The organism is Janthinobacterium sp. Mn2066 (genome assembly GCF_049319705.1).
Lineage (GTDB): Bacteria > Pseudomonadota > Gammaproteobacteria > Burkholderiales > Burkholderiaceae_D > Janthinobacterium.
Map to the genome: position 1 here is coordinate 1 of NZ_JBMOUF010000008.1, position 57,671 is coordinate 57,671.

39 protein-coding genes and 2 tRNA genes (1 of these 41 running past the window's edge) are annotated in these 57,671 nt (G+C 60.6%); 15 read left to right on the plus strand and 26 right to left on the minus strand.

Features of this window, described 5'->3' with window-relative positions; all coding sequences use genetic code 11:
* Positions 1–281: 281 nt before the first annotated feature.
* From ACL9RI_RS16270 to ACL9RI_RS16305, 8 genes are all read right to left on the minus strand, one after another.
* Positions 282–2,615, minus strand: coding sequence for a chitinase C-terminal domain-containing protein (locus tag ACL9RI_RS16270; protein WP_422727563.1), 2,334 nt, complete (start codon positions 2,613–2,615; stop codon positions 282–284).
* 92 nt (positions 2,616–2,707) lie between these two features.
* A complete protein-coding gene (locus tag ACL9RI_RS16275) occupies positions 2,708–3,943 on the minus strand; it encodes a chitinase (RefSeq protein WP_422727564.1) in 1,236 nt (411 codons plus the stop codon).
* Positions 3,944–4,283: 340 nt separating this feature from the next.
* Positions 4,284–5,729, minus strand: a complete 1,446-nt coding sequence (locus ACL9RI_RS16280) for a glycoside hydrolase family 19 protein (protein ID WP_422727565.1) — start codon at positions 5,727–5,729, stop codon at positions 4,284–4,286.
* Between the two features lie 302 nt (positions 5,730–6,031).
* Complete coding sequence (locus tag ACL9RI_RS16285) at positions 6,032–6,868, minus strand: sulfotransferase family protein (RefSeq protein ID WP_422727566.1); 837 nt, start codon at positions 6,866–6,868, stop codon at positions 6,032–6,034.
* A gap of 142 nt (positions 6,869–7,010) precedes the next feature.
* Complete coding sequence (locus ACL9RI_RS16290) at positions 7,011–16,886, minus strand: beta strand repeat-containing protein (RefSeq protein ID WP_422727567.1); 9,876 nt, start codon at positions 16,884–16,886, stop codon at positions 7,011–7,013.
* Positions 16,887–16,918: 32 nt separating this feature from the next.
* Positions 16,919–18,571, minus strand: a complete 1,653-nt coding sequence (locus tag ACL9RI_RS16295) for a ShlB/FhaC/HecB family hemolysin secretion/activation protein (protein WP_422727568.1) — start codon at positions 18,569–18,571, stop codon at positions 16,919–16,921.
* 527 nt (positions 18,572–19,098) lie between these two features.
* A complete protein-coding gene (locus ACL9RI_RS16300) occupies positions 19,099–19,815 on the minus strand; it encodes a choice-of-anchor E domain-containing protein (protein WP_422727569.1) in 717 nt (238 codons plus the stop codon).
* Between the two features lie 328 nt (positions 19,816–20,143).
* Entirely contained in the window at positions 20,144–21,016 is an 873-nt protein-coding gene (locus ACL9RI_RS16305; protein ID WP_422727570.1) for an NAD(P)-dependent oxidoreductase, read from the minus strand.
* A gap of 225 nt (positions 21,017–21,241) precedes the next feature.
* On the opposite strand from ACL9RI_RS16305, the gene ACL9RI_RS16310 reads away from it, so the two are divergent.
* Positions 21,242–21,916: a PEP-CTERM sorting domain-containing protein gene (locus tag ACL9RI_RS16310; RefSeq protein ID WP_422727571.1), complete on the plus strand. Its 675-nt coding sequence runs from the start codon at positions 21,242–21,244 to the stop codon at positions 21,914–21,916.
* 3 nt (positions 21,917–21,919) lie between these two features.
* Here ACL9RI_RS16310 and hisC read toward each other — a convergent pair whose 3' ends face one another.
* The gene (gene hisC, locus ACL9RI_RS16315; protein WP_422727572.1) at positions 21,920–22,975 is read right to left on the minus strand and encodes a histidinol-phosphate transaminase; all 1,056 of its coding nucleotides are present in this window, start codon (positions 22,973–22,975) and stop codon (positions 21,920–21,922) included.
* Positions 22,976–23,119: 144 nt separating this feature from the next.
* Here hisC and ACL9RI_RS16320 point away from each other — a divergent pair, with 144 nt between their 5' ends.
* Positions 23,120–23,836, plus strand: a complete 717-nt coding sequence (locus ACL9RI_RS16320; protein WP_422727573.1) for a hypothetical protein — start codon at positions 23,120–23,122, stop codon at positions 23,834–23,836.
* 155 nt (positions 23,837–23,991) lie between these two features.
* Here the strand turns inward: ACL9RI_RS16320 and ACL9RI_RS16325 are convergent.
* The 4 genes from ACL9RI_RS16325 to ACL9RI_RS16340 form a co-directional block, all read right to left on the minus strand.
* Positions 23,992–24,081, minus strand: a tRNA-Ser gene (locus ACL9RI_RS16325).
* 260 nt (positions 24,082–24,341) lie between these two features.
* Positions 24,342–24,431 (minus strand) — tRNA-Ser (locus ACL9RI_RS16330).
* 87 nt (positions 24,432–24,518) lie between these two features.
* Positions 24,519–25,811: a serine--tRNA ligase gene (gene serS / locus ACL9RI_RS16335; RefSeq protein ID WP_422727574.1), complete on the minus strand. Its 1,293-nt coding sequence runs from the start codon at positions 25,809–25,811 to the stop codon at positions 24,519–24,521.
* Positions 25,812–25,949: 138 nt separating this feature from the next.
* On the minus strand, positions 25,950–26,153 hold the full coding sequence (locus ACL9RI_RS16340) for a hypothetical protein (protein WP_422727575.1): 204 nt from the start codon (positions 26,151–26,153) through the stop codon (positions 25,950–25,952).
* Between the two features lie 244 nt (positions 26,154–26,397).
* Here ACL9RI_RS16340 and ACL9RI_RS16345 point away from each other — a divergent pair, with 244 nt between their 5' ends.
* Positions 26,398–27,135: an NAD-dependent epimerase/dehydratase family protein gene (locus ACL9RI_RS16345; RefSeq protein ID WP_422727576.1), complete on the plus strand. Its 738-nt coding sequence runs from the start codon at positions 26,398–26,400 to the stop codon at positions 27,133–27,135.
* A gap of 2 nt (positions 27,136–27,137) precedes the next feature.
* Here the strand turns inward: ACL9RI_RS16345 and ACL9RI_RS16350 are convergent, their stop codons facing one another.
* The 3 genes from ACL9RI_RS16350 to ACL9RI_RS16360 form a co-directional block, all read right to left on the minus strand.
* Positions 27,138–28,445 carry a replication-associated recombination protein A gene (locus tag ACL9RI_RS16350; protein ID WP_422727577.1) on the minus strand — a complete coding sequence of 436 codons (1,308 nt, stop codon included), beginning with the start codon at positions 28,443–28,445 and terminating at the stop codon, positions 27,138–27,140.
* 70 nt (positions 28,446–28,515) lie between these two features.
* A complete protein-coding gene (lolA, locus tag ACL9RI_RS16355) occupies positions 28,516–29,151 on the minus strand; it encodes an outer membrane lipoprotein chaperone LolA (protein WP_422727578.1) in 636 nt (211 codons plus the stop codon).
* Between the two features lie 34 nt (positions 29,152–29,185).
* Positions 29,186–31,543 carry a DNA translocase FtsK gene (locus tag ACL9RI_RS16360; RefSeq protein ID WP_422727579.1) on the minus strand — a complete coding sequence of 786 codons (2,358 nt, stop codon included), beginning with the start codon at positions 31,541–31,543 and terminating at the stop codon, positions 29,186–29,188.
* Between the two features lie 239 nt (positions 31,544–31,782).
* Here ACL9RI_RS16360 and trxB point away from each other — a divergent pair, with 239 nt between their 5' ends.
* From trxB to ACL9RI_RS16375, 3 genes are all read left to right on the plus strand, one after another.
* Entirely contained in the window at positions 31,783–32,736 is a 954-nt protein-coding gene (gene trxB, locus ACL9RI_RS16365) for a thioredoxin-disulfide reductase (protein WP_422727580.1), read from the plus strand.
* Between the two features lie 7 nt (positions 32,737–32,743).
* Positions 32,744–33,418 carry a Smr/MutS family protein gene (locus ACL9RI_RS16370; RefSeq protein ID WP_422727581.1) on the plus strand — a complete coding sequence of 225 codons (675 nt, stop codon included), beginning with the start codon at positions 32,744–32,746 and terminating at the stop codon, positions 33,416–33,418.
* A 107-nt stretch (positions 33,419–33,525) separates the two neighbouring features.
* Positions 33,526–34,152 carry a trimeric intracellular cation channel family protein gene (locus tag ACL9RI_RS16375; RefSeq protein ID WP_183676936.1) on the plus strand — a complete coding sequence of 209 codons (627 nt, stop codon included), beginning with the start codon at positions 33,526–33,528 and terminating at the stop codon, positions 34,150–34,152.
* A gap of 15 nt (positions 34,153–34,167) precedes the next feature.
* On the opposite strand, the gene ACL9RI_RS16380 is transcribed toward ACL9RI_RS16375, so the two are convergent.
* Both ACL9RI_RS16380 and ACL9RI_RS16385 read right to left on the minus strand, forming a co-directional pair.
* Positions 34,168–34,506 carry a P-II family nitrogen regulator gene (locus tag ACL9RI_RS16380; RefSeq protein WP_422727582.1) on the minus strand — a complete coding sequence of 113 codons (339 nt, stop codon included), beginning with the start codon at positions 34,504–34,506 and terminating at the stop codon, positions 34,168–34,170.
* 45 nt (positions 34,507–34,551) lie between these two features.
* Positions 34,552–36,168 (minus strand): NAD+ synthase, encoded by a 1,617-nt coding sequence (locus ACL9RI_RS16385; protein WP_422727583.1) that lies wholly within the window; start codon positions 36,166–36,168, stop codon positions 34,552–34,554.
* A gap of 105 nt (positions 36,169–36,273) precedes the next feature.
* Here ACL9RI_RS16385 and ACL9RI_RS16390 point away from each other — a divergent pair, with 105 nt between their 5' ends.
* Positions 36,274–37,416: a GNAT family N-acetyltransferase gene (locus ACL9RI_RS16390; RefSeq protein ID WP_422727584.1), complete on the plus strand. Its 1,143-nt coding sequence runs from the start codon at positions 36,274–36,276 to the stop codon at positions 37,414–37,416.
* A gap of 162 nt (positions 37,417–37,578) precedes the next feature.
* Entirely contained in the window at positions 37,579–38,430 is an 852-nt protein-coding gene (locus ACL9RI_RS16395) for an undecaprenyl-diphosphate phosphatase (RefSeq protein ID WP_422727585.1), read from the plus strand.
* 76 nt (positions 38,431–38,506) lie between these two features.
* Here the strand turns inward: ACL9RI_RS16395 and ppa are convergent, their stop codons facing one another.
* The 5 genes from ppa to hemC form a co-directional block, all read right to left on the minus strand.
* Positions 38,507–39,055 (minus strand): inorganic diphosphatase, encoded by a 549-nt coding sequence (ppa, locus tag ACL9RI_RS16400; protein WP_183676931.1) that lies wholly within the window; start codon positions 39,053–39,055, stop codon positions 38,507–38,509.
* Between the two features lie 138 nt (positions 39,056–39,193).
* Positions 39,194–40,390 carry a heme biosynthesis protein HemY gene (locus ACL9RI_RS16405; RefSeq protein WP_422727586.1) on the minus strand — a complete coding sequence of 399 codons (1,197 nt, stop codon included), beginning with the start codon at positions 40,388–40,390 and terminating at the stop codon, positions 39,194–39,196.
* 3 nt (positions 40,391–40,393) lie between these two features.
* The gene (locus ACL9RI_RS16410) at positions 40,394–41,557 is read right to left on the minus strand and encodes a uroporphyrinogen-III C-methyltransferase (protein WP_422727587.1); all 1,164 of its coding nucleotides are present in this window, start codon (positions 41,555–41,557) and stop codon (positions 40,394–40,396) included.
* Entirely contained in the window at positions 41,554–42,345 is a 792-nt protein-coding gene (locus ACL9RI_RS16415) for a uroporphyrinogen-III synthase (RefSeq protein ID WP_422727888.1), read from the minus strand. Before ACL9RI_RS16415 ends, ACL9RI_RS16410 begins: the two co-directional genes overlap by 4 nt.
* A 4-nt stretch (positions 42,346–42,349) precedes the next feature.
* Positions 42,350–43,345 carry a hydroxymethylbilane synthase gene (gene hemC / locus ACL9RI_RS16420; protein ID WP_422727588.1) on the minus strand — a complete coding sequence of 332 codons (996 nt, stop codon included), beginning with the start codon at positions 43,343–43,345 and terminating at the stop codon, positions 42,350–42,352.
* 216 nt (positions 43,346–43,561) lie between these two features.
* Between hemC and ppc the strand changes: the two genes are divergently transcribed.
* The 3 genes from ppc to ACL9RI_RS16435 all read left to right on the plus strand — a co-directional run bounded on the left by ppc (position 43,562) and on the right by ACL9RI_RS16435 (position 49,580).
* Positions 43,562–46,408 carry a phosphoenolpyruvate carboxylase gene (gene ppc, locus ACL9RI_RS16425; protein WP_422727589.1) on the plus strand — a complete coding sequence of 949 codons (2,847 nt, stop codon included), beginning with the start codon at positions 43,562–43,564 and terminating at the stop codon, positions 46,406–46,408.
* Between the two features lie 174 nt (positions 46,409–46,582).
* A complete protein-coding gene (locus tag ACL9RI_RS16430) occupies positions 46,583–48,334 on the plus strand; it encodes a PAS domain-containing sensor histidine kinase (protein WP_422727590.1) in 1,752 nt (583 codons plus the stop codon).
* A 109-nt stretch (positions 48,335–48,443) separates the two neighbouring features.
* Complete coding sequence (locus ACL9RI_RS16435; RefSeq protein WP_422727591.1) at positions 48,444–49,580, plus strand: HAF repeat-containing protein; 1,137 nt, start codon at positions 48,444–48,446, stop codon at positions 49,578–49,580.
* 62 nt (positions 49,581–49,642) lie between these two features.
* On the opposite strand, the gene rpoD is transcribed toward ACL9RI_RS16435, so the two are convergent.
* Positions 49,643–52,183 carry an RNA polymerase sigma factor RpoD gene (gene rpoD, locus ACL9RI_RS16440; protein ID WP_422727592.1) on the minus strand — a complete coding sequence of 847 codons (2,541 nt, stop codon included), beginning with the start codon at positions 52,181–52,183 and terminating at the stop codon, positions 49,643–49,645.
* Between the two features lie 628 nt (positions 52,184–52,811).
* Between rpoD and ACL9RI_RS16445 the strand changes: the two genes are divergently transcribed.
* Positions 52,812–53,345, plus strand: coding sequence for a ProQ/FINO family protein (locus ACL9RI_RS16445; protein ID WP_422727593.1), 534 nt, complete (start codon positions 52,812–52,814; stop codon positions 53,343–53,345).
* 9 nt (positions 53,346–53,354) lie between these two features.
* Entirely contained in the window at positions 53,355–53,993 is a 639-nt protein-coding gene (locus ACL9RI_RS16450) for a 3'-5' exonuclease (protein ID WP_422727594.1), read from the plus strand.
* Here the strand turns inward: ACL9RI_RS16450 and ACL9RI_RS16455 are convergent.
* Positions 53,990–55,417, minus strand: a complete 1,428-nt coding sequence (locus ACL9RI_RS16455) for a PLP-dependent aminotransferase family protein (protein ID WP_422727595.1) — start codon at positions 55,415–55,417, stop codon at positions 53,990–53,992. The two genes, ACL9RI_RS16450 and ACL9RI_RS16455, sit on opposite strands and share 4 nt — an antisense overlap.
* Before the next feature lie 134 nt (positions 55,418–55,551).
* Between ACL9RI_RS16455 and ACL9RI_RS16460 the strand changes: the two genes are divergently transcribed.
* On the plus strand, positions 55,552–56,277 hold the full coding sequence (locus ACL9RI_RS16460) for a c-type cytochrome (RefSeq protein ID WP_422727596.1): 726 nt from the start codon (positions 55,552–55,554) through the stop codon (positions 56,275–56,277).
* A complete protein-coding gene (locus ACL9RI_RS16465; protein WP_422727597.1) occupies positions 56,274–57,548 on the plus strand; it encodes a c-type cytochrome in 1,275 nt (424 codons plus the stop codon). Before ACL9RI_RS16460 ends, ACL9RI_RS16465 begins: the two co-directional genes overlap by 4 nt.
* Before the next feature lie 68 nt (positions 57,549–57,616).
* Here ACL9RI_RS16465 and ACL9RI_RS16470 read toward each other — a convergent pair whose 3' ends face one another.
* Positions 57,617–57,671, minus strand: the 3' portion of a protein-coding gene (locus ACL9RI_RS16470; protein WP_422727598.1) for an SAM-dependent methyltransferase. Its footprint extends 581 nt past the window's final position; only the last 55 of its 636 coding nucleotides appear in the window; its start codon lies off the right edge, out of view — the gene reads right to left on this strand; it ends in the stop codon at positions 57,617–57,619.

Here is a 57,671-nt window from a genome sequence, read left to right on the forward strand (position 1 = left end):
GCGGCGACCGCCTCGGTCAACGCCGCCAACAATTCGGGCCCGGTGTATAACAACAATACCAGCGGCACGTCGTACGGTTTCCAGGTTGAGACCTGGTTTTAAACACCGGACAAAACCTACTGCGCGTCGCGCTTTGCGGCCTGCGATGCTCGCCGTACTAAAGTACGGCTGCGCTTCTTAGCCACAAATCACTGCCGCTCGCTACGGTTTTCTCCAGTGTTTAAGTTAGCGAATAAAAAAGGCGGAACCTCGGTTCCGCCTTTGCTATTTACACCAAGCCGTTACGGCAAGCCGACCGGCAACTCCGGGTACTCCTGCTTCAGCGCATATTTCGTACCGCCGACGGTCACCGTGTAGTTGGCCGGTCCGGTGATCGGCAGGCGGTAGTTCAGGGTCAGCGCCACGGAGCCGCCTGGCGCCAGCGATTGCCAGGCGGGGATCGTGAAGCGGGCGCGGTTGTAGTTTTTCGTGAAACCGCCGATATTGTTCGGCCCCGTGTAACCGGCATTGATCACCGTCAAGCCGAAGCCGGACTGGTCGCTCAAGTCGGATGGCGCCGAAACAGGATAATCGAACTCCACCACGCTGCCGCCAGGCAAGGTCGTCGCCGTATTGTTTTTCACCGTCATCACCGGGTTGATGGGGAAGTTGCTATCGCCCAATTTCCAGCCACCCAGGGTGATGCTGATATTGGCGGCCGTGCCCGGCATGGCGATCTCGGCGCGCTTGTTGCCGTACGGGCTGGCCGTGCGGAACGCCTGGTACAGCACGTCGGTCAGGGTGGTGCCCATGAAGTACTCGCCCTTGCCGCCATTGCGCGTGGCGTCCCAGGCATAGTCGCCAGCCAGTTCCCAGATCATCACGCCGCCGATATTGTTATTGACGATGTACTGGGCCTTGGCGCCGATCGATTGCGTGGTTTCCGTCGACAGGAACACGCGCTTGCTGGCATTCCACAGCCACGGCGCCACCATGGTGCTGCTGTAATACGGCACATAGCTGCCGACGATGGTCTTGTCGGTGATCTTGTAGGCGTCCAGATAGCTAGGGACGATGCCGTTCTGCAAGTTCAGCGCATGCCAGATCGGGTTGCCGCCGCCCGGCGTCGGGTTGCCTTGCGTATCAAGGTCATGCCAGACGTTATCGATGCCGGTGGCGCCCATGCCGCAGGTTTGCACGCCCGCGCACGTGACCGTGGAATTGGTCAGGGCCGTGGTGCCCCACAGCCCGTTGGTGCCACCCGTCACATCTTTCCAGCCGCGCGTGTAGAACGGCACGCCGATATTGATGCGCCCCGCCTGCAGCGCGCCGCGGTAGTAGCGGTAAGCCCAGTCCGTGTTCAGGTAACCGATGTTCTGGTACTGGTAGGCATTGCCAGCTTTCAGCTCTGCATCGTTGCCATCGTCAAACAGCGGCGCGTTCGGGCCTACGTACTGGTTCCAGGCGCCGTGCAAGTCATAGCTCATCAGGCTGGCGTAATCGAGGTACTGCAGTCCCGACATGTTTTCCTCGCCGCGCAAGACCCAGGCCGAAGCGGAGCCGGCAATCGTCAGCAGATAGTATTTATTGTCCTGCACCGCCGCTTCGTCGAGCTTCTGGCGCAGCACTTTCAGCAGCACGTTGTAGCTGGTCATCAAGCCAGCCAGGCGCGGCTTGGAGGCCGGGAAATCTTTCGGATTGCCCGCTTCGTTATTGGTGGTCGGATGTTCGTAATCGACATCGACCCCATCGAAGAAGGTGTACTGGCGCACGAACGCCACCATGGAGTCGGCCAGGGTATTGATGCCCGCCGTATTCACGCTGCCATCGGCATTGGTGGTGGCCGAATAAAAGCCACCGCTGCCGGCCCAGCCACCCACGGAAATCATCAGTTTCACGCCCGGATATTTCTTTTTATACTGGGCCAGCAGGTTGAAGTGTCCCTTGTAGGGCAAGGCCGGGTCCATCGCCGCGGCCGGCACCGTCGGCCAGGTCAGGCCCGTATCGGGATTAGTTGCCCCGCTGCCGATGGCGATCTTCGAGGTAGCCGGGTCGACCGAGGCAAACGCATAGTTCAGGTGGGTAATCTTGTCCCAGGGCAGGTTATTCACCAGATACGTGGGACTGCCATCGACACCCGTGCGCCAGCTGGCGAAATAGCCGACGATACGCCGGTTCAAGCCATTGCCGAGGATTTCGCGCCCATTGGCATCATAGACCTTGCAGTACGGCACATTCGGCACGGCCGAGATCAAGCCGTCGGGACGGCATGGCGTTGGTGTCGGGGTGGGCGTTGGCGTTGGCGTTGGCGTTGGTGTCGGCGTTGGTGTCGGCGTTGGTGTCGGGGTGGGCGTTGGTGTCGGGGTGGGCGTCGGCGTGGTATCGGCCAGGGCCCATGGGCCCCAGGTATCGGCGGCGCTAGGCACATTGCCCTGGGTCCACCACTTGGCCTTGTAGCTCACGCCCTGGTAGATCACGCACTGGCCGCCCGTGTAGGCGGTGGCCGCATTCCATACCTCGCATGACTCGGTGACGGCCAGCAAGGTGTTCGGGCTGGCCGTGGTACCGCCCTGGCTCCCGCCGCAAGCGACGAGTACGCCGCTGAGCAAGGCCATCAATAAAGCATTCGATTTCATGTTGTCTCCATAAAATGAAACGTCAAAAAAACCGTTGCCGGCCCCTCAAGAGGCTCTATGCAACGGCATGGCTCGGCTTTGGACTGTTACTGTTACTTCAGCTTTACATTCCAGTTCGCTTCCACGCATTTCACGTAGTTGCCACCAATCAAAGCGCTGTACGGCGTCTGATAACTCACCAGCTGGCACTGGTTCTCGCCGCCCGCATTCCAGTTCTTTTCCCAGTAAATGTTGTAGGACGCGGAACTGGCCGCCGTGAAGCGCTGCATATTGGCGCACGACAGTTGTTCACCGTTGATATTCAAGCCCAGGTCGGCGGCAAATTGCTTGTAGTAATCGATGCGGTTTTGCGCAGCCAGTTTTTCCGTCCCTGCACCGCATTCCGCATTGATGATCATGATGGTGGTGGCAAAGTTATTGCCTGCACCTGCCGCCGTGTCGGCTGCATTCGGCACCCAGGTGCCGTCAATCACGTGCAGCATCGACGGTTTTGGTGGTTGTGGATAGACAAAGAAGAAGGTGGCCGAGGCCAGGTTCAGCCAGGTGGACGCTACCAGGTCCGGGTTTTTCAGCAGCACGGACTGGTCGCCATTGTTCATCATTTGCGAGAAAGGACCATAGTTATAGTTGTAGGACAACTGTTTGGCGCCGCGCCCAAAGTATTTCTTGAAACTGCCATCCGCATTCGTGCCGCACGTCCACACCTTGTTGAACACAGGATCGGCACACTCGGCGTTATAGCCACAGCCAGGTCCCGTCTCGGTGCAGCCGAGCTCGCGCAGATACTTCAAGCCCTGGCGCCATTGCGGTACCGGCAGGCTGGCGTTATGGTCGCCCGTTTCTTGTCCAAAATGGGCGAACATGGTGGCCAGGCTGTGACGGCAGATGGTGTCTGCATTACGGCCATCCGTGTAGTCATCGCACAGGCCCGGAAACTTGGCCACGGCCTGCAGGAAGCGCTGATAGGTATAGCTGGCGTCGCGCACGGCAAAATAGAAATCCCATTTGGCGGCAGGCAGCAGGCGCTCGACCCGCCTGACGTTGGCGGGATTACTGGCCAGGCCAGGCTGCACGGCATCGACGGCGGCGTTCGGCAAGGTGCGTAACGACGCCTTGACCTTGCGGAAGAAATCGTTATTGGTCAGCGCTGCCTCGGTGGCCTCGGCCTGGGCCTTGGTAGGAACGGCTGCGGCAGCTTGCGTCGTTGTTTCTGCCAGCAGGGTCGATGCGCTATCTGCTGGGGTGTTGCCGCCGCAAGCCAGCAATACGCTCCCCAGCAAGCCAGCCATCAACGGGGTAGCCAAGCGGCTAATATGCCAAATCTTCACAATCTCTCCTGAAATAATACCTAGTATCAAAGCAACTTTTAATGTTGTACGTAAATGAATGCACATTGAAACAATGGCTTTCTAGATAAGAATGCGATACATAAAATTGGTAGTCAAGTGGTTTTATTAATTATTAGTCATGGCATGCGGGGCCGGACACGCGATGACGTGTCCCGGCAGGTCGCCACGAATGAGCGCCGGGTAAAAAAAGCGCCATGCTTCACGGGGACATGGCGGCTGCCGCAGCGCTGGAAAGGCAAGTGGTATTAGCACTATTGCCAGCGATTAATTTCCATATGGAAAATTTTCAGGCAGAACATATTTCAGCTGCCAGCGATGCTTATTGCAGCTTCACGTTCCAGTTCGCTTCCACGCATTTCACGTAGTTGCCGCCGATCAAGGCGCTATATGGCGTCTGGTAGCTGACCAGCTGGCACTGGTTTTCGCCGCCCGCGTTCCAGTTCTTTTCCCAATAGATGTTGTAGGAGGCGGAACTGGCTGCAGTGAAGCGCTGCATGTTGGCGCACGACAGCTGTTCGCCGCTGATATTCCAGCCCAGGTCGGCAGCAAACTGCTTGTAGTAATCGATGCGGTTTTGTGCGGCCAGCTTTTCCGTGCCCTGCCCGCACTCGGCGTTGATGATCATGATGGTGGTGGCGAAATTGTTGCCCGCGCCAGCCGCCACATCGGCCGCATTCGGCACCCAGGTGCCGTCCAGCACATGCAGCATCGATGGTTTCGGTGGCTGTGGATAGACGAAGAAGAAAGTCGCCGAGGCCAGGTTCAGCCAGGTCGACGCCACCAGGTCCGGATTTTTCAGCAACACGGACTGGTCGCCATTGTTCATCGCTTGCGAGAATGGCCCGTAATTGTAGTTATAAGACAATTGCTTGGCGCCCCGGCCAAAGTATTTCTTGAAGCTGCCATCGGCATTCGTGCCGCAAGTCCACACCTTGTTGAACACGGGGTCGGCACATTCGGCGTTGTAGCCACAGCCTGGGCCCGTCTCGTCGCAGCCCAGCTCGCGCAGGTATTTCAAGCCCTGGCGCCATTGCGGGACCGGCAGGCTGGCATTGTGGTCGCCCGTTTCTTGCCCGAAGTGGGCAAACATGGTGGCCAGGCTGTGGCGGCAGATGGCGTCCGCATTGCGGCCATCCGTATAGTCGTCGCAGATGGCGGGGAACTTGGCCACTGCCTGCAGGAAGCGCTGATAAGTGTAGCTGGCGTCGCGCACGGCAAAATAGAAATCCCATTTGGACGCTGGCAACAGGCGTTCGACCCGCTTGACGTTGAGCGGATTGCTGGCCAGTCCCGGCTGCACGGCGTCGACAGCCGCGTTCGGCAAGGTACGGATGGACGCCTTCACCTTGCGGAAGAAATCGTTGTTGGTCAGCGCCGCCTCGGTGGCCTCGGCCTGGGCCTTGGTGGGCACGCCCGGCGTGGGGGTCGGGGTCGGGGTCGGGGTCGGAGTCGGCGTGGGTGTCGGCGTCGGGGTGGGCGTCGGCGTGCTAGTGTCCAGGCTCCACGGCCCCCACTGGTCGTTGCTGGGCGCCGTACCTTGTACCCACCATTTGGCGCGGTAGACCTTGCCGTCATAAGCGACGCACTGGCCCGCCGTATAGACGGCGCTGGCGCTCCAGACGGGACAGACTTCGTTGGTGACCGTCTCGGCCAGCAAGCTCGAGGGGGCTTCGGTAGTGGAATTGCCGCCGCAAGCGAGCAGCGCACTGCCCAGCAGGCCGGCCATGAAAGGCGTTGCCAGCCAATTGATTTGCCGTGTCTTCACATTCTCTCCTGAACGTTATACGAAACTATCGAAGTAGCTTTTTGTGTTGTATGTAAAGAAAGCGCAGCAAAGCGTTGGCTTTCTGTTCAGAGAATGGGGCGCACAAAATTGGTAGTCAAGTGGTTTTATAAAAATGTGGTTTTATAAGACCAGTTGCAACAGGTAATCACGTCACGGCCAGTGCGGCGACGAGTGAAAAAGGCAAAAAGAATCATCGTCTACGGCGGCAGAATGCAATACCGCGCGGGCTGGCAATGGCAAGTGGTATTAGCACTGCCGCTGCCAATTTATGCCGGCAAGACTCAGCTACGCGATGGCGCGGGAGTTTGCGGATAATACATCTCGTAAAACCAGCTGTAGGCGCTTTCGATCTGCGCCTGGATGCGCGGTGGAATCGCATGCTGTTTGGGCGCAGTGATCGCCGCATATTGCCGGTGTGTATATTTCATGCGGTAATGGCTGTCGCTTTCCTGGATGCCGACGGCAAGCTTGTCGGGGTCTATCTGCCAGGGCGACAAACCCAGCCATGCATACAGGTGCGACATGCATTCCACCGGCCGCGCCATCAAGTCTTCGAAGCGCACGAAGTACAGTTTCTTTTGCACCTCGGTCGGCAGATCGAGCAAGGCATGCAGCGAGCTCAAGGGGGCACCGATGGTGCGGTCCTTGGCAAACAGCATATCGGCCCGTCCCATGCGGTCGAAGTCGGCCAGATGATCGACGAAATCGAGCAGGATGGTACGCTGGTGCTGGGCTTCGATCGAACCATAGACCTGCCCCAGTTCGCGCACGCATACGACCAGCTTGGCCTCTGGCGCCAGTTGCAGCAGCATTTCCACGCAATGCAGCCAGGCACGATTCTTGTCGACCACGCCCTGCTTGCCACAGTCCTTGTACCAGCCGCGCAGGAAGCCCTGCATGGCTGTTTTCAGGTGCCCATAACTGGCGTCAAAGGAAGTATCGAGTTGGGATAAAAAGAAGCTGTCGTCGCTGATCGTGCGCCGCAAGGACAGCAGCGCATTACACAGCGGGGAACTGTTACCTTCGCAATGCAGGTCGGGATGCTGCGCCAGCAGCTGGCACAGCAAGGTCGAGCCGGCCCTGGGGAGACCGGCCACACCGATAAAATTGGATGTCATTGTATGCGCCTGAAAGTGAATGATACCTGTGTCTCGATTATAAGAGCAACGCCACTGTGCACCATCAATAAAAATGCCGCCTCAAATCATGAGGCGGCATTTTCGGCAAACCGCGCCGTGCTACCAGATTCGCCCTTCCTTGTTACTGGCTTTCCTGGCGCGTACTACCGGATACCTCGACCGGCAGGCGCAGGCCGCTATCGACCACGCTCAGGCGCAAACCGGGCAGGACATTGCCGATGACATTGCCCGCCAGTTGCACCACAGGCGGGTTGACGCTGTCGTGTATCTCTACTTTGGCGCCTGGCGCGGCCGGCCCCGTATCGCCGCTGACGATCATGTCGGCTTGCACCATATTGCCTTGCGACGGGGCCACGGCGACGGTCGCGATCACGCTCGTGATGGCGCTTTGCAGTGCTTCCGTCGGATTGACCTTCAGCACGCCATCGACATAGTTCAAGGCATAGTTATTCGACGCCTGCCCCGAGGCCGACACCAGGTAAGTACCGGCCACGGAACCCGTGGTCGCCGGCGTAGTGAACACCAGGTTGCCGTTCACCTCATTGGCCAGTGTGTCACCCGCCACCAGGCCGCTGTAGCTGGCGCTGAACGGAGGGTTGACACGACCCTGGTCTTTTTCAGCGTTATCGACTTTCACCGTCAGCGCCGCCTGCGAAATGCTGGCGGTCGTCGTGGCCTGGTTGCTTGCCAACACATAATTGCCCGCGTCGCTGCCGCCGAGGCCCAGGCCGCTGATGGTCACGGTCTTGCCGTTTGCCGCATTCTTGTCGCTGAAGGCGCCACGAACAGACCCGCCAGCCAGGCTCAAGGCATCGCCAGCCACCATGCCATTGAAGCTGGCGCCCGCCAGGTTCAGGCTGGCCGCCGTGCTGCCGTCATACACCTTGTTGGCTGCCACGATGCCGGAAATATCGCTGATCGTCGCCGGCGTAATGCTGGCCGTCAAGCCAGTCGGATTGCTCACCGAGTAATTGCTGGCCGAACCCGAGCCATCGAGCAAGGTCGTGCCGCTGACCGTCACGGTTTTCGCATTGCCCGCGTTCTTGTCGCTGAAGCTGGCCGTCTGGCCGCCGATGGACAGGGTTTCGCTGCCCACCAGGCCAATCAAGCTTCCGCCTATCAGTTGCGCCACGGTATTGCCGTCGTAGACCTTGTTGCCTGCCACCTGGCCCACCACCGTCAAGGCTTTTGGCGTGATGCTGGCCGTCAAGCCAGTCGGATTGCTCACCGAGTAATTGCTGGCGGAACCCGAGCCATCGAGCAAGGTCGTGCCGCTGACCGTTACGGTTTTCGCATTGCCCGCATTCTTGTCGCTGAAGGCCGCCACCTGGCCGCCGATGGCCAGCGTCTCATCGCCGACCAGGCCGCTCAGACTACCGCCAATCAATTGCGCTACGGCATTGCCATCGTAGACTTTATTGCCTGCCACCTGGCCCACCACCGTCAATACTTTTGGCGTGATGCTGGCCGTCAAGCCAGTCGGATTGCTCACCGTGTAGTTGCTGGCCGAACCCGAGCCATCGAGCAAGGTCGTGCCGCTGACCGACACGGTTTTCGCATTGCCTGCATTCTTGTCGCTGAAGCTGGCCACCTGGCCGCCGATGGACAAGGTTTCGCTGCCCACCAGGCCGCTCAGGCTGCCGCCAATCAATTGCGCCACGGTATTGCCATCGTAGACTTTATTGCCTGCCACCTGGCCGATCACCGTCAGGGCTTTTGGCGTGATGCTGGCCGTCAAGCCAGTCGGATTGCTCACCGAGTAATTGCTGGCCGAACCCGAGCCATCGAGCAAGGTCGTGCCGCTGACCGTCACGGTTTTCGCATTGCCCGCATTCTTGTCGCTGAAGCTGGCCACCTGGCCGCCGATGGACAGGGTTTCGCTGCCCACCAGGCCAATCAAGCTTCCGCCCATCAGTTGCGCCACGGCATTGCCATCATAGACCTTGTTGCCTGCCACCTGGCCCACCACCGTCAAGGCTTTCGGCGTGATGCTGGCCGTCAAGCCAGTCGGATTGCTCACCGAGTAATTGCTGGCCGAACCCGAGCCATCGAGCAAGGTCGTGCCGCTGACCGTTACGGTTTTCGCGTTGCCCGCATTCTTGTCGCTGAAGCTGGCCGTCTGGCCGCCGATGGCCAGCGTCTCATCGCCGACCAGGCCGCTCAGGCTGCCACCGATCAGCTGCGCCACGGCATTGCCATCGTAGACCTTGTTGCCTGCCACCTGGCCCACCACCGTCAAGACTTTTGGCGTGATGCTGGCCGTCAAGCCAGTCGGATTGCTCACCGTGTAGTTGCTGGCCGAACCCGAGCCATCGAGCAAGGTCGTGCCGCTGACCGTCACGGTTTTCGCATTGCCCGCGTTCTTGTCGCTGAAGGCCGCCACCTGGCCGCCGATGGACAGGGTTTCGCTGCCGACCAGGCCGCTCAGACTGCCGCCAATCAATTGCGCCACGGTATTGCCGTCATAAACCTTGTTGCCTGCCACCTGGCCGATCACCGTCAGGGCTTTTGGCGTGATGCTGGCAGTCGTTCCGGCGGAGGTATTGGCCAGGTTGTAATTGCCCGCGTCGGCGCCGCCCAGTGTGATGCCGCTAATGTTGACGGCTTTTCCATTGGCGGCGTTCTTGTCACTGAAGCTGCCGCTGGCGCTCGCTACCGTCAGGTTATCGTTGCCGATGATACCGGCAAACGAGGCGCTGCCCGTGTTCAGGCTGGCGGTCGCACTACCGTCATATACCTTGTTGCCGGCAAGGATACCCCCCACACTGTTGATGGTAGCCTTGCTGATATCGGCCGTGCCGCTGGACGCGTTGTTGCTCAGGATATAGTTGCCCGCATCGGTGCCGGTCAAGGTGATGCCGCTGACCGTCACCGCCTTGCCGCTACCCGCGTTCTTGTCGCTGAATGCGCCGCTGCCAGTGACTGTCAGGCTGTCACCCTTCACCATGCCATCGAAGGTGGCTGCACCGGTCAATGTGGCCGTGGTCAAGCCATCGTAAGTCTTGTTGTTCACGCCCACGCTCGTCACACTGTTGATGGTCGCCTTGCCGATATCGGCCGTGCCGCTGGACGCGTTGTTGGCCAGGATATAGTTGCCCGCATCGGTGCCGGTCAAGGTGATGCCGCTGGCCGCCACGGCCTTGTTGGTACCCGCATTCTTGTCGCTGAATGCACCGCTGCCTGCGACTGTCAGGCTGTCGCCCTTCATCATGCCATCGAAAGTTCCTGCACCGGTCAGCGTGGCCGTGGTCAAGCCATCGTAGGTCTTGTTGTTCACGCCCACGCTCGTCACACTGTTGATGGTCGCCTTGCCGATATCGGCCATGCCGCTGGACGCGTTGTTGGCCAGGATATAGTTGCCGGCATCGGTGCCGGTCAAGGTGATGCCGCTGGCCGCCACCGTCTTGCCGGTACCCGCATTCTTGTCGCTGAATGCACCGCTGCCAGCGACTGTCAGGCTGTCGCCCTTCATCATGCCATCGAAGGTCGCCGCGCCGGTCAGCGCGGCCGTGGTCAAGCCATCGTAGGTCTTGTTATTCACGCCGACACTCGTCACGCTATTGATGGTCGCCTTGCTGATGTTGGCAGTCAGATTACCGGGACTGGTGAAGCTGTAATTGCTGGCCAGGCCAGTGCCATCCTGCAAGACGGTGCCATTGATCGTGACGACCTTGCCCGTACCCACGTTCTTGTCGCTGAAGGTACCGATACCGCCACTGAAGTTCAGGGTTTCACCGCTGACCACGCCAATCAGATTACCACCCGACAACACCGCCGCTGTCGTGCCATCGTAGACTTTATTGCCTGCCGTGACGCCCGACAAGGTAACGGCCTTCGGCGTGATACTGGCTGTCGCCGTCGCCGTGTTGTTGATGAAATTATAGTTGCCCAGGTCGCTGCCACTCAGGGTAATCCCCGCGATATTGACGGTCTTGTTGCTGCCCACGTTTTTATCCGTGAACGCGCCGCTGGCACTGAACAATTGCACGTCATCGCCGGCAATCTTGCCATTGATCACAGCTGAGGCGGGGCTGAGACTGACGTTCAGGTTGCCGTTATATACCTTGTCCAGGGCAGTCAAACCGGTGACATTGCTGATCGACGCTTTCGTGATAGTGCCCGTCACGCCAGAAGGCGCGGCCACCGTATAGTTGCTGGCCAGGCCGGTGCCATTGCTCAAGGTCACACCGTTGACTGAAATGGGCTTGTTCGTCCCCACGTTCTTGTCGTTGTAGCTGCCCTGGGCAGTCAAGCCCAGGGTTTCCGAGCCGACCAGGCCATTGAGCGTGCCGCCGGCGAGAGTCACATCGCGCGTGCCATCGTAGACCTTATTGCCGTTCACGCCAGTCAGGGTCAAGGTCTTGGCGCTGATGTTGGCCGTGCTGCTGGACATATCACTGGCCAGGTTATAGTTGCCCGAGTCCGTTCCGCCCAATGCGATACCGCTGATATTGACGGTCTTGCCATTGCCGGCGTTCTTGTCGCTGAAGCTGCCGCTGGCATTCGACACCGTCAAGTTGTCGCCGCCCACCATGCCGGCAAACGACGCCCCTGCCACGTTCAGGCTGGCGCCAAGCGTGCCGTCATACACCTTGTTGCCTGCAATAAGGCCGCTCACCCCTGAAATCGTGGCTTTGCTGATATCAGCGATGCTGCTGGCGGTAGTCGTGGTCAGGCTGTAGTTGCCAGCGTCCGTACCACCGAGCGCAATACCGCTGATACTGACCGTCTTGCCGCTGCCCGCGTTCTTGTCGCTGAAGCTGCCGCTTGCATTTGACACCGTCAGATTGTCGCCAAGTACCATACCGCTAAACGACGCCCCTGTCGTGTTCAGGTTGGCGGTAACGCTGCCGTCATACACCTTGTTGCCAGCTGCAATACCGCTGACGCTGGCAATGCTTGCCTTGCTGATGTTGGCGGTGGTGTTTGCAGTGTTGCTGGCCAGGTTGTAGTTGCCAGCGTCCGTGCCGCCCAACACGATACCGCTGACATTGACGGTTTTGCCATTGCCGGCATTCTTGTCGCTGAAGCTGGCGCTGGCATTCGACAGCGTCAGGTTGTCGCCGCCCACCATGCCGGCAAACGACGCTCCTGCCGTGTTCAGGCTGGCGGCCGTGCTGCCGTCATACACCTTGTTGCCGGCCACCAGACCGCTCACGCCGGTAATGCTTGCCTTGCTGATATCGGCGGTGCTGCTGGCGGTGGTATTGGTCAGGTTATAGTTACCCGCATCCGCTCCACCGAGCGCGAGACCGCTGATATTGACCGTCTTGCCATTGCCGGCGTTCTTGTCGCTGAAGCTGCCGCTGGCGCTCGATACCGTCAGGTTGTCGCCACCCACCATGCCGGCAAATGACGCGCCCGCCGCGTTCAGGCTGGCGGCAACAGTGCCGTCATAGACCTTGTTGCCAGCCAGAATACCGCTCACGCTGCTGACAGTCGCCTTGCTGATGTTGGCAGTGACATTTGTAGGATTGCTGATCGTATAATTACTAGCGAGACCAGTACCGTTCTGCAAGGTGGTGCCACTGACGGTCACCGACTTGCCATTGCCGACATTTTTGTCGCTGAAGACACCCGTGCTGCCGCTGAAACCCAGCGTTTCACCATTGACCAGATTGCTCAAGGAACCACCGAACAAGAAGGCATCCGTCGTGGCGTCATAGATTTTATTAGCAGCCGTCATGCCAGAAATCGTCAATACCCTGGGCGTAATCGCGCCGACAATGCCGGTCGGTGCAGTCAGCGTATAGTTACTGGCCAGGCCAGTGCCATTGCTCAAGGTGTTCGGATTGACTGCCACGGCCTTGCCTGTACCGGCGTTCGCATCCGCGTACGTGCCGGCCAGGTTAGCCAGACTCAGTGTTTCACCGCTGACCAGGCCATTCAAGCTGCCGCCCGTGAAAGTGGCGCCGGTGTTGCCGTCATACTGTTTGCTGACGACGGACAAGCCACTCACGGTCAAGGCTTTGGGCGTGATATTGCCGGTCAGTGAACCGGATGCCGTGATCACATAATTGCCGCCCGCGCTGCCGGTACCCAGGGCAGTCACCACGATACCGTTACCCACATTCTTGTTGGCAAACACACCTGTATTGAACTGCACGTTGCCGATATCCTGGGCCAGCACGCCGGTCAAGCTGCCGCCGCTCAAGCTGGCGTTGGTCGTGCCATCATAAGCGCGATTGATCACCGTCGCACCGTTCAGTGTCACCCCAAGTTGTGCGATCGTCAGGGTGGCGGCATTATTGGTGATAAGGTAGCCATGCTGGCCCGAATACAGGCCGCCCGCCGTGATGGCATACGTGCCGGCGTTGATGGCGCTACCCGCCGCGCCAAAGTTCATCGTCCCTTGCAGGCGGCCATCGGTCAGGTTGGAATACGTGTAGGTAGGCGCCGTCCAGGTACTGGTGCCATCGTAGGTCTTGCTGGCCGTCCCATTGAAATTGACATACAACGGCGTCATGAATGAGCGCAGCAAGGGCGTGCTATTGCCGTCATACACGATCCAGGTGCCGCCCAGGTCCCAGCCGGCCGCGCTGAAGAGCGACAGGGTTTTCAGCTGCGCCGTGCTCAAGCCTGTGCCGGTTGCGCTGCTTGCCTTGCCGCTGGCGATGCTATCCCAGAAATTACCGCTGGACGCACCGCTATTGGTGCCCGCCAGCCCACCGGCATTGCTTGTACCGCTGACGACGCCGTTGGCATAGTTGTTGGTCAGCGTGCCAGCGTTGGCGCCCACCAGCCCACCACTACTGTCCGTGCCGCTCACGGCGCCGGAGGCATAATTATTGCTGACAGTGCCGGAACTGTAGCCCACCAGGCCACCCACCTGGGAAGCGCCCGTCACGCTGACCGTGCTGAAACTACCGTTGACGGTGCCGGCGTTACTGCCCACCAGAGCGCCCGTATAATTTTTGCCGGTAATACTGCCCCCCTCCAACCCCACATTAGCGATGTATGCGTTGCTGGCGGTGGCGCCAAACAGGCCGGCGTAATCGATGCCGGAACGGTTGACCACCAGGCCATAAATGGTATGCCCCGCACCATCGAACCTGCCGGCGAACGGTGTGGCGCCACTCGTCCCGACGGGAATGAAACTGCCGCCATTCCATACGTCGAGGGTGCTGCTGGCAGTGGTCGCCGCAGCGATATCGTTGGCCAGCACATATTGGGCAGTCAAGCTCATGCCCATCAATTGCAGCTGGTGCGCCGAGGTAATCGTATTCGACCATTCCGAAGCCAGCATCGGCAAGGTGGCGCCCGTGCCCGTAGTGCTGTTGAAGCTGCCATCGGTATTGACCATCACCCAGTTGTTGCCTGTCGCGCCGGCACTGGTGGTGAAATTAAAACCGGTGAAATTGGAGGCGCTTTTCATCTGCGTGCTGCTCAAACCGGTGATGGTGGCAGTGCCGGTGTTGGTGCCTATCGCCAGCCCGGTATTGAGCGTGCTGTTGTAGATGCCATTGACGATGCCATTCGGCGCCTCGTTCTGGCCAGCCACGCCGCCCACGCTGCTGACGCCAGTGACCTTGCCACTGGAATAAACATAACTCAATTTATTACGCACGCCGCCACTGCCGGAGGTATTGTCATTCCTGCCGACCACGCCACCCACATTGCTGACACCGGTGACATTACCGGTCGCGTAGCTGTAGCTCACTGCCCCACCCGTTTCATTCAGGCCAACCAAGCCACCCACATTATCACCCGCGAAACCGCTACCTGCCGTGGCAATGACCGTTGAGGTGGAATAACTATTGCTGATCGCTGCGCCATCATTCTCGCCGACAAGGCCACCCACCTTGCTGCCGCCTGTCACCGCACCGGTGGCGTAGCTATACTCGACGATGCCTTTGGCGCCGCTGGCACTATCGTAGCGGTTATAGCCTATCAAGCCTCCGACTTGTTGCCCGCCAGTCACTGAGCCAGTGGCAAAGCTGCGGGAAACCGTGCCAAAACTCGAGGCAACCAGTCCGCCTGCAGTGGTAGCAGCGCTCACCGTACCAGCGGCCGAACTATTGCTAATACTGCCGTCCACATCGTTATAGCCCACCAGTCCACCGGAGCCAAAGAAACTTGTAGACACCACGCTGGCGCTCGAGCGGCTATTGCTGATGCTGCCATGGTTCCAGCCCACCAGCCCCCCCGTAGCGACGACATTGGAACCGCTGATATTCCCACTCGAATAACTATTGTTGATCTGGCCGAAATTCGTACCGGCCAGTGCACCTGCGCCCAGATAAGCGCCGGAGGCACCAGTGATGTTAGCGCCGACCAGGCCCAGGTTGCTCACCGAACCCGCGCCGCCGATCAAGCCAAACAAGCCGACATCGCCCTCGGGCCGATTGATTTTCAGATTATTAACGACATGACCCAAACCATCAAACTTGCCGCTGAACTGCCCGCCAGCCGATCCGATGGGCATAAATCCGGCGCCGCTCTCCCAGCCTGCGGTGGCAGTGGCATCGATATTGCTCCCCAAGACATAATTGCCACCCAAGCCACCACTTATACCCTGCAAATCGTTGCCCGTCACGCTGCCTTGCGCACCCAGGCTATTAATCACCTTGTACGTAATCACCGTACCGCTACTACCCTGCTTGGTACTGAAATTATTGCCCGAAGGCAGATCCACTTCCGCCTTCACGTTGTAGGTGCTGCCCGTGCCGGCGGCCGAACTCTGGCCGTATTCCAGCGCCAGGCTGGCCGTGCCGCTGCCGCGCATGGCCGTGTTGATATTGATATTGTTTTGCGCCGTCAGGGTCAGCTTGTTGGCCGACCAGGAAATCGTGTCGTTGACGTTGATATTGCCCTGCGTGCCGCTGCCGCCCGACACGCTCTGGATCTGCACATTGCTCGATTTGAGCGCATTGCTGAAGAAGGCGCCCGTCTGGTCGCCGCCGGATGCAGCGATATTGTAATCAGTCGGATCGATCAGCCAGGTGCCGGCCAGGCCCTTGGCCGCCGCCGTGGTCACCTTCAAGCCATCGTCGAGCTTGACGTGCGCGGCCGAGGTATCGATAAAGCCGCCATTGCCGCCCGTGGGGGCGCTGGCGTCCAGCGTGCCGGCCGCGTTCACCGTGCCGCTTTGCATATCGCCCAGCAACTTGATGGTGCCGCCGCGCGTATCGATGGTATGCGCCTCGATGATGCCCGTGTTGTTGACCACGGTTTTCAGCAAGTCGCCGGCCGCCTGCGCGCTCAGCAGCACGCTGCCGCCATCAGCCTTGATCAGGCCGCCATTATTGACCAGCGCGCCGACCGCGCCTTCGTTAATCGCCACGTTCAGCAAGCCATCGCCCGCCACGTCCAGCGTGATGGCCTTGCCCGCTGCCAGAGCTACCGACCCCAGGCGCGCCTGGATCGTGCCTTCGTTCGACACATTGGCGCCCAGCAAGGCGACATAGCCACCGGGCGCACTGATGCTGCCCTGGTTCAAGACCTTGCCCGTGCCATTGCCGCTAAATTGATACTTGCCCGACATAAAGTCGCTATTGGAAATATCGAGCGTCGACGCCACCAGGCCCGCCGTGTTGACGGAAGCCCCCTGGCCGAACAGGATGCCGTTCGGGTTGACGATAAACACCTTGCCGTTGGCCGACAGCTTGCCCAGGATGCTGGTGCCATCGCTGCCCAGCACCCGGTTCAGGGCCACCGCATTGCTGTTGGGCTGGTTGAACTGCACCGACTCGCCCTGGCCAATATTAAAACTGGCCCAGTTGATGACGGCGTTCTGGCTGCCCTGGTTGATCACGGTCGAGCCTGGCGCACCGTTGATGGTAGCCTGCCCCGCCACCACGTTACCGCCCGTCGGCCCCGCCAGGGCCAGCGAACCATAGCCCAGCATCAAGGCCGCCGCCATGCTGGTCAGCGCGAAATGCGCGCCGCCACCGCTGGCGCCAGGCAAGGATCGCTTGCCGGCGGATTTGACGTTTTCAGAGACGGCGGCGTAAGCGCCGGTAGCCTGGTTCCAGATGGAGCGGTAAATGTGGTTCATGATGGTATCCCGATGGTCTTGATATTCTTTTTTTAGAAGTACTTCACGGCTTGCAGCCAGAAACGGCCGGATGCGTCCGGCGCCGAGGTGGCCTTGGCATTGCCCAGCTTGTGCGCGTAATAGGCCTTGACGATCAGCGCATTGGCGCCCGTCCATGTCAGCCCCAGGCCGGCGCCGCTCAGCGTGCGGCGGTTTTCACCGGCGCTCCAGGCGTCGCGGTTGAGCCTGACCGTGCCCGTGTCGGCAAAGCCCACCAGCTGCAGCTGGCCGGCGCTCTCGAAGGCCGGCAGGTTGCGGCGCAATTCCAGGTTCAGCACATATCCCTGGTCGCCATACGCTTCGCCACCGGGATAGGCACGCACGCCCCCCACGCCGCCCAAGCCCATCTTTTCCGAGACATCGAGGTTTTTCGAGGCCCATTGCGCGTTCAGCAAACCGTAGAAACTGGTCTCGGCGCCCAGGTTTTGCAGGCGCACGCCGGTAAAACCCAGCTTGTTGAAACTGCCGTTGCTATCGACGGTCAGCCGGTCGATCAGCAAGGCCAGCGGCGTCTGGATATCGATCTTGCCGCTGGTATAGGTCAGCGAATAGGTGGACAGGCCGCCACCGGCGAAATTGTCGCGCGCATCGCCATTGAGATTGAGCATCCAGATCCGTGCATCCTTGTCATTCACCGTGCCGGTGGATTCGGTCTTGTCCTGGAACTTCTTGCTGTCGTAGCTCAATTGCAGATACAGATTGTTGCTCCGCGAGCGGATCAGGGGGTAACTGCCGTACAGGCTGGCGATCTTGGCCGTGCCCTTGGCTTCCAGTACTGCAAATTCCTTGCCCAGGCGGTAATCCATATAGGTGTAGGCGGCGCCCAGGCGCGCCGCGCCGAGCTGGCCCTGGTAGGCGCCGCGCACGTAGTTCAAGCCATCGGCCGAAGTAAAGGCGCGCACGGTGGCCACGTCGCCGATGCCGGCCAGTTCCGTCACGTTGACGGTGGCGCCGATACGGTTGCGCCCCGTGTAGCGGTTGCCCTGGTTATCCGCATCGACGCTGCCGTTGACGCGCGCGCCGGGCTGCAAGTCGACGATCAGGTCGGACGTGCCCAGGCTTTCGCCTGGCGCCAGGGTCGACGACGCCTGCACGCCAGGCATGTCGGACAGCAGCAGCAAGCGCCGCTCCAGGGGCACGGTAGCGATGATCTGGCCATCGAGGCCCGTCAGGATGGTATTGGCCAGGCCATCGGACAAGCGGCTGGCATTGCGCACTGTGACCTTGCCATACTGGCCAGGCAAGACGGCGATGTTGACCACGCCATCCTTGATGTCTTGCGCGGGTAAGTAAGCCTGTGCCAGGAAATAGCCGCGCGTATGGTAATAGTCGGCAATTTTCGTTGCCATGCCGCGCAAGTCAGTCAGGCTCAGTTCGCTGCCGGGCACGAACCCTGTCGCCGCGATCAGTTCGCTTTCCGCAAACAGCGGCGAGGTCAGGTGCAAGCGTTGTACCCGGATACGCGTGGTGTCGCCTGCAACAGTGGACGGTAGATTGCCTTGCTGCACGCGGATTTCGGGAGGCGCTTTCTTTAGTTGCGGCGTGGCGGGTATCTGCTGCAACTGGCTGCCGGCGCCGGGCGGGTCCACGGCATAAGCATGTTGAATCAAGACCAGCAGGGTCAGGGGCAATAGTTTGGCGTTCAAGTTCTTCCTCTCGATCAGCCCGCGGCGGCAAGGCAGGCGCAAAAAGTATCTGTCGTATGCGGGAGAGAATTGTATTTTTTAATAACAATGTGAAATTACACGTGGCCGCAAAAATGGCCATTCTCAGAAGCAATATTGATACATTCTAGTCCTGTAAAACGTTGCCGTGATGCTATAAGAAGAACTTTGAGCCAGCGCCTCAGGGATCCCTGTTCAAACACAAAAAAAGCCTCAAAAATACGTCAAACTGCCGATTTCATGCTGTCTTGCATGTATCTAAAACGCAACAAAATTATCAGGGAAACACTCCCGAAATGCTAGTCATCGTAATTATGAGAAAAAATACACTGTTATGATTTTTAGTTGCCAAATAAAACAATTAATTAAAAATACAAGCAACATGCAGATCGAATCAACGGGGGAGTGGAGAATTTCACATTTGGCCGCCCAGAGCGGGCAAGTGCAAGAGGAAGAGCGTGGCGGGAGCAAGAGGCGGGCCGGCTGCGCCCGCCGTTTCAAACTGAACGTCAGGCCAGACGCGCGTTGGCAGCCTTGCGGCGGCGCGCCACCACACCCGCCAGGGCCAGGCCCGTCAGCATCATCAGATAGGTTTCCGGCTCCGGCACGGCCGAGATATATTCATAGGTCACCGTCAGGCGGCCAGCCGCGGCCGTTTCGAACTGGGTCAGCAAATTGCCGGAACCACTGCCGTTCGACGCGCCGATGGCATTCAGGCCCAGGTTGATGAAACCGCCGCCATCGGACGAGAACAGGCCAAAGTCGCTGCTGCTGCGGCTGATGAAGCTGTTGGAGCCGGTGCTGCTACGCAAGCCCGTGCTGGCGCCCGAAGTGCCCGCAAAGTCGATGGTGCCGTCAAATGCGCTCAGCGCAAACGTCTCGCTGAAGACAGGATTGGCGACCACCAGCACCGAATTGTCGGGGCGATACAAGGTCAGCAGCGATGACAGGCTCAGGGTCACGTCGGAGGCACTGACATCGAGGCTTTCCGCCTTGCCCGTACCTTGCACCTGGCCAACCAGCGAAAACGTGATCGATTTCAGGAAGCCCAGATTGCTATCAAACTTGGCCAGGCTCAGCGTGTCGTTCCAGTTGGTGCCGCCCAGGGCGCGCTCCACGTTGAATGTTTGGGTGTACACCTCGTCGTGCGGGGCGGCCAGCACAGCCTGCGGGGCGCTCAAGCCGAGCACTACGGCCGTCACCAGGGCATAAAGAGATTTTTGCATCGATAGCTCCAATTCATCAGGAAAAAGTCACGGATAGCGCAAGCACCAGAAAGCGCTCTTGCCCAGATACCAGAAATCAGAAATATGATCATCCAGCTAACTAATTGTAATAAATGCCATCGATTGAATATGCACACTTTGTTGCAATTTTGAAAATTATGATTGTATTTTTGATTGCAAAATACAGCTTGTGATAGTGTGATCTGGAAACAGATTTCTAGTCAGAATTACTCTCCGTGGTGACCATTAGTATCAGACGGCCTGTAAACGACAAACGGCGCGCCCCTGCAGAGGGACGCGCCGTTTGGACGAGATCAGGACAGTTACATTATTTCTTTTTCTTCAGGCGCGTAATCAGGCTCGAGGTGTCGTAACGGTTGCCGCCCGCCTGCTGTACTTCGCCGTAAAACTGGTCCGTCAGCTGCGTCACGGGCAAATCACTGCCGTTGCGTTTGGCTTCGGCGATGCAAATGCCCAGGTCCTTGCGCATCAGGTCGACCGCGAAACCGAAATCGAACTTGCGCTCGATCATGGTCTTGCCGCGGTTTTCCAGCTGCCACGACTGGGCCGCGCCCTTGGCGATCACATCGACTACGCGAGCAGCGTCGAGGCCCGCATTCTCGGCAAAGGCGATGCCTTCACTGAGCGCCTGCACCAGGCCGGCGATGCAGATCTGGTTGACCATCTTGGTCAGCTGGCCCGAACCCGAGGCGCCCATATAGGTGACGGCGCGCGCAAACAGGGCGATCACGGCTTCGGCGCGGGCATACGCTTCCTCGTCGCCGCCCACCATCACCGTCAGCTTGCCATTCTCGGCGCCCGCCTGGCCGCCGGACACGGGGGCGTCAAGGAAGAACACGCCCTTTTCCCTGGCAGCCGCGTGGATGGTGCGGGCTGCTTCAGCCGAGGCGGTGGTGTGGTCGATCAGCACGCTACCGGGCGCCATGGCCGACAGCAAGCCGCCCTCTTCCAGGATGACCTGGTATAAATCATTGTCATTGCCGATGCAGGTGAACACGAATTCGGCCCCGGCAGCGGCGGCGGCCGGCGTAGCCGCGCTCTTGCCCTGATGCTGCTCCAGCCAGGCAGCCGCGCGCGCCGGATTGCGGTTATACACCGTTACCTCATGCCCGCCCGCCGCCAGATGGCCCGCCATGGGAAAGCCCATGACGCCCAAGCCGATGAATGCCACTTTTGCCATATTGTCCGTCCTGTCGATGAAAGAATCCGATTATTGTCACACAAACGGACGCTCGCCGGCAGAGACAAGCTCAGGCACCGCCGCCCGCGCTTTAGCCATAAAAGCAACAAATTAATGAAATGCAATTTTATCTTGCATTTATTACCACACAATATTATATTGATTTGGTAACAAAAAATTACAGTCCCCACCATCTGCCAGCTCATCCACACCAAGGAGGCGATCTTGCAAACTGCCATCTCCCAAGTAAAGGCCCTGATTTTGACTGCCCTGCTGTTCGTGGCAAGTACCGCCCAGGCAAGCATCACCGTGTACACCAACCAGGCCGCGTACCTGGCGGCCGTCAGCGCCACCGCCGTCGATACTTACGACAACTTGCCCATCGATACGATCAATACGCCACTCAACCGCACGGCCGGCGCGTACAGCTACACCGTCACCACCAGCGGCTTGTCATCGCAGTTGTATGGCGCAGGCAACGGAGACGATCATTGGCTGGGCACCAACGCGCCCGGCGACAGCCTCGTGTTTTCCAATTTTTCCAGCACGGTGCGCGGCGTGGGCGGCTTCTTCTTCGGCTCGGATGTTTTCGGCGATTACACCAGCAGCACGAGCAGCACCCTAACCGCCACCAATACCCTGGGCGAAATCTTGACCTATCAGCTGCTGTTGCCCACGCAGTACTCGTTTATCGGCTTCATTTCCAGCGACGCCATCGCGACCTTGCGCTTCAAGAGCAGCGATGCCGACAACGGCGTCTGGGCCACCGTCAACGACTTGCACCTGTCGGCCGCCGCCGTCATCCCCGCCGTTCCGGAACCGTCCAGCTACGCCTTGCTGCTGGCCGGCATGGGCTTGCTGGGCTTGATCGGCCGCCGGCGCCAGGCACGCTCGCGCTAATACCTACAGCAGTTCGCGCAAGGCCCGCACCAGGGCCGCGCAGTCGTCCGGGCTGCCGATGCTGATACGCAGAAACTGGCTGATGCGCGGCGCGTTGAAGTGGCGCACGATCACGGAACGCGCGCGCAAGCCTGCCGCCAGCTGCGCCGCATCGTGCCGCGGATGGCGGACAAAGATAAAATTGGCCTGCGATGGCAGCACCTCAAATCCCAGTTGCGCCAATGCCGTCGCCAACTGTTCGCGGCTGTCGATCACGGCCTGGCGCGTCTGCTGGAAATACGCCTCATCGCGGAAAGACGCCACGGCGCCGGCCAGCGACAGGCGGTCCAGCGGGTAGGAATTGAAGCTGTTCTTGACCCGCTCCAGTGCCTCGATCAAGTCGGGATGGCCCAGCGCAAACCCCACGCGCAAACCGGCCAGCGAGCGCGATTTCGACAAGGTCTGCACCACCAGCAAGTTCGGATACTGGCTGATCAGGGCAACCGCGCTGTCGCCGCCAAAATCCACATACGCCTCGTCGACCACCACCACCGCTTCGGGATGGGCTTGCACCATACTTTCCACGGCAGCCAGGCCCAGGCCGATGCCGGTCGGCGCATTTGGATTCGGAAAGATAATCGCGCCGCACGGCCCCGCATAATCGCCGGGACGTATACGCATCTGCTCGTCGAGCGGCACGGTGCGGTAATCGATGCCGTACAGCTTGCAATACACGGGATAAAAACTGTAGCTAATGTCTGGAAACAGCAGCGGCGCCTCGTGCTTGAGCAGGGCCATGAACACCAGCGCCAGCACTTCATCGGAACCATTGCCGACAAACACCTCCTGAGTCTTTACGCCATGGTAATCGGCCAGTGTTTGCTTGAGCTCGCTGGCGGAAGGATCGGGATACAGGCGCAAGCTGTCCGCCGCCGCCTCGCGCAGCGCAGCCAGCACCTGCGGCGACGGACCGTAGGGATTTTCATTGGTATTGAGCTTCACCAGGCCGGGCAGTTTCGGCTGCTCGCCTGGCACATAGGGGGTAAGTTCGCTTACCACGGCACTCCAGTATCGGCTCATTGCACGCTTATCGTCGGGAAGTTGGGGGAAATAAAACGCGATCAGATTACCATAGTGCTGAGCGGGATCAAGGCTGCGGCTGGGCCGAGGACTAGCGTGACAGATGCAGATGCAACGCGCCGTTGCAGCCTGAAAGGAAACATCATGAACAGCATGCACAAGCTGAACCAGCAGACTGTAGTTTCCAATACGTCAGTCCGGCAGGCACGACGCCACAAGGTTCATGCATGGCTGCGGGTCATGGTTAGCTTGAGTGAACAGGTCGCTGCTGAATTAAGGGACATCTCAGGATTGCAGCGTGATACCTCATCCCTTAAGCGGGCCATGGCGCTGGCCGAACGTCTGGCCGCCAACAGCCGCATCATGCACGATACCCTCGGGACACTGTTTGACAGCGCAGGGGAAAGCGAGGACGATCTAAGCAGCGAGGAGGATACTGTCATGGGCGATCAAGACGGCACACTGGGGGAAGACATGACCAGCGTGAAGCGCGATGTAGCTGATGTGAAGGCGGATCTGTCTGTTGTTAAAGAAGATGTGGGTGAGATGAGGGTGGATATCTCGGAACTGAAAGGGGATGTCGCTGGGTTGAAAGATGATGTAGCTGGATTGAAAATCGATCTGTCTCTTGTGAACGAGGATGTGACTGGATTGAAGAAAGACGTGGGGGAGTTGAAGGTCGATGTTACGCACTTGAAAACGGATGTGCATAGCCTGCAGCTGGATATGGCGGTGGTGAAATCGAATTATGCGACCCGCTCGGATGTCGCTGAAGCGAAGTCGGCTGTTATTTTGTCGTGTGTGGGGACGATGATTGCCTTATCAGGCGTGGCGTTTGCTGTGGCGAAGCTGGTGCACTGAGGCTGCGAATGGGTTGGCTTTTAAAGCTTGAATAGAGGAAAAAACGCCTTGCGCTACGCGCTTTGGGCGGTTTTTTCTACCTGGGTTGAGGCGCTGGCGGATAAGTTTCGTTCCAAATGAAAAAAGCTCCCGTCAGGGAGCTTCTTTACTTGTTTTGGCGGAGAGGGTGGGATTCGAACCCACGGTACGATTTAACGTACGCTTGATTTCGAGTCAAGTACATTCGACCACTCTGCCACCTCTCCTTTACTGCGTGCTGCGGTCTTCGTTCAAATGGACGGTGCCGTTTGAACGAGGCGCTATTCTAGCATGGGGGATGTTGCTTTGGGTAGGGGTTTATTGGCTGGTACGCTACTGAAGTTCAAAACATGAATGGACGATTCGGAGAGCCCTGCGCAAGTATGCGCAGGGCTTCGAATTCCACCGCACGCCCCGCAGGGGGCGTGCTCCTCTGCGCCGGCACAAACAAAAAAAGCTCCCTTGCGGGAGCTTCTTTTGTTTGTTCTGGCGGAGAGGGTGGGATTCGAACCCACGGTACGATTTAACGTACGCTTGATTTCGAGTCAAGTACATTCGACCACTCTGCCACCTCTCCTTTTGCTGCGGTCTTTTCTCACATCGCTGCGAGAAGGCAAGATTATAGCAGCCTGCGCAGAAAAGAAAAGGACTATTTTATATCTTCTTATGCCGCTTTCAGATGCGTCAGGCCGCCCATGTACGGACGCAGCACAGCAGGGATCTCTACGCTGCCATCGGCTTGCTGGTAGTTTTCCAATACTGCCACCAGGGTGCGGCCGACTGCCAGGCCGGAGCCGTTCAGGGTGTGGGCCAGTTCTGGCTTGCCGGCGGCGTTGCGGAAGCGCGCTTGCATGCGGCGGGCCTGGAAGGCTTCGCAGTTCGACAGCGAGGAGATTTCACGGTAGGTGTTTTGCGCCGGCAGCCACACTTCCAGGTCGAAGGTCTTGGCAGCCGTAAAGCCCATGTCACCGGTGCACAGCGACATCACGCGGTATGGCAGGCCCAGGCGTTGCAGGATGACTTCGGCGTGGCCGACCATTTCTTCCAGTACCGCATACGACGTGTCCGGGTGCACCACTTGCACCATCTCGACCTTGTCGAACTGGTGCTGGCGGATCATGCCGCGCGTGTCGCGGCCGTAGCTGCCCGCTTCCGAGCGGAAGCATGGCGTGTGGGCCGTCATTTTCAGGGGCAGTTGATCGAGCGCCAGGATTTCTTCGCGGGCGATGTTGGTCAGCGTCACTTCCGAGGTCGGGATCAGGTAGAAGGTTTCGCCTTCGCCTTCCGCGCCGCCTTTTTTCACCGAGAACAGATCGGCTTCAAATTTCGGCAGCTGGCCCGTGCCGCGCAGCGAATCGGCGTTGACCATGTACGGCGTGTAGCATTCCGTGTAGCCGTGCTCGTCGGTGTGCGTGTTCAGCATGAATTGCGCCAATGCGCGGTGCAGACGGGCGATGCCGCCTTTCATGACGGAGAAGCGCGAACCGGTCAATTTGGTGGCCACTTCGAAATCGAGGCCCAGCGGAGCGCCCACGTCGACGTGATCCTTGACGTCGAAATCGAAGCTGCGTGGCGTGCCGACCTTGCGCACTTCCACGTTACCCGATTCATCCGTACCCACCGGCGCCGACTCGTGCGGCAGGTTCGGCACGGCCATGATGAAATCGCTCAGTTTGGCTTGCACCACGCTCAAGGCGGCCTCGTCGGCTTTCAGTTCATCGCCCAGGCCGGCCACTTGCGCCATCACGGCCGAGGTATCTTCGCCCTTGCCTTTCAACATGCCGATTTGCTTGGACAGCGCGTTGCGCTTGCCCTGCAGTTCTTCGGTGCGGGTCTGGATCGCCTTGCGTTCTGCTTCGAGGGCGTTGAAACCGTCTACATCGAGCTGGAATTTACGCGTCGCCAGACGAGCTGCAACGGTAGCGATGTCTTTACGGAGAAGTTGAATATCTATCATGGGTGGGTGTCGGTGCCGGTGTATCGAAAACACCATTGTACCAAGACACGACCACATGTTTTAGGAGTTTTGCGTCTAGCCAACCATCGTCATGGTCGCGGCTTGCCGGCACTCCAGCGGGTCTTGCTGTACAAACTATCAGATCAGGGCCGCTTTTTCAGCAGCGCTCAGGCGGCGGGCGCTGACAGTCACGACCGGCATTTGCGCATTGTCAGCCTTGGCGATCACCGCCGAGCTTGCGCTTACTTGCAGGGTGTTGGCGCCGGCAGTGGCGAAGCTGGCGCCGATGGCGATGACGGCGGCGGCGACGAAGGCGATTTCGATGTTTTTCAGTGCGTTCATGGTGTGGCTCCGTGTAGTTGGTTTTGTTGAGTGCTGCTGGTATGGTGGTACTTTAGCCAGCACACAGGCACAACACCACCGGATTGCGACCAGCGGCAAAAAACATGGGGCGAACGGTAAAAATGGGGCACTGGAACGAAAACAGCCATGGTGGCGCAGATATTCCATGGTATCGAGCGAGAATCCAGGCGACGGCTGTCTGCTGCCCCCCCCCTCACCACACCATCACCACACAAAGGAATCCATGACCCAAACACCATTGCGCGTCCTCGTCACGGGCGCCGCCGGCATCATCGGCAGCGCTTTCTGGAATAGCCGGCACGGCGAATTTGCGCTGCGCCTGGCTGACTTGCACACGGACAAGCTGGTCCAGGCGCCCTGCCCATCGATACGGCTCGATGTCAGCGACCAGGCCGCCTGCCTGGCCGCCTGCGCGGACATCGACGTGGTGCTGCACCTGGCCGGCATCCCCCACGCCAGCGCCGATTTCGATACGCAGCTGCTGCAGCCCAATATTATCGGCACGCATAACATCTTCCATGCGGCGCAGGCGCAGGGCGTCAAACGGGTGGTGTTTGCCAGCAGTGCGCAAGCGATCGAAGGCTATCCGCTGGAGATGCAGATCCATGAAAACATGCCGGCGCGTCCGGCAAATATGTATGGCGCCAGCAAGGCCTTCGGCGAAGGCGTGGCGTCGGCATTCGCGCACCAGCATGGCATGACGGCGATTGCCGTGCGCATCGCCAACGTGGCGCGCTTTGAGCAAGGTCAACAGCACAGCGCGCGCGACATTGCCGCCTTCATCAGCGAACGCGACGTGGTGCACTTGCTGGCCCGCTGCGTGGCGGCCGAGGTAGCGCCCGGCTACCACGTGGTGCATGGCGTATCGGACAACCGCTACAAACGGCTATCGATCGCAGCGACCCGCCAGCTGGTGGGCTACGCACCGCAAGATGACGGTTTTAGCTTGCTGGGCTTGTAGCCTCAGCCTTTTCCGGCTTTCCGGTCCAGCTCGCGCAGCCAGGCCAGCTTGTCGGCGATCTTGCTTTCCAGGCCGCGCGGCACGGGCTGGTACCAGCCCGGTTCCGCCATGCCATCCGGGAAGTAAGTTTCACCTGCCGCATACGCATCGGGTTCATCGTGCGCATAGCGGTAGGCGTGGCCGTAGCCCAGTTCCTTCATCAGCTTGGTCGGCGCATTGCGCAGGTGCACCGGCACTTCCTTGGACTTGTCTTTCTTGACGAACGCCATGGCCGTATTGAAAGCGTTGTAGCCGGCATTGCTTTTCGCGGCAATCGCCAGGTAAATCACGGCTTGCCCCAAGGCCAGTTCGCCTTCAGGCGAACCCAGGCGTTCATAAGTTTCAGCTGCATCATTGGCCATGGTCAGGGCACGCGGATCGGCCAGGCCGATATCTTCCCAGGCCATGCGCACGATGCGGCGCGACAAGTAACGCGGGTCGGCGCCGCCATCGATCATGCGGCAAAACCAGTACAGGGCCGCATCGGGGTTCGAGCCGCGCACGGATTTATGCAGGGCCGATATCTGGTCATAAAAATTATCGCCGCCCTTGTCGAAGCGGCGCGAGTTCAGGGTCAGCGCGTTGTCGACGAAGGCCGCATCGATCTGGGTGGTGCCGGTCGAGCTGGCGGCCGTGTCGGCTTGCTCCAGCAAATTGAGGAAACGCCGTGCGTCGCCGTCTGCATAACCGATCAGGGTATCGGCGGCCGCCTCATCAAAATGCAGATGCTGCAAGGCCGTGCTGTGCGCCTTGGCCAGCAATTGTTTCATTTCCTCTTCGTTGAGCGACTTGAGCACATACACTTGCGCGCGCGACAGCAAAGCCGAATTTACTTCAAAGCTGGGATTTTCGGTGGTGGCGCCGATAAACGTCACCAGGCCTGATTCCACGAACGGCAGCAAGGCGTCCTGCTGAGATTTGTTGAAACGGTGGATTTCATCGACGAACAATAAAGTATGCTTGCCGAACTGGTCCAGGCTGTGGCGGGCCTGGTCCATCGCTGCGCGGATATCTTTCACCCCCGCAAACACGGCCGACAGGGCGATGAATTCGCTGTCGAAAGCGTTCGCCATCAGGCGCGCCAGGGTGGTCTTGCCCACGCCGGGTGGGCCCCACAGGATCATGGAATGGGCCTTGCCCGCCTCGAATGCCAGGCGCAGCGGCTTGCCGACGCCCAGCAGATGCGTCTGGCCGATGACTTCGGTCAGGGTTTTCGGCCGCAAGGCTTCGGCCAGCGGCTGGCGTGGTTCGGTGGAAAAGAGATCCGCCATCATAGTTACCGGGTAAGAATACAAAGGCCCCGCACTATGCGGGGCCGGTCAAAACAGCGTGTGACAAATATCAGTTATTGATCACATCGGCGCCCTTGGGCACGACGAATTTGAAATGGTCGGCGGGCAAGTTCGGGTTTTTCTGGAAATTCTTGAACGCCAATACCGAGGTCTGGCCAAACGAGTCGCGCAATTCCATCGCTTCGGGCATGCCATTGCGCAAGCCGATACTGATTTCATCGAAGGTCGTGTCCTTGGTTTTTGGCGTCGCCTTCAGCCATTCCAGGCCATCGCGCGTGCCCGCTTCGGCCAGGGTGAAATTCTTTTCCAGGTCATTGCTGCCAAACAAGATGGCGGCCGGCGAAGAACCGAGCGCGTCGCCCAGTTTCTTGATCGTCACCTGGCTCAAATCCTTGTCATAGATATACAGTTGCGTGCCATCGGCTTGCAGCAATTGCTCGTACGGCTTGGTGTACATCCAGATGAACTTGCCTGGACGGGCAAATTCAAACGTGCCGCTGGCAGGCGTCGATACCTTCGTCTTGGCGTCGGCCTTCTTGACCTGGTGCTGGGTGAACTCGCCCTTGGCCGACTTGGTGCCCGCCGCAAAGGCCTTGAATTGCTCGAGCGCACTAGCCGACGCACTGGCCGCGAACAGCAGGCTGGCCGCGCCGAGGATGATTTTTGCTGCGAAAGTTTTCTTCATTGTTCTTATCCTTCTGATTTACTCTCATTTACACTTATTCTGCACTGGCGGCCGGCACCAGGATATCCCGGTTGCCGTTCGATTGCATGGTGGACACGACACCGCTCTGCTCCATCTGCTCCAGCAGACGGGCGGCGCGGTTGTAGCCGATACGCAAATGACGCTGCACCAGCGAAATCGAGGCGCGGCGGTTTTTCAGCACCACCGCCACCGCCTGGTCGTACAGGGCATCGGCCTCGCCGCCGCCCTCGCCCGGCACGCCACCACCTTCACCGCCCTCGCCTTCCAGGGTGCCGCCTTCGAGGATGCCCTCGATGTAATTCGGTTCACCCTGCAACTTCAAATGGCTGACCACGCGATGCACTTCATCGTCGGATACAAAGGCGCCGTGCACGCGCATCGGCAAACCCGTTCCCGGCGGCATGTACAGCATGTCGCCCATGCCCAGCAGGGTTTCCGCGCCCATCTGGTCCAGAATCGTGCGCGAATCGATCTTCGACGAGACCTGGAACGCAATACGGGTCGGAATGTTCGCCTTGATGAGACCGGTAATCACATCGACAGATGGGCGCTGCGTGGCCAGAATCAAGTGCAAGCCGGCGGCGCGGGCCTTTTGCGCGATACGCGCGATCAATTCTTCGACTTTTTTACCCACAACCATCATCAGGTCGGCCAGCTCGTCGATGATGATGACGATGGTCGGCAGTTTTTCCAGCGGTTCCGGCGCATCCGGCGTCAGGCTGAACGGATTCGGAATATGCTCTTCGCGCTTGGCCGCCTCGGCGATTTTTGCGTTATAGCCGGCCAGGTTGCGCACGCCCAGCTTGCTCATCAGCTTGTACCGCTTTTCCATCTCGTTCACGGCCCAGTTCAGCGCGTGGCCCGCCTGGCGCATATCGGTCACCACCGGCGCCAGCAGGTGCGGAATGCCTTCATAGACGGACATTTCCAGCATCTTCGGATCGATCAGGATCAGGCGCACATCGTTCGGGTCAGACTTGTACAGCAGCGACAAAATGGTGGCATTGATACCCACCGACTTACCGGAACCGGTGGTACCGGCCACCAGCAAGTGGGGCATCTTGGCCAGGTCGGCCACCACAGGCTTGCCGGCAATATCCTTGCCCAAGGCAATCGTCAGGCTCGATACGCCATCGTTATACACCTTGGAGCCGAGGATTTCCGTCAGGCGCACGATCTGGCGCTTGGCGTTTGGTAACTCCAAGGCCATGTAATTCTTGCCAGGAATAGTTTCCACCACGCGGATGGAGGTCAGCGACAAGGAGCGGGCCAGGTCGCGCGCCAGGCCCACGATCTGGCTGCCCTTGACGCCCGTGGCCGGTTCGATTTCATAACGCGTGACCACCGGGCCGGGGTAAGCGGCCACTACCTTGGCATCCACGCCAAAGTCCGATAATTTCTTTTCAATCAGGCGGCTGGTAAATTCCAGCGTTTCCACGGACACCGTTTCCACCACGGGCGGCGCTTCATCGAGCAAGGACAAGGGCGGCAGCTTGCCATCGCCCAGGTTTTCAAACAGGGTCGCCTGGCGTTCCTTTTCCACCCGCTCCGATTTGACCACGGTGACGACTTGCGGTTCGATCTTGACCGGTGGCGCAGCCACGTGTTTTTCCACATGCTTGGCCCGCTCGATCACCACCGCTTCATCGCGGCGCACGGCAGCGACTTCGCCGTGGCGGCGGTCTTCGCGGTCCTGGTAGCGCAAGATGAACCAGTTGATGCTGTCTTCGATGGCGCCGCCGATGCGTTCGGCTACCTGCAGCCAGGAAACGTGGAAGAACAGGGAAAAGCCCAGAGCGAACAGCAGCAACAGCAGCAAGGTGGCGCCCGTAAAGCCAAAACCTTCGTACGAAGCGTGGCCAATCAATTGCCCCAGCACCCCGCCCTGCTGGCGCGGCAGTTGTATATGCAGGTTTTTCGCCATGCGCAGCCATTCCAGGCCCATGCTGCCGATCAGCATGATGGTAAAGCCGACGATGCGTATCAGCATCTCGACGTGGTGTTCGCGCTCGGGCTCATCCTGTTCCAGCAAGAAACGCGTGCTCAGGCGGCGATAGCCCTGCCACACCGTGCGCAGCAGCCAGACGCACCACCACCAGGCGGAAAAGCCAAAGATATATAACAGCAGGTCGGACAGGTTCGCGCCCAGGCGACCGCCCAGGTTGGCCACCTTGCCGACCGAGGTGGCGTGCGACCAGCCGGGGTCGAGCTTGTTGAAGCTGGCCAGTATCAGCACAAAGTAAAGGGCGAAGGCGGCCAGCGCGAACCAGCGCGCCTCGGACAACAGCCGCACCAGCCGGTTCGGCAAGGGCCGGCGTTCGACCGGTTTACGGGTGTAGCTATTCTGGGTGGCCTGGGCTGGTTTAGTCATTCTGGGAAGCGCTGCAAGGTGATAGTTATTGCTAAAAGAATGTTTCTGAAAGGGAATTTCCCATAATAAGGAAGTATTCTAAGCCATATATGACAAGGAAGGCCCCACGATTCGTCGCCAGTGACGGCTTGGTCTATAATCTCTGATCCATGCATAGCTTGCGCAAGCGCAATACTCATCTTGTTCTTGGCGCGGATGCCCCCAACTCAGATATATCTCACTTATTAAGAAGCCTCATTATGACGACGACCAAACACGCCCGCGTATTGATCCTTGGCTCCGGCCCCGCCGGTTACAGCGCTGCAGTGTATGCCGCCCGCGCCAACCTGAACCCGATGCTGGTGACCGGCGTGGAACAAGGCGGCCAGCTGATGACCACCACCGACGTGGAAAACTGGCCAGGCGACCCGATGGGCGTGCAAGGTCCGGAACTGATGCAGCGCTTGCTGCAGCACGCGGAACGTTTCAATACCGAAATCGTGTTTGACCACATCCACACGACGTTCCTGAATGAAAAGCCGATCCGCCTGAAAGGCGACAGCCATGAATACACCTGCGATACGCTGATCATCGCCACCGGCGCCTCCGCGCAATACCTGGGCCTGCCATCGGAAGCCGAATTCATGGGCCGCGGCGTGTCCGCCTGCGCCACCTGCGATGGTTTCTTCTACCGCAACCAGGAAGTGGCAGTCGTTGGCGGCGGCAATACGGCCGTCGAAGAAGCGCTGTACCTGTCGAATATCGCCAATAAAGTCACGCTGATCCACCGCCGCGACAAGTTCCGCGCCGAAGCCATCCTGATCGACCGCCTGAACGCCAAGGTTGCCGAAGGCAAGATCGTGTTGAAATACAACCACACGCTGGACGAGGTAACGGGCAATGAAGGCGGCGTGACGGGCTTGAACATCAAGTCCACCATCGACGGTTCCGTGGAAGCCCTGAACGTGCACGGCGTATTCATCGCCATCGGCCACAAGCCGAACACGGGCATCTTCGACGGCCAGCTGGACATGCACAACGGCTACATCAAGACGAAAACGGGCCTGGAAGGCATGGCCACCGCCACCAGCGTGCCGGGCGTATTTGCCGCCGGCGACGTGCAAGACCATATCTACCGCCAGGCCATCACCAGCGCCGGTACGGGTTGCATGGCAGCACTGGACGCCCAGCGCTACCTGGAAGGCCAGGAGTAATCGCCGCATGGCGTCAATGAAAGACTTTGCCGACCTGAAAGCCGTGAGCAAGCAGCTCAAGGAACAGGCCGAGGCGCGCGCAGCGGCGGAAGCCGAGCGCGCCAAGCGGGCGCAGGTGCAGGCGGTGGAAAGCAATCTGTTCAAGGCCAGCATCGGCGGCGTCAAGCGCCTGCCCGAGTCGGACCGCTACGTACCGAGCCTGCCCAAGGCGGGCGCGATGGCCCAGCAGCAACCGGCGCGCAAGCTGACGCAGGCAGAAGACGATGCGGCCGTGCTGCGCGAATCGCTGTCGGACCTGTTTGAAGTCGACCATTATCTGGAAAACGATCCGGCCCTCAATTATGCGGCGCCCGGCGTCGGTCCTGACGTGGTGAAAAAGATGCGCAAGGGACATTGGCCGATCCAGGATGAAATCGACCTGCATGGCTTGCGCCGCGATGAAGCGCGTGACGGCATCGGCGCGTTTCTGAACGCAGCCACGCGGCGCAAGCTGCGTTGCGTGCGCGTGATCCACGGCAAGGGTTTTGGCTCGAAAGGCCAGGAACCGGTATTGAAATCGATGGTGCACAGCTGGCTGGTGCAAAAGCCGGAAGTGATCGCCTTTTGCCAGGCGCGCCGCTCCGAAGGGGGCGATGGCGCACTGGTGGTCTTGCTGTCCTCTGCACTGCAGCCGGTGCGCTAAGTATCAAGCTTCCATAATTTGTCACACTGTCACGGCCCCGTTTGTCACTATTCGGGGCCGTGTCATGTTAACCTGTGGCTATTATTTATTGCTCAAACGCATAGCCCATGATGCCACCCCAATTACCGCCTGGTTCGCTGATCAAGCTGATCGAGATCATCGCTATCCTGGTGGGCGCCTTTTCCGGCTTTATCGAGGCGCGGCGCAAGCGCATGGATCTGGTGGGCGTGTTCGTGGTGGCCTTCATCACGGCATTCGGCGGCGGCACGCTGCGCGATATCCTGCTCGACAAGCGGCCCCTGTTCTGGGTCGCGCACCAGGAATATGCCATTCTCATTTTCGTGCTGGCCCTGACCGCTGCCCCGCTGATCCAGCACTTGCGCCAGATTGTCTCGGAACGGCTGATCGTGATTGCCGACGCGATCGGCCTGGGCATGTTTGCGATTGCCGGCGTGGCCGAAGCGATACGCGCCGGCATGCCGATCTTTATTGCCTCGATGATGGGAGTGATTACGGGAATCTTTGGCGGCGTGATGCGCGACATCGTCTGCAACGAAGTGCCGATGGTGTTTCGGGACGGCAAACCGTATGCGATCTGCGCCTTCATCGGCTGCTGGGCCTATCTGCTGCAAAAACATTTCGGCGTGGCCCACGATACCGCCCTGTGGACCAGCGCCGGCGGCATCACCATCATGCGCCTGGTCAGCTGGAAGTTTGACATGCGGCTGCGCTGAGCGCAGCCATAGTCTTTACACGGCGTCTGGACCCGTCTCACCCGTACGGATACGGATCACCTGCTCCACATCGCGCACGAAAATCTTGCCATCGCCAATCTTGCCCGTGCGGGCAGCCTTGATGATGGCGTCCACCACCTGTTCCGACACGCCATCGTCGACCACCACTTCCACTTTGACTTTCGGCAGGAAGTCGACCACGTACTCGGCGCCACGGTACAGCTCGGTATGACCTTTCTGGCGGCCAAAACCCTTCACTTCCGTCACGGTCAAACCCGTCACGTTCACATCGGCCAGGGCCTCGCGTACTTCGTCGAGCTTGAATGGTTTGATGATGGCGGTAATCTGTTTCATGGCTACTCCTTAAAATTGATTGCTTGTTTGACAGATAGTTATTGCTTATTCGTAAAACCGTGACGTAATCGGGTAGCGCCAGTCGCGGCCAAAGCCACGGTGCGTAACGCGGATGCCCACCGGCGACTGGCGCCGCTTGTATTCGTTGATCTTGATCAAACGCGTGATTTTCGCCACATCGGCGGCCGGGAAGCCCGCTTCGATGATCTCGGCGATGGGCCGGTTTTCTTCCATATACAGTTGCATGATGCCGTCCAGTATCTCGTACGGCGGCAAGGAATCCTGGTCCAGCTGGTCGGCGCGCAGTTCCGCCGACGGGCCGCGCGTCAAAATGCGCTCGGGAATCACGTCGGACACGCTATTACGGTACGCACACAGGCGGTACACCAGGGTCTTGGCGATATCCTTGATCACCGCGAAGCCGCCCGCCATGTCACCGTACAGGGTGCAATATCCAACCGCCATCTCGCTCTTGTTGCCGGTCGTCAACACGATACTGCCATGCTTGTTCGACAAGGCCATCAGCAAGGTGCCGCGGATGCGCGCCTGGATATTTTCTTCCGTCGCGTCTTCTGCCAGGCCCGCGAACTCGGTCGCCAGGGTGGCGCGGAAGGCATCAAAAGTTTGCTTGATTGGAATTTCATCGTAGCGCACATCGAGCCGTTTTACCATGTCGCGCGAATCGATCCATGAAATATCGGCCGTAAATTGCGACGGCATCATCACGGCGCGCACCTTGTCTGCGCCCAGCGCATCGACGGCAATCGCCAGGGTCAGCGCCGAATCGACGCCGCCCGACATGCCGATCAGCACGCCCGGAAAACCATTTTTGCCTATGTAGTCGCGCACGCCCAGCACCAGCGCCTGGTAAACCTGGGCTTCCAGCGACAACGGTGCGGCCAGCGCCTGCGGCACGGGCACGGCGCCATCGAACTCGACGATCTGCAAGTCTTCCTCGAAATGGCGCAGCTGCGCGCAAATCGTGCCGGCCGCATCCATGACGAAGGAATCGCCATCGAAAATCAGTTCATCCTGGCCGCCGACCAGGTTGGCATACACCAGCGCCATGCCCTGCGCGCTGACGTTCTGGCGCATGGTTTCATAGCGCAGATGCTGCTTGTTCATATGATACGGCGAGCCGTTCGGCACCAGCAGCACTTGCGCGCCAGCCGCGCGGGCGCGCATGGGCGCGTGGGCAAACCAGGTGTCTTCGCAGATATTCAAACCAAAACGCACGCCCTTGACGGCAAACACGAAGGCCTGGTCGGCCGAGGTGAAATAGCGCTTTTCATCGAACACGGTGGTGTTCGGCAAATCGTGCTTGCGGTAGGTGCCCAGCACTTCGCCATTGAGCAGCACGGAGGCGGCGTTGTGGCGCACACCGTTCTCATCTTGCAGCGGCAAGCCCACCACCACGTGCAAATCCTTGAACTGGGCCAGGTCGGCAGCGAGCTCGGCAAACGTTTGCTGCGTTTTTGCGTAGAATGCATTGCGCAGCAGTAAGTCCTCGGGCGGATAGCCGACCAGCGACAGTTCCGGCGTCAGCACGATATCGGCGCCAGCGGCATGGGCGCGGCGGGAGAGGTCGAAGATCCTGGCGCGGTTGCCGGCCAGATCGCCGACCGTACTATTCATTTGAGCAATTGCGACTTTGACTGTCATGATGATGGATATTTCGTTCTATTTAACAAAGACGGGGCCAAGTTTCGCCCCGGGGTGCGCAGGCCGACGCCGGCGACCCGAAAAGTGATGAATGCAAGCACAAAAATGAATTATCGCACGGGTATCGTCTCTTCTCTGGCTGAAATTGGGGAAGCGGCCTGGTCCGAACTGCTGGCACGGCAGTCCGAACCCAATCCTTTCCTGTCTTATGCCTTTTTACACGCGCTGCACGCATCGGGCTGCGCCAGCGCAGACACTGGCTGGCAGCCGAATTACCTGGTGCTGTGGCAAGGCGACACCCTGGCCGCCGCCCTGCCCCTGTACCTGAAAATGCATTCCTACGGCGAATATGTGTTCGACTGGGCCTGGGCAGATGCTTATCAGCAACACGGTCTGGAATATTATCCCAAACTGCTCTCGGCGATCCCCTTCACGCCCGTCAGCGGCAACCGATTGCTGGCGCGCGATGGCGAAGCGCGGGCGGCGCTGCTGGCCTTTTTGCAGGCCCAGCAGCAGGCGGCGGAGGTATCGTCCTGCCATATCCTGTTTCCACCGGAACAGGAGGCGGCACAGCTGGAAGCGGCTGGCTACCTGCTGCGCAGCGGCGTGCAGTTTCACTGGCTGAACCAGGGCTACACCGACTTCGAACAATTCCTGGCCACGCTGGAACACAAGAAACGCAAGAATATCCGCGCCGAACGACGCAAGGTGGCCGAGGCCGGGGTCACGCTGCGCCGGGTGCGGGGCCTGGACGCCACGCCGGCGGACTGGCAGCTGTTCCACCGCTGCTACAGCAATACCTATGCGGAGCACCGCTCCTCGCCCTATCTGAGCCTGGATTTCTTCCAGCGCATCGGCGCGACCATGCCGGAAAACATCTTGCTGGTGATTGCCGAACGCGCAGGCCGCGATATCGCCGCCTCGCTGCTGATCCACACGGCAGACACTTTATATGGCCGCTACTGGGGCGCGCTGGAACACGTGCCTTGCCTGCATTTCGAGACGGCGTATTACCAGCCGCTGGAATTTTGCATCGCAGAAGGCATCGCCACCTTTGAAGGCGGCGCCCAGGGCGAACACAAGATGGCGCGCGGCTTCTTGCCGCAAAAGACCTGGTCGGCCCACTGGCTGGCCCACCCCGCGTTTGCCGATGCCGTGCAGCGTTTCCTGGAACGGGAACGCGGTGGCATCGACGCTTATCTCGATGAATTGAACGAGCACAGCCCGTTTCGCGGCAGCGCACAATAACACTGCCGGTTTGATAAGAAGAGCGCCTGTGTTAAGCTGAAAAAAGATGTGTCTTTCACATGTCTTTCAACAACTCACTCTTCTCTCAACTTTTTCTTTGGTGGTGTAATTGCAAGCATTTAATTCAATCGGCGGCCGTGCGGTGCGTCACGGGAGCCTGGCATGACGGGCGTGATCAGCTGGTGGGAAGCCGCCCTGCTGGGACTGCTGCAAGGAATTACCGAATTCCTGCCTGTCTCGTCCAGCGCGCACTTGCGCATCCTTGGCCCGTTCCTGCCGTCCGGCACCGACCCTGGCGCCGCCTTTACGGCCATCACGCAGATCGGCACCGAACTGGCCGTGCTGATTTATTTCCGTAAGGATATTTTGCGCATCGCCCTCGCCTGGTTTGCCGCCCTGCCCGGCACGGGCGCCAGCGCCGCCAGGAAAGCCGACCCGGACGTGCGCCTGGGCTGGCTGGTGATCATCGGCTCCTTGCCGATCGCCATCCTGGGCCTGGTGTTCCAGCACGCCATCGAAACCTATCTGCGCAACCTGTACCTGACGGCCACCATGCTGATCGTGTTCGGCCTGATCCTGGGTGCGGCCGACCGCTATGGCAAGCACGCGCTGCCGCTGTCGCGCATGCGCTGGCGCGACGGCATCATCTTTGGCTTTGCGCAGGCGATGGCGCTGATTCCCGGCGTATCGCGCTCGGGCGGCACCATCACGGCCGGCCTGATGATGGGTTATACGCGTGAAGCGGCGGCCCGTTATTCTTTCCTGCTGGCCATCCCGGCCGTGGTCGCGTCCGGCTTTTACCAGCTCTACAAGAGCTGGGGCGTGGCAGGCCCGGTCGCGGCCGGCCCGACGGCACTGGCCACCATCATCGCCTTCTTTGTCGGCTACGGCGTGATCATGGTCTTCCTGCGCATCGTCAGCAGTCGCGGCTACTGGCCGTTCGTCGCCTACCGCGTGGTGCTGGGCATCGTCGTGATCGCCCTGCTGAATATGGGCATCATTTCAGCGCATTGATTTACGAGCAAGCATGAAAAAAGCGCCCCCAGCCTTGATGGCTGGGGGCGCTTTTTATTGGGTACTTACCTGATACTTAGGATGCCGACTTCTCAGCATCTTTCTTGTAGGAAGCCACGCCGTTCAGGATTTCCGCTTTCGCTTCTTCCGGACCGTACCAGCCGTCGATCTTGACCCATTTGCCTTTTTCCAGGTCTTTGTAGTGCTCGAAGAAATGCTGAATCTGGCGCAGGCGCAGTTCATTCAGGTCTTCCGGCTTTTGCCAGTGGCTGTAGATCGACAAGACTTTGTCGACTGGCACGGCCAGCACTTTGGCGTCTTCGCCCGACTCGTCGGTCATTTTCAGCACGCCGATAGGACGGCAGCGCACCACTACGCCCGGGATCAGCGGGAATGGGGTGATGACCAGCACGTCGACCGGGTCGCCGTCGTCGGACAGGGTGTTCGGTACATAGCCGTAGTTGCACGGATAGTGCATGGCGGTGCCCATGAAGCGGTCAACGAAGATCGCGCCCGATTCCTTGTCGACTTCATACTTGATCGGGTCGGCGTTCATCGGGATTTCAATGACGACGTTGAAATCGTTCGGCAAGTCGCGGCCGGAAGAGACGTTATTCAAACTCATGGGGTTTCCTCATTGTGCGGATTGTATTGTAACGGCGTAATTATAGAGAACTCGGCCATGCTTGTGCGCCGCAGCACATAAAAAAAGAGCCCGCTTTCTTATCAAAAGCGAACTCTTTCGTATTAACAGACTGGTTCTTTAGAGAATTGTTGCCAGGGCGCACTGCCGGTAATGCGTGGCAGCCTGCTCGGTCTGCTGCAAGGCGTCATGCATCTGCGCCAGCTTCAGGTGCGCGTCGCGCACCATATGCGGATCGTTGGCGTCCGACAAGGCTTGCTCCAGGTGGCGCTGGGCCTTGCCCCACAGCTTTTGCCGCAGGCACAGCGAACCGAGCGTCAAAGCCAGTTCCGCATCGAGCGGACGCTGCTTCAGCCACTGTTCACAATGCTCGATCTGCAGCAGCAAGGCAGCCGAGCCGGCCGGTGCCGCCGCTTCGCGGTAAGCGCGCACCACGCGCTCATCCCAGTCGGCAGCCAGCGATTCTTCGCAGACCAGGCGCGCTTCGTCGTGCAAGCCACGCGTATTCAAGGCGGTGGCGGCGCGACAGGCGATGAACGGCTTCACGCGGTCGGCCGTCGGCACGGTGGACCAGACGCGCATCAGCGACTCGGCGTCATGCGTCGGGTCGGACAATAAATGGTCGTAGGACAATTCACGCAGGCGCGACGACAACGCCGGATGCAGGGCGCGGTGCTTGTCGAGCGAGCGCACCAGGCGCAGCACTTCCGGCCAGTTCTTCGCTTGCTGCTCGGCCTTCAGCGACCATTGCAGCGCATGGATATGGCGCGTGCCGCTGGCGTTCAATTCGCGCACGGCGGCCAGCGCCGCTTCCGGCTGGTGGTCGTCGACCAGCAATTCCGTCACTGTCATCAGGCGCGCCGTTTTCAGGCTGTTGTCGCCTTCCACGCGGGCCAGCCAGCTGTCGCGGCGTTCGGACTGGCGCATGCGGTGCGCGGCGCGCGCGCCGATCAGCGCGGCCAGGCCGGCGTTTTCATCGAGTTCGGCGGCCCGCAGCGCAGCTTTTTCGGCATGGCCGAAACGGCCTTCGAACAGGGCTTTCAAGGCTTCGCGCAAGCCCTTGTTGCTATCGCGCTCACGCTTGCGGTAGCGGTAAGCGGCCACTTGCGCCGGCATGCGCACGGTGGCGCGCACGGCGCGCACCAGCAGATACAGCAAGACGAACAGCAATACTTGCAGCAGCACAAAGAAATTGAGCGACAAATCGACGCGGTACGGCGGGTAGAACAGCACCACGTTGCCGGGATTAAAACGGGCCGTCACGGCGATACCGATCGCCGCGGCCATCAGGGCGAGTAGCCAGAGAAATAAACGCATGACTTAGGACTTCGCTTTGTAGTTGCGCACAGCGGTCAGGCTGTCGGACAAGGTCGGCATATCGATGGCCAGATTGCTCGCCTGCACCTGGCGCAGCAAACCTTGTGCTGTTTGCGTGGCCTTGGCGCGCGTATCGAAATACTTGGCCAGCGCATCCTGGGCCGCGATCAAATCGCTGCGGAAGGCCGTTTCATTGCGCGACAACAAGGCCATGCGGGCGTTCAGCAGGCGCAGCTTGACGTTTTCACGCAAGAAATACGCTTCCGACGGCGACAGCATCAGCGCGTCCGGCGTATCGACGCGGCGGATGCGGATCAGTTGACGCACATCGTTCCACATGTCGCCGCTCCAGGTATTCCAGCCATCGCGCACCGATTGCAGCAGCGGTTCCGGCGCCGGAGGACCGACCAGCTTACCGGCAGCATTTTTCACTGGCTTAGCCTTGCCCGCTTTTTCCGGCGCGGCCGGCAAGGCCGGCTTTTCGTCGGAGAGCATCGGCAAGGCGTCGATCTGGGCGATCACGGCATCCAGGCGCAGCGCCACGCCGGTCGAATCGACGCTCGGCAGGGCCTTGAGTTTTTCCATGTCGCGGCCAATCGCGCGGCGGATGGTGATGAATTGCGGCTTGTCCGAGCGCGACAGGCTGCGGTCGGCGTTTTGCAGCGCGATCAGCGCGCCAGGCACGTTGCCGGCCAGTTGCAGCTGCTGGCTGGCGGTCGACAGCACTTGCTCGATTTCCGTCAGCGCCCACTCGTCGCGGTTCTTCGACAAGTCGTTATACAGTTGTTCCAGCGCCAGTTGCTGGCTTTGCGTTTCGCTCTGGCGGTTTTCCAGCGCACCCACCTTGATCTGCAGCTCTTTGGTGCCCTCTTGCACGGTGCGCGCCAGCACGCCTGTTTCGGCATTGCTGACATCGCCCTTTTGCAAACGCTTGGCCACTTCTTCGCGCAGATTGTGGATCTTGTTGCTGGACGACCAGCTTTGCGCGGCCAGCAGCACGGCCAGGACGATCAAGGCGATGCTGGTAGGCTTTTGCAATTGCTCGACCAAGGTGGGGCCGCCCGGCTTGGACGGACCTGCACCAGGTTGCTCGGCTGCCTGTGGCGCCGTCTTCACGGCGCTCGCTGGCGTTGGATTCGGTTCAGAGTGAGTAGGCATTTCGTTCATGGTCGTGATTGTAACGCGGCGAGCACACCTGCGTCGCCAGATCCTGTCAAGGTGACGTGGGCAAACCCTAGCCCGGCCGCCGTTTGTGCAATGCGGGCGTGTGGCACGATCAGATGCTGCTGTTGCATTCTCACAACAATACCATCATTCCCTGCTTGTTGACGCAACAAATCCAGCAGTTGCAGCAAACCGCGCAACGCTTCGGAACTGGTAATGATCCAGTCATGATTATGCTGTAACAGCTTTTCCAGGGTCGCCTGCAAGGCCGGCGTCAAGGGCGGCACCGCGCGCCGGTAAGCCGTCACGAACGACACGTCTGCGCCGGCGGCGCGCAAGCCGTCGGCCAGGAAATCGCGGCCCCCATCGCCGCGCACGATCAGCACGCGCTTGCCGCGCAGGGAAGGTAAATCCAGCGCCAGCAGCAGATGTTCGGAATCGCTGCGCGCCGTGTCTGCCGGACTGGTGATGCTGGCGTTGGCATCCGTCACGCCGTGCGCGGCCAGCGCCATCCGGCTACCCTCCCCCACTACGGCAATCGGCACGCCGGCCGGCCAGGCCGTCAATTGCGCAAATACGCAATCGATGGCGTTCGGCGACACAAACGTCACCAGGTCATAGCCGGACAGCGACGCCAGGGTGGCCGCCAGCTGCGCCTTTTCTTCACCGCCCGTGAGCGCATGGATTTCCAGCAGCGGCAGCAGGGTCACCTTCAAACCCAGCGCCGCCAGCCGCGCGGCCAGCGGCCCCGCTTGCGCAGCAGGCCGCGTGATGACCACGCTATCGATCATGCTGTCAGGCATGCGGCGCCAGTCCTTCGTGGTTGTCGGGCGTGACGGCGCAAGAGGCCAGGATGCCGGCCGCGTCTTGCTGGCGCAGCAATGCGGCGGCCTGCTCGCCCAGGGCTTCGGGGTCGCTGGCGGCGCCGCTCACTTCGGCGCTGGCCATGCGCTTGCCGTCCGGCGTGGCGACCATGGCGCGCAGATGCATCTGTTCGCCATTGATCGTGGCGTAGGCGGCCAGCGGAATCTGGCAGCTGCCGCCAAAAATGCGCGAGACCTTGCGCTCGGCCAGCGATACCTGGGCCGTGGCTGCGTCGTTCAAGGGCGCCAGCAAGCGCTGCATATCGACGCCGTCATGCCGTTCGCCCATGATTTCAATCGCCAGGGTGCCCTGGCCGGCGGCCGGCAAGCTCAACTCGGGCGACAGCACGGTGCGGATGCGCGCAGACAAGCCCAGGCGGTTCAGGCCGGCGGCGGCCAGGATGATGGCGGCGTAATCGCCACGGTCCAGCTTGCCCAAACGCGTATCGAGGTTGCCGCGCAGGGGCTGGATGGTCAGGTGCGGATAGCGGGCCGCGATCAGGGCCTGGCGGCGCAGGCTGCTGGTGCCGACCACGGCGCCATGCGGCAATTCGTCCAGGCTGGCGTAATCATTGGAAATAAAAGCGTCGCGCGGGTCTTCGCGGTCAAGGATGGCGGCCAGGCTGTAGCCCTCGGGCAAGTCCATCGGCAAATCCTTCAGGCAATGCACGGCCAGGTCGGCGCGGCCATCGGCCATCGCCACTTCCAGCTCCTTGACGAACAAGCCCTTGCCGCCTACCTTGGACAGGGCGCGGTCCAGGATCTGGTCGCCACGTGTGGTCATGCCGAGAATTTCGACGCTACACTGTGGATATAATGCAGACAGACGGTCGCGCACATGTTCAGCCTGCCACATGGCAAGACGGCTCTCGCGTGAGGCGATTACCAGCCGGGAAGGAATATTCGGGGTCAATTCGGATGCTTTCAAAACAAGTTCTTTCGCTGTCGTTGTTGTACCGCAAAGCGCAGTACGGGCCATGTATGGTCACACCTGGCCGCGCGCCTGCCGTCGCTGTATCGCTGCTGCCCACGCTGCAGGCCACAAATTTTATCATGCGCCCCCCTCCCCGAATGGCGAAACGCCGCGGTATCTGCCATTCCCTTGCTTTCACACAGTTTCCTTCACTAACTTTGGTCCCTACTTATGTCCCATGACGCACATGCACCAGAAATAGTTCCCGTGAGCAGTCCTGACAAGGATGCGCCGCTGAAAGAAGATATCCGCCTGCTGGGCCGCCTGCTGGGCGACGTGCTGCGCGAACAGGAAGGCGACGCCGTGTTCCAGGTCGTCGAAACCATCCGCCAGACCTCCGTGCGCTTCCGCCGCGAAGCCGACGCCAGCGCCGCTTTGGAACTTGATGGCATGCTCAAGGCGCTGAGCCGCGAGCAAACCATTTCCGTGGTGCGCGCTTTTTCCTATTTTTCGCACCTGGCCAATATCGCCGAAGACCAGCACCGCATCCGCCGCCGCCGCGCCCATCTGCTGGCCGGTTCGCCCGCGCAAAAAGGCAGCGTCAGCTTTGCGCTGAAAAAACTGCGCTCGGCCGGCGTGCCGCGCGCCGCCGTCGATACCTTCTTTCAGGACGCCCTGATCGCGCCCGTGCTGACGGCCCACCCGACCGAAGTGCAGCGCAAGAGCATCCTCGACGCCGAACACGATATCGCGCGCCTGCTGGCCGAACGCGACTTGCCGCTGACGCCGAAAGAGCGGCAAGCCAAAATGCAATTGCTGCGCTCGCGCGTGGCGACCCTGTGGCAAACCCGCATGCTGCGCTATTCCAAGCTGACGGTGGCCGATGAAATCGAAAACGCCCTGTCGTATTACCGCATCACCTTCTTGCGCGAACTGCCGGGCCTGTACGATGACATCGAGGATGACATTGCCAGCCAATATCCGAACGGCGACGGCACCATCGTGCCGATCCAGAGCGCCTACGTGCAGATGGGCAGCTGGATCGGCGGCGACCGCGACGGCAACCCGAACGTCAACGCAGGCACCATGCAGCATGCGCTGGCCCGCCACGCCACCACCATCCTCGATTTTTACCTGGACGAAATCCATACCCTGGGCGCCGAGCTGTCCGTCTCGACCCTGATGACGGGTGTCAGCAACGAACTGCAGGCGCTGGCCGACGCCTCGCCCGACGCCTCGCCGCACCGCAGCGATGAACCGTACCGGCGCGCCCTGATCGGCGTGTATGCGCGCCTGGCCGCCACCGCCCGCGCCCTGGGCGCAACCAATATCCTGCGCAAGGAAGTGGGCCCGGCCGCGCCCTACCCCGACGCGCCCGCGTTTGCGGCCGACCTGCAGATCATTATCGCTTCGCTGGAAGCCCACCACGGCGCAGCGCTGGTGCGCCCGCGCCTGGCGACCTTGGCGCGGGCGGCCGATATCTTCGGCTTCCACCTTGCTTCGCTGGACATGCGGCAAACCTCGGACGTGCACGAACGCGTGCTAGCCGACCTGTTTGCCCACAGCGGCGTGGAAGCGGACTATGGGGCGCTGCCGGAAGAAGAGCGCGAGGCATTGCTGCTGCATGAACTGGCCCAGCCGCGTTTGCTGTATTCGCCGTTTATCACTTACCGCGACGAAACCAATTCGGAACTGGCGATCCTGCGGGCGGCCGGCGATATCCGCCGGCGCTACGGCGAGCGGGCGATCCGCAATTACATCATTTCGCACACGGAAACCGTGTCCGACCTGCTGGAAGTATTGCTGCTGCAAAAAGAAACCGGCTTGCTGCGCAGCGACTGGAGCGACGGCGGCGAAGGCGACAGCACGTGCGAGCTGATGGTGATTCCCCTGTTTGAAACCATTCCCGACCTGCAGCGCGCGTCCGGCATCATGGGCCGCGCCATGGCCTTGCCGCTGATCAAGCAACTGATCGCCAAACAGGGGCAATTGCAGGAAGTCATGCTCGGTTATTCCGACTCCAACAAGGATGGCGGCTTTCTTACCTCGAACTGGGAACTGTACAAGGCGGAACTGGCGCTGGTGGCCGATTTCCAGAAAGCCGGCGTCAAGCTGCGCTTGTTCCATGGCCGCGGCGGCACGGTGGGGCGCGGCGGCGGACCCAGCTATGAAGCCATCCTGGCCCAGCCGCCGGGCACCGTCAATGGCCAAATTCGTTTGACGGAGCAAGGCGAAATCATCGCCTCGAAGTTTTCCAACGCGGAAATCGGCCGGCGCAACCTGGAATTGCTGGTCGCCGCCACCCTGGAAGCGAGCCTGGCGCCGCAGGCAGCCAACCCGGCCGTCACCAGCCAGCTGGCCCGCTTTGAAACGGTGATGGCGCAATTGTCAGACTTGGCCTACCACGCCTACCGCCACCTGGTGTATGAAACGCCGGGCTTCACCGAGTATTTCTTTGCCGCCACGCCGATCGCGGAAATCGCCGAACTGAACCTCGGTTCGCGCCCGGCCTCGCGCAAGGCCAACCAGCGCATCGAAGACTTGCGCGCCATTCCCTGGGGCTTTTCCTGGGGCCAGTGCCGCCTGCTGCTGCCGGGCTGGTTCGGCTTCGGCAGCGCGATTGCCGCCTGGATCAATGGCGAGCTGGGCGCCAAGGATGAAAAAATCGCCACCCTGCGCGCCATGTATGCCGAATGGCCCTTCTTCGCCACCCTGCTGTCGAACATGGACATGGTGCTGGCCAAGACGGACCTGGCGATTGCTTCGCGCTATGCGGAACTGGTCGCCGACAAGGAGTTGCGCGAGCGTATCTACAAGCGCATCACGGACGAGCACGGCACTACCTTGCAGTGCCTGGAACTGATCACCGGCAATACGGAACGGCTGGCCGGCAATCCCCTGCTGGCACGCTCGATACAAAACCGCTTCGCTTATCTGGACCCACTGAACCACTTGCAGGTGGAATTGATCAAGCGCAACCGTGCCTTGTCGAGCGAAAACAAGATCGATGAACGCGTGCACCGCGGCATCCAGTTGTCGATCAATGGCGTGGCGGCGGGCTTGCGCAATACAGGCTGACAGGCTGACAGGCGGGTCCGCCAGGGCTGGCGCAGTAGCGCCAGCTTTTGCATGGGCGTTCCTATTGAAAAAATATTCTCAATAAGGCAACAATTTGACGCTACACTAGGCGTTCTACCGCCTCCAGTGCCCGGCATATGCGCACACAGGCCAACCAGGACGCCAGGGACGCGCATGAGCAAATGGTCGATTGAAACGCTGAGTGCGGCTTGCGCCGCCCTGCTTCTGATCTTGCCGAGCTGGCTGGCCGGCGCTGCCTGGCACCGCCTGGATTCCTGGCAACACGCATGGCTGGCCCTGCTGCTGGCGATCATCGCCGCTGCCGCCATCTGGATAATGGGCAAACTGCGCGCCCACCACGCCGCCACGCAGCAGCAGCCCGACGCCGACGTGCTGCGCTACCGCGACCTGGCAGAAACGGCGCAAGACGGCATGTGGCGCACCGATCCGCTCGGCGTCATCCTCGACATCAACGAGCGCATGAGCGATATGCTGGGCATCCCCGTGGAGCAATTACTGGGGCAGAACGCCACCAACTTCCACGATGAAGCCACGCGGCGGCGTTTGTGCCCGCTGTGGCGCGAAGCCGGACAAAGCTGCATGGGAGAACTGCATTACCGGCATCCAGATGGTACGGAGCGCTGGGCCATGGTCAGCGGGCGCCGCCTGTACGACCAGCATGGCGTGCTGACGGGCTCGCTGGTGCTGGCCAGCGACATCAGCGCACGCAAGCGTGTCGAACAGGCATTGGTGCAAGCCCATGCGGAGCTGGAAACCCGCGTGGCCCTGCGTACGGCCGAGTTGCAGGACGCCAATGACCGCCTGTCCGCCGAGGCCGCCATGCACGCCCAGACGGAAGCGGCGCTGGCGCGCAGCGAAGAGCGCTTGCAGGACATCATCTCGATGATGCCCCTGTCGCTGTTCCTGAAAGACGCCGACTCGGGCCTGCTGATGATGAACCATGCCTGCGAACAGCAATGGGGCGTGCGCTTCGAGCAGGTGGCGGGAGAGCGCATCTGGAAACACTTTCCAGCCGACCAGAATGCCGGCTTCAAGGCGGGCGACCAGGAAGCGTTTGCCAGCCGCCGCGTGGTGGTCCTCGAAGAACTGGTATGGAATGTACAGTTGCAAGAGAACCGCCTGGTGCAAACGTACAAGAAGCCCGTCTTCGACGCCGATGGCGTGCCGCAGATGATCATCGCCATGGCGATCGACATCACCGACAGCAAGCGCAACGAGGAAAACCTGCGCCAGTCGCTGGCCCAGCTGCGCGAACTGTCCGACCACCAGCAAACCATCAAGGAAGAGGAACGCCGCCGCATAGCGCTCGACATCCATGACGACCTGGGCCAGAACCTGATGGCGCTGCGCATCGATGTCTCGCTGCTGCACGCGCGCACCGCCATCACCCACCCGCGCCTGCACCGCCACGCCCAGCGCATGCTCGACACCATCGACACCACCATCCGCTCCGTGCGCGCCATCATCAATGACTTGCATCCCAGCACGCTGGAACTGGGCCTGGCGCCGGCCATCGAATGGCTGCTGCGCCAGATGGAGGGACGCGGCGCCATCCGCTACCGGCTGGTGGTCGACAGCGAGGCGCCCGACCTCGGCCTGGACCAGCGCCAGACCTCGGCCATCTTCCGCGTGCTGCAGGAATCGCTGTCCAATATCGTGCGCCATGCGCAAGCGAGCGAAGTCGATGTGGTGCTGGCGCAGGAAGTCGGGCATATCGCGCTGCGCATCAGCGACAACGGCGTCGGCATGTTGCCCGGCGACGATGGCAAGCGCTGCGCCTTCGGCCTGAAAAGCATCCGCGAACGGGTGCAGGCCATGGGCGGCGAGCTGCAGATCGACAGCCAGCCAGGCCAGGGCACAACACTGGCGATCCGCGTGCCGCTGGCCACGGCCAGCCAGGCGTGAGGCTGGCAATCTGTACGCGACCAAACAACATTATTGAAAATAGTTACAAAATGAGTATTTTTTTGCGCTGCAAAAAAGTATAGTAAGTTTTTTCTCTGTGGAAACTACCATGAAACCACGCTCTTCCCGCCTGCCTGCCACTTTGCTCCTGCTGCTGTTGTCTGCTGCCCCGCTGGCAAGCGCCACCATTTACGCCGAACATGGTTTCGGCGAAAAAGACGGCAATGGCAGCATCGCCTCCGACCTGAACCCGGCCGGGCTGGTGGCCGGCATCATTACGGAAGAGGAAGGACGGCGCCGCGCCGTGCTGTACCAAAACGGACACATCCGTGAACTGGGCACCCTGGGTGGCGATGAAGGTTTCACCAAGGCCATCAATGCCCATGGCGTAGTGGTCGGTTCCGCGCAGACAGCCAGCGGCGCCTGGCATGCCTTCCGTTATGAAAACGCCAGCGGCATGCGCGACCTGGGCACCTTGGGCGGCAACAGCAGTTATGCCACGGCCATCACGCAGGACGGCCGGGTGGCCGGTTATGCCGACACCCGCAACGGCGACTACCACGCCTTCGTCACGAACGCCGACCACAGCCTGCAAGACCTGGGCACCCTGGGCGGCGACAGCAGCTACGCCAGCGGCATCAACAACCATGGCGTGGTGGTCGGCACGGCACAGCGCAGCGATGGCTACCGCCGCGCTTTCATCTATCGTCCCGGAGACGGCATGCAAGAGATCGGTACCCTGCCAGGCGGGCGCATCAGCTCGGCCACGGCCGTCAATGACGCCGGCCTGATCGTCGGCAGCTCGGAAACCGCCAATCGCCGCTGGCACGCCTTCGCCTATGACGGCAAGCGCATGATCGACCTGGGCGCCATGATAGGCCAGGGCGACAGCTACGCCACCGCCGTCAATGCGGCCGGCCACATCGTGGGCAGCGTCAAGATCAATGGCTATGAGCCGATGACCTTTGTCTACAAGGAAGGCGTGATGACGGTACGCCGCCGCGACGACGGCCTGTACCTGACCAACAAGATCACCGACGCCGGCCTGGTGGTGGGCGCCATCTATACCGGCCATAAATTCCAGGCGTTTGCTGTCTCGTCGCGCGCAGCGCCGCCGCCACAGCGCAGCAATCCGCTGGACTGGCTGCTGATCACCTTCGTCATCGGCGCCAGCGGCGTGGTGCTGTACCGGATGCAGCGCAATCACCGCAACGGCTTGCTGGGCGAACGCACAAGATTGCTGTAAGAACGGCGGGACGGCGGGCGTAAAAAAAGAGGCTTGCGCCTCTTTTTTTTTCTGCCTGCTGCTTAGTTTTGCGTCAGGAAAGTTTTCAATTTGTCCGAACGCGAAGGCTGGCGCAGCTTGCTCATGGCTTTCGCTTCGATCTGGCGGATACGCTCGCGCGTCACGTCGAACTGCTTGCCCACCTCTTCCAGGGTGTGGTCGTTCGACATTTCCACGCCGTAACGCATGCGCAGCACTTTGGCTTCGCGCGGGGTCAGCGAATCGAGCACTTCCTTGATCACGTTGCGCATCGAGGCGTGCAGCGCGGCGTCCAGCGGCGCCAGGGTGGTGTTGTCTTCGATGAAGTCGCCCAGTTGCGAATCGCCATCTTCGCCCATCGGCGTTTCCATGGAGATAGGCTCCTTGGCGATCTTCATGATCTCGCGCACCTTGTTTTCCGGCATTTCCATCTTGACGGCCAGGGTCGCCAGGTCCGGCTCGCTGCCGGTTTCCTGCATGATCTGGCGCGAGATGCGGTTCATCTTGTTGATCGTTTCGATCATGTGCACCGGCACGCGGATGGTGCGGGCCATGTCGGCGATCGAACGCGTGATCGCCTGGCGGATCCACCAGGTGGCGTAGGTCGAGAACTTGTAGCCGCGGCGGTATTCGAATTTATCGACCGCTTTCAGCAAGCCGATATTGCCTTCCTGGATCAGGTCGAGGAATTGCAAGCCACGGTTGATGTATTTCTTGGCGATCGAAATTACCAGGCGCAAGTTGGCCACCGTCATTTCGCGTTTCGCGTGACGGGCGCGCTTTTCACCGGCAGCCATCTGTTTGTTGATCTTGCGCAAGTCAGCCAGCGGCAAGGCCACGCGCGCTTGCAGGTCGATCATTTTCTTTTGCAGCTCTTTCACGGCCGGCACGTTGCGGCTCAGGATCGCGCTGTACGGATACTTGCAATCGACTTCGCGGTCTACCCATTCCAGGTCGCATTCATTGCCTGGGAAGACCTTGATGAAGTGGGCGCGCGGCATGCCGCATTTGTTCACGCACAACTCCAGCACGGCGCGCTCGATGTGGCGCACTTCTTCCATCTGGCCACGCAGGGTGTCGCACAGCTTCTCGACCACCTTGGCGGTGAAGCGGATGCCCAGCAATTCCTGCGAAATGGCTTCCTGCGCCTTGATGTAGGCTTTCGAGTTGTAGCCCTCGGGCGCCTTGCGCATCTTGTCGTACTGGGTCGAGATGACGTTGAATTTCTCCAACGCATTCTTTTTCAGTTGCGCCAGCTGTTCGCTCGAGAAACCGGCCGCGCCGCCATTGGCGTCGCCGTCTTCTTCCTCGGCTTCTTCTTCCTCTTCCTCGTCGTCGCCCACCGTGGTCGGCGCAGCCACGGCAGCCGGCGCCGGCGCGGAAGCTTCATTCAGGTCGACGAAGCCGTCGACCACTTCATCGACCTTGACTTCGTCGCGGGCGATTTTTTGCGACAGGGCGACGATTTCACCGATCGTGGTCGGACAGGCGGAAATCGCCTGGATCATGTCTTTCAAGCCGCCTTCGATCCGCTTGGCGATTTCGATCTCGCCTTCGCGCGTCAGCAGCGCCACGGCGCCCATTTCACGCATGTACATGCGCACCGGGTCGGTGGTGCGGCCGAAATCGGAGTCGACCGTCGACAGCGCGGTGGCGGCAGCCGCTTCCACTTCATCATCGCTGGTGACGGTGGCAACGTTGTCCGTCAGCAACAGGCTTTCCGCGTCAGGGGCGCGCTCGTAGACGGCGATCCCCATGTCGTTGAAAGTGGCGATGATGCCTTCGATCGCTTCCGGATCGATAATGTTTTCTGGCAATTGGTCATTGATCTCGGCATAGGTCAGGAAGCCGCGCTCCTTGCCCATGTTGATCAAGCCCGTGATTTGCTTGCGGCGGCGTTCCAGGTCCGCTGCCGACGCTTCCGGATCGCCCAGCGCGTCCGCCATGCCGCCCTTGGCCTTGCGGTCGCGCGCTTTCGACACGGCTTTCAGTTCGGCCCGTTCGACGGCGTTCAGTGCTGCCACTTCATCGTTTTCCGGCGTGAATTCGCTTGGTTTGCGGCCACGGCGGCCTGGCACCTTGACGGTCGGCAGGAAATAGTTCGAGGTATCGATGGCGGCCAGGGCGTCGGCGTCGGTGGTCTTGCTGACCACTTGTGCGCCGCTGATGATGGTCACGGGCGCCGGTTCGACCTTGGCACGCACCACTTTGGAGCGGGCAGCCGTCACGACCTTGTTGGTGGCGGCGCTCTCGGTCACTTTACGGGGCGCAGCGGCCACCTTGACGCCCGGGGCGATTTTCACGCTCGGCACTTTCGCGGGAGCAGCCTCAGCCGCTTCAGCCACCGCTTCGGCGACCGGCGCTGCAGCAGGCGCTTCCGGCGCCGCGTCCACTGGCGGCACGGCCAGGCGCGAACGGCTCTTCTTCACCACCGTGACCACGGTCGGGGTGGTGGCCGGCGCTTCCGGATTCGCTTGCGTATTATCGATGAAGTAAGATAAAGTCGTTTTCGGTACGGCAAGTTGCGCAGATGCGGGGCGGGGAGCCTTGGCGGACAACGTTAATGTTTTTGGCGTATTCTTCATAGATATCTCTTAATGCGAGACCAGATGGTGTCGGCGCGAAGTGAATGATCCCACCTAAGCCTGCGAAACCGGACTCGATGGAGCGTGTTGTTGCGGCTGCCGTCTAAAGGCAGCGGCGCCTGTTTATCGGCACGTTCAAGGCCCGCGCATCCCTCGACAGGAGCAGCGGGGCCGAAGCCGGATCAGATAAATAAGCGATGTACATTGCGGAATGAAAAAAAGCCCGTACCAGAACGGGCTTGAATGTTGTTCAGTGAAGACACAGCGGAGAGCAGGATTATGCACGAAACGCAGATATCTGGATAATTGATAAGCAACATGTCGCATATCAACAATACTTATCATTGCGCTCCAACAAGACCTTGCTACCATCCCCTTCAGCTATGACCGAAACCTTGAAAAACAAGGCCTGTTGATCAAGGCGAGCCGACATTATACACATTTCCCGCATTTCGCGCCTGCCTTAATGCTCGGCCAATGCCATCTCCACCTGCCTGCCGATACCTGAACATGGATCAATCGCAGCCTGATTCCAGATCAATCGCAGCAAAATCAGTCAGCGAGTTGCCAAAAAAGACAATGCACTTGCCTGTGGCGCGTGCTATGCTCCCCTTTTATAGCCTAACCTATGATGTCGATGACCAGCTCCACGCCAGACCAGCAAGCCACCACTCCTGACACGCCAGCCGATGCGGCAGTTGCAGTTGCAACACCTGTAGTTGCAACACCTGCTGCCACTACGCCAGCCTCAGCCGCGCCCGCAGGCCTGACTGCGCGCGCCCTGCTCAAGCAGTTCCAGGAGCAATTTCCGCCTTTCCGCGACTGCCTGCCCCTGGCGATCGGCATCGACAAGCAGATCCTGGCCCGCCTGCCGGACCTGGACCGCAAGCTGATGCGCACGGCGCTGGGCATCCACACCGGTTCGCTGCGCTACCTGCGCGTGATGGAAAAAGCCAAGGTGCGCTACGACCTCGACGGCGCCGCCGGCGCGGAAGTAACGCAAACCCACCGCGATCACGCCACGCAAGTGTTGCAGCAACGCTTCAAGAAAGAAGCCGAGCGCAAGAAAGCCGAACGCGAAGCCGCAGCGGCCGAAGAAGCAAACCGCTTGCGCCTTGAAAAGCTGAACCAGCTGACCGCGAAATTTTCGCGCAAAGGCTGATCCAGCTTCATGGAAACAGCCGTCGCGCCGCCACTACCGCCCTACCAGGGCATCCAGCTGGCCCAAGTCAGGCTGGTGCGCACCAGCGATGAGGCGCGCGCGGCCATGGCGGCCCTGCTGGCGGCCGACGCGATCGGTTTCGACACGGAATCGAAGCCAACCTTCGTCAAGGGCGAATCGTCCACCGGCCCGCATCTGATCCAGCTGGCGACCGACGACATCGCCTACCTGTTCCAGGTGGGCGTGGCGCCGACGCCAGCGCTGGCGGAATTGAAGGCCATCCTCGAATCGACCAGTACCATCAAGGTGGGCTTCGGCCTGTCCGATGACGTCAAGCGCTTGCGTGCCAAGCTCGGCATCATGCCGGCCCAGGTGCTCGACCTGTCGGTCGCCCTGCGCGGCGGCCAGCGCAATGACCTGGGCGCCAAGACGGCAGTGGCCAAGTTCTTCGGCCTGCACCTGCAAAAATCCAAGAAAATCTCCACCACCAACTGGGCCGCATCGCGCCTGACGGAAAAACAGATTTTATATGCGGCCGACGATGCGCAAGTCGCCCTGCGCGTGTACCGCCGCTGGATCGCCGAGGGCGGCAAGCTGCCGCCGCAAAAGGCGCCGCGCCCTGCGGCAGCGCCCCAGGCCGCCGCCTAATTTGCCCCTGGCGACAATTGTTGCGCCACCAGCCGCCCCAGGGTGGCGATCGCCGCCGCCACTGGCGCACTCCACGGATGACCGTAATTGAGACGGATGCAATGGCCGAAAGCGCGCGTGGCCGAAAAAATCGGCCCGGGCGCGATGCTGATACCGGCATCCAGGGCACGGCGGTGCAGGGCCAGCGCATCGCATCCTGCGGGCAATTCCAGCCAGACAAAATACCCGCCCTGCGGCCGCGACACGCGCGTGCCTGGCGGAAAATGCTCGGCGATCGCCTGCAGCATGCTGCGTTGCTGCGCAGCCAGGGTCAGGCGCAGCTGGCGCAAGTGGCGTTCATAACCACCCTGCGCCAGATAATCGGCCAGGGCCATTTGCAGCGGTACGGGCGCCGACAGGCTGGTGGTCAGCTTCAACCGTTCGACCTGGCGCGCAAAGCGCCCCGCCACCACCCAGCCCAGGCGAAAGCCCGGCGCCAGCGTCTTGGAAAATGAACTGCAATGCATCACCAGGCCACGGCTGTCCGCGCTTTTACTGAGGCCAGGACGCTGCTTGCCGAAATACAGTTCGCCATACACATCATCCTCGATCAGCGGCACCGCGTGCCGCGCCAGCAAGTCCACCAGCGCGCGTTTCTTTTCCAGCGGCATCAGGCTGCCCAGCGGATTCTGGAAACTGGTCATCAGCCAGCACGCCTTCGGCTGATGCCGCTCCAGCAAGGCCGCCAGCGCCTCGAGGTCGACGCCATCGCGGGGACTGGTGGCGATCTCGACGGCTTTCAGCTCCAGCCGCTCCAGCGCCTGCAAGCAGGCATAAAAGCTGGGCGACTCGATCAAGACCGTATCGCCAGGCCGGGTCACGGCTTGCAGACACAGGTTCAGGGCTTCCAGCGCGCCATTGGTGATGACGATCTCGTCGCTGGAGACATGCACCCCATCGAGCTGGTAGCGCAAGGCGATCTGGCGGCGCAGCTCGGCGTTGCCCAGTGATAAATCCGTCACCGCGCTCCAGGGATCAAACCGGCGCATGCTGGCCGACACGGCGCGCGCCAGCCTGGCCATCGGGTACAGTTCGGGGCTGGGAAAGGCTGAGCCCAGCGGCACGATATCGCGTGCAGCGCAGGCGCCAAGCACCTCGAACACCAGGTCGCTGACATCGACGTCGGTACGCACCTCGGCCGGCCGCGAGCTGGCCGGCTCGGGCGCCAGTGCAGCAAGCTGGGGCGCCACGTAATACCCTGAACGGGGCCGCGACACGATCAGGCCACGCGCTTCGAGCAAATAATAGGCCTGGAATACCGTCGAGGGACTGATGGCCCGCCGTGCCTGCTGCTGGCGCACGGACGGCAGCCTGTCGCCCGGCCGCAGCAACTGGCCGCTGATCATGCCGGCGATCTCGTCCGCCAATACTTCATATCGCTTCAAGCCGCCCCTCCTCCATCAAGCAAACTGATCCGGTGTTTTCTTTAGACAACTGATCCTGTCAGTATTATTGTAAGCAGTATATCCTTGGCAATTAAGCCAAGGTCGGCGACCAGCACAGACAGGTGAACTATTTCATGCGATTCAATGTTTCCAGACTCTCGCTTTTCCTGGCCGCCATGGCTGCGCTGTTTCCCGGCTGGAGCATGGCAGCCCCGGCCACCTTGCACGACAGCCTGGAGCAGCGCATCAAGGCGTGCACCGCTTGCCATGCCAGGCAGGAAAGGCAGAATACCTATTTCCCCCGCATCGCCGGCAAGCCGGCCGGCTATCTGTACAACCAGCTGATCAATTTCCGCGAAGGCCGGCGCCAGTATCCTATGATGACGTATATGGTGGAACACTTGCCGGATGCCTATCTGCACGAGATCGCCGACTATTTTGCCGAACAACATCCTGCGCCGCCGCCCGCCCAGCCCAGCAATGCAGGGGCCGCCGCGCTGGCGCGTGGCAAGCAATTGGTGCAACAAGGCGACAGTAGCAAAAAAATCCCCGCCTGCATCGCCTGCCACGGTACCCAGCTGGCCGGCGTGGCGCCCGCCATACCGGGATTGCTGGGCTTGCCACGCGACTATATCAACGCCCAGTTTGGCGCCTGGAAGAATGGCGTGCGCCGCGCCCAGGCGCCCGACTGCATGGCGCAGGTCGCCGCGCGCCTGTCGAACGAGGACGTGGGCGCGGTATCTGCCTGGCTGGGCACGCAAGTGGCCAGCGCCGGTACGCGCCCTGCGGCCAGCATTGCCCTGCCCTTGCCGCTGCACTGCGGCGGCGTGCCCGGCTCCACAGCAGAGGTGAAGCCATGAAGAAAGCCATGCTTGCCGTGGGCCTTGCATTGATCATCGTGGGCGGCGCCAGAGTCCTGCTGTGGCCAGCTGACGATATCGGCCCGCCCGCCCCGCCCAGCAGCTTGAGCCAGGAACAACTGATCGCGCGCGGCGCGTACCTGTCCAGGGCCGGCGACTGCATGGCGTGCCATACGACACGCGGTGGCGTGCCCTATGCGGGCGGCCGCGCCCTGCAAACGCCGTTCGGCCAGGTCATGTCTCCCAATATCACGCCCGACCGCGAGACCGGCATCGGCAGCTGGACGGCCGATGATTTCTGGCGTGCGCTGCACAACGGCAAGTCGAAAGATGGCCGTTTGCTGACTCCCGCCTTCCCCTACACCAATTACACCAAGGTGCGGCGCGAAGACAGCGACGCCCTGTACGCCTATTTCCAGAGTCTGCCGCCGCAGCGGCAAGCGAACTTGCCGCATGCCTTGCGCTTCCCCTACAACCAGCAAATCGCGCTGGCCGCCTGGCGCGCGCTGTATTTCAAGCCGGCCGTCTACCAAGCAGCGCCCGGACAAAGCATGGAATGGAACCGGGGCGGGTACCTGGTGGAGGGCTTGGGCCATTGCAGCGCCTGCCACAGCAGCCGCACGACACTGGGCGGCAGCAATGATGGCTTGTCGGGCGGCCTGATTCCCGTGCTGGGCTGGTATGCGCCCTCGCTCACCTCGGACGCCGAAGCAGGATTAGGGGATTGGGAAACGGAACATATCGTGCAATTGCTGAAAACCGGCGTCTCGCCGCGCGCCACCGTGTTTGGTCCCATGGCCGAGGTGGTGCGGCAAAGCCTGCAGCACCTGGACGAACCCGATGTACGGGCCATGGCGGTCTACCTGAAAAGCCTGCCTGGACCGGCCCAGGCAGTCAAGGCTGCGCCACGCGATAACTCGACAGCGGCGCAAGCCCAGCTGTCGGCTGGCGCCAAGCTGTATGAAACCCATTGCGCCAGCTGCCACCAGGCCGATGGCAAGGGTGTGCCGCCCGGCTATCCGCCGCTGGCAGGCAACCGCGCATTGACGACCGTGTCGGCCGTGAACGCCATCCGCATCGTGCTCAACGGCGGCTTCGCCCCCGGCACGGCCGGCAACCCGCGCCCCTACAGCATGCCCCCGTTCGGCCCCGTGCTGGACGACCGCGAAGTGGCGGCCGTGGTGACGTACTTAAGGGCCAGCTGGGGCAATGATGCTGCGGCGGTGTCTTCTTTGGAGGTCAATAAGTACCGCAGCGTGCCGTTGGAATAAATCCGGGGTCAGATCCGCCGGGTCTGACCCCAGCAGTTGCTGTAGGGGTAAAAACAATTACAACACTATCAGCGGAACTTGCTCTTGTGCCCCGTCTTCAAATCCAGCGCAAAGCGCACGCCG

Bases quoted from the DNA above. Each gene is read 5' to 3' on its own strand.
- ACL9RI_RS16370 (WP_422727581.1), top strand. From the start codon at position 32,744: ATGGCGTCAATGAAAGACTTTGCCGACCTGAAAGCCGTGAGCAAGCAG.
- ACL9RI_RS16290 (WP_422727567.1), bottom strand. From the start codon at position 16,886: ATGAACCACATTTACCGCTCCATCTGGAACCAGGCTACCGGCGCTTAC.
- ACL9RI_RS16465 (WP_422727597.1), top strand. From the start codon at position 56,274: ATGAAGAAAGCCATGCTTGCCGTGGGCCTTGCATTGATCATCGTGGGC.
- ACL9RI_RS16435 (WP_422727591.1), top strand. From the start codon at position 48,444: ATGAAACCACGCTCTTCCCGCCTGCCTGCCACTTTGCTCCTGCTGCTG.
- ACL9RI_RS16285 (WP_422727566.1), bottom strand. From the start codon at position 6,868: ATGACATCCAATTTTATCGGTGTGGCCGGTCTCCCCAGGGCCGGCTCG.
- ACL9RI_RS16360 (WP_422727579.1), bottom strand. From the start codon at position 31,543: ATGACTAAACCAGCCCAGGCCACCCAGAATAGCTACACCCGTAAACCG.
- ppc (WP_422727589.1), top strand. From the start codon at position 43,562: ATGTCCCATGACGCACATGCACCAGAAATAGTTCCCGTGAGCAGTCCT.
- ACL9RI_RS16460 (WP_422727596.1), top strand. From the start codon at position 55,552: ATGCGATTCAATGTTTCCAGACTCTCGCTTTTCCTGGCCGCCATGGCT.
- serS (WP_422727574.1), bottom strand. From the start codon at position 25,811: ATGATAGATATTCAACTTCTCCGTAAAGACATCGCTACCGTTGCAGCT.
- trxB (WP_422727580.1), top strand. From the start codon at position 31,783: ATGACGACGACCAAACACGCCCGCGTATTGATCCTTGGCTCCGGCCCC.
- ACL9RI_RS16340 (WP_422727575.1), bottom strand. From the start codon at position 26,153: ATGAACGCACTGAAAAACATCGAAATCGCCTTCGTCGCCGCCGCCGTC.
- ACL9RI_RS16385 (WP_422727583.1), bottom strand. From the start codon at position 36,168: ATGACAGTCAAAGTCGCAATTGCTCAAATGAATAGTACGGTCGGCGAT.
- hisC (WP_422727572.1), bottom strand. From the start codon at position 22,975: ATGAGCCGATACTGGAGTGCCGTGGTAAGCGAACTTACCCCCTATGTG.
- ACL9RI_RS16305 (WP_422727570.1), bottom strand. From the start codon at position 21,016: ATGGCAAAAGTGGCATTCATCGGCTTGGGCGTCATGGGCTTTCCCATG.
- ACL9RI_RS16345 (WP_422727576.1), top strand. From the start codon at position 26,398: ATGACCCAAACACCATTGCGCGTCCTCGTCACGGGCGCCGCCGGCATC.
- ACL9RI_RS16395 (WP_422727585.1), top strand. From the start codon at position 37,579: ATGACGGGCGTGATCAGCTGGTGGGAAGCCGCCCTGCTGGGACTGCTG.
- ACL9RI_RS16445 (WP_422727593.1), top strand. From the start codon at position 52,812: ATGATGTCGATGACCAGCTCCACGCCAGACCAGCAAGCCACCACTCCT.
- ACL9RI_RS16320 (WP_422727573.1), top strand. From the start codon at position 23,120: ATGAACAGCATGCACAAGCTGAACCAGCAGACTGTAGTTTCCAATACG.
- ACL9RI_RS16450 (WP_422727594.1), top strand. From the start codon at position 53,355: ATGGAAACAGCCGTCGCGCCGCCACTACCGCCCTACCAGGGCATCCAG.
- ACL9RI_RS16405 (WP_422727586.1), bottom strand. From the start codon at position 40,390: ATGCGTTTATTTCTCTGGCTACTCGCCCTGATGGCCGCGGCGATCGGT.
- ACL9RI_RS16300 (WP_422727569.1), bottom strand. From the start codon at position 19,815: ATGCAAAAATCTCTTTATGCCCTGGTGACGGCCGTAGTGCTCGGCTTG.
- ACL9RI_RS16430 (WP_422727590.1), top strand. From the start codon at position 46,583: ATGAGCAAATGGTCGATTGAAACGCTGAGTGCGGCTTGCGCCGCCCTG.
- ACL9RI_RS16375 (WP_183676936.1), top strand. From the start codon at position 33,526: ATGATGCCACCCCAATTACCGCCTGGTTCGCTGATCAAGCTGATCGAG.
- ACL9RI_RS16270 (WP_422727563.1), bottom strand. From the start codon at position 2,615: ATGAAATCGAATGCTTTATTGATGGCCTTGCTCAGCGGCGTACTCGTC.
- ACL9RI_RS16350 (WP_422727577.1), bottom strand. From the start codon at position 28,445: ATGGCGGATCTCTTTTCCACCGAACCACGCCAGCCGCTGGCCGAAGCC.
- ACL9RI_RS16415 (WP_422727888.1), bottom strand. From the start codon at position 42,345: ATGATCGATAGCGTGGTCATCACGCGGCCTGCTGCGCAAGCGGGGCCG.
- ACL9RI_RS16390 (WP_422727584.1), top strand. From the start codon at position 36,274: ATGAATTATCGCACGGGTATCGTCTCTTCTCTGGCTGAAATTGGGGAA.
- ACL9RI_RS16410 (WP_422727587.1), bottom strand. From the start codon at position 41,557: ATGAACGAAATGCCTACTCACTCTGAACCGAATCCAACGCCAGCGAGC.
- lolA (WP_422727578.1), bottom strand. From the start codon at position 29,151: ATGAAGAAAACTTTCGCAGCAAAAATCATCCTCGGCGCGGCCAGCCTG.
- ppa (WP_183676931.1), bottom strand. From the start codon at position 39,055: ATGAGTTTGAATAACGTCTCTTCCGGCCGCGACTTGCCGAACGATTTC.
- ACL9RI_RS16380 (WP_422727582.1), bottom strand. From the start codon at position 34,506: ATGAAACAGATTACCGCCATCATCAAACCATTCAAGCTCGACGAAGTA.
- rpoD (WP_422727592.1), bottom strand. From the start codon at position 52,183: ATGAAGAATACGCCAAAAACATTAACGTTGTCCGCCAAGGCTCCCCGC.